This window comes from Streptomyces sp. NPDC048496, from assembly GCF_043200055.1.
GTDB lineage: Bacteria > Actinomycetota > Actinomycetes > Streptomycetales > Streptomycetaceae > Streptomyces.
Map to the genome: position 1 here is coordinate 1 of NZ_JBICXB010000049.1, position 40,959 is coordinate 40,959.

The 40,959-nt window shown below is 69.6% G+C and carries 41 protein-coding genes and 1 pseudogene; 25 read left to right on the forward strand and 17 right to left on the reverse strand.

The window, feature by feature from the left end:
* Positions 1 to 89: 89 nt before the first annotated feature.
* Positions 90 to 524, reverse strand: coding sequence for a hypothetical protein (locus tag ACGFSA_RS29350; RefSeq protein ID WP_393309071.1), 435 nt, complete (start codon positions 522 to 524; stop codon positions 90 to 92).
* A gap of 64 nt (positions 525 to 588) precedes the next feature.
* On the opposite strand from ACGFSA_RS29350, the gene ACGFSA_RS29355 reads away from it, so the two are divergent.
* The 5 genes from ACGFSA_RS29355 (at position 589) to ACGFSA_RS29375 (ending at position 5,508) form a co-directional block, all read left to right on the forward strand.
* Positions 589 to 1,887 carry an ISAs1 family transposase gene (locus ACGFSA_RS29355; protein ID WP_393309072.1) on the forward strand — a complete coding sequence of 433 codons (1,299 nt, stop codon included), beginning with the start codon at positions 589 to 591 and terminating at the stop codon, positions 1,885 to 1,887.
* A gap of 283 nt (positions 1,888 to 2,170) precedes the next feature.
* The gene (locus ACGFSA_RS29360) at positions 2,171 to 2,461 is read left to right on the forward strand and encodes a lactococcin 972 family bacteriocin (RefSeq protein ID WP_393309073.1); all 291 of its coding nucleotides are present in this window, start codon (positions 2,171 to 2,173) and stop codon (positions 2,459 to 2,461) included.
* Positions 2,462 to 2,598: 137 nt separating this feature from the next.
* Entirely contained in the window at positions 2,599 to 4,689 is a 2,091-nt protein-coding gene (locus ACGFSA_RS29365) for a bacteriocin-associated integral membrane family protein (RefSeq protein WP_393309074.1), read from the forward strand.
* Between the two features lie 28 nt (positions 4,690 to 4,717).
* Complete coding sequence (locus ACGFSA_RS29370) at positions 4,718 to 5,386, forward strand: ABC transporter ATP-binding protein (protein WP_393309075.1); 669 nt, start codon at positions 4,718 to 4,720, stop codon at positions 5,384 to 5,386.
* Complete coding sequence (locus ACGFSA_RS29375; RefSeq protein WP_393309076.1) at positions 5,383 to 5,508, forward strand: hypothetical protein; 126 nt, start codon at positions 5,383 to 5,385, stop codon at positions 5,506 to 5,508. The genes ACGFSA_RS29370 and ACGFSA_RS29375 overlap by 4 nt, the downstream gene beginning before the upstream one ends.
* Before the next feature lie 108 nt (positions 5,509 to 5,616).
* Here ACGFSA_RS29375 and ACGFSA_RS29380 read toward each other — a convergent pair whose 3' ends face one another.
* Both ACGFSA_RS29380 and ACGFSA_RS29385 read right to left on the reverse strand, forming a co-directional pair.
* Complete coding sequence (locus ACGFSA_RS29380; protein WP_393309077.1) at positions 5,617 to 6,885, reverse strand: cytochrome P450; 1,269 nt, start codon at positions 6,883 to 6,885, stop codon at positions 5,617 to 5,619.
* Between the two features lie 29 nt (positions 6,886 to 6,914).
* Entirely contained in the window at positions 6,915 to 8,273 is a 1,359-nt protein-coding gene (locus ACGFSA_RS29385) for a glutamine synthetase family protein (RefSeq protein WP_393309078.1), read from the reverse strand.
* A gap of 354 nt (positions 8,274 to 8,627) precedes the next feature.
* On the opposite strand from ACGFSA_RS29385, the gene ACGFSA_RS29390 reads away from it, so the two are divergent.
* The 8 genes from ACGFSA_RS29390 to ACGFSA_RS29425 all read left to right on the forward strand — a co-directional run bounded on the left by ACGFSA_RS29390 (position 8,628) and on the right by ACGFSA_RS29425 (position 16,698).
* Positions 8,628 to 8,816, forward strand: a complete 189-nt coding sequence (locus tag ACGFSA_RS29390) for a ferredoxin (protein ID WP_393309079.1) — start codon at positions 8,628 to 8,630, stop codon at positions 8,814 to 8,816.
* A 1-nt stretch (position 8,817) separates the two neighbouring features.
* On the forward strand, positions 8,818 to 10,038 hold the full coding sequence (locus tag ACGFSA_RS29395) for an NAD(P)/FAD-dependent oxidoreductase (RefSeq protein WP_393309080.1): 1,221 nt from the start codon (positions 8,818 to 8,820) through the stop codon (positions 10,036 to 10,038).
* A 12-nt stretch (positions 10,039 to 10,050) separates the two neighbouring features.
* Positions 10,051 to 10,857, forward strand: coding sequence for an acetoacetate decarboxylase family protein (locus ACGFSA_RS29400; RefSeq protein ID WP_393309081.1), 807 nt, complete (start codon positions 10,051 to 10,053; stop codon positions 10,855 to 10,857).
* A gap of 34 nt (positions 10,858 to 10,891) precedes the next feature.
* Positions 10,892 to 12,364 (forward strand): aldehyde dehydrogenase, encoded by a 1,473-nt coding sequence (locus ACGFSA_RS29405; protein ID WP_393309082.1) that lies wholly within the window; start codon positions 10,892 to 10,894, stop codon positions 12,362 to 12,364.
* Positions 12,357 to 13,292, forward strand: a complete 936-nt coding sequence (locus ACGFSA_RS29410) for a 3,4-dihydroxyphenylacetate 2,3-dioxygenase (protein ID WP_393309083.1) — start codon at positions 12,357 to 12,359, stop codon at positions 13,290 to 13,292. Before ACGFSA_RS29405 ends, ACGFSA_RS29410 begins: the two co-directional genes overlap by 8 nt.
* 11 nt (positions 13,293 to 13,303) lie before the next feature.
* Positions 13,304 to 14,149 (forward strand): fumarylacetoacetate hydrolase family protein, encoded by an 846-nt coding sequence (locus ACGFSA_RS29415; RefSeq protein ID WP_393309084.1) that lies wholly within the window; start codon positions 13,304 to 13,306, stop codon positions 14,147 to 14,149.
* 144 nt (positions 14,150 to 14,293) lie between these two features.
* Entirely contained in the window at positions 14,294 to 14,932 is a 639-nt protein-coding gene (locus ACGFSA_RS29420; RefSeq protein ID WP_393309085.1) for a TetR/AcrR family transcriptional regulator, read from the forward strand.
* Positions 14,933 to 15,240: 308 nt separating this feature from the next.
* Positions 15,241 to 16,698 (forward strand): APC family permease, encoded by a 1,458-nt coding sequence (locus ACGFSA_RS29425; RefSeq protein WP_393309086.1) that lies wholly within the window; start codon positions 15,241 to 15,243, stop codon positions 16,696 to 16,698.
* Between the two features lie 170 nt (positions 16,699 to 16,868).
* Here the strand turns inward: ACGFSA_RS29425 and ACGFSA_RS29430 are convergent, their stop codons facing one another.
* Positions 16,869 to 17,579, reverse strand: a complete 711-nt coding sequence (locus ACGFSA_RS29430; protein ID WP_393309087.1) for a type 1 glutamine amidotransferase — start codon at positions 17,577 to 17,579, stop codon at positions 16,869 to 16,871.
* 168 nt (positions 17,580 to 17,747) lie between these two features.
* Between ACGFSA_RS29430 and ACGFSA_RS29435 the strand changes: the two genes are divergently transcribed.
* A complete protein-coding gene (locus ACGFSA_RS29435; protein ID WP_393309088.1) occupies positions 17,748 to 19,238 on the forward strand; it encodes an aldehyde dehydrogenase in 1,491 nt (496 codons plus the stop codon).
* The gene (locus ACGFSA_RS29440) at positions 19,223 to 19,954 is read left to right on the forward strand and encodes a gamma-glutamyl-gamma-aminobutyrate hydrolase family protein (protein ID WP_393309109.1); all 732 of its coding nucleotides are present in this window, start codon (positions 19,223 to 19,225) and stop codon (positions 19,952 to 19,954) included. The genes ACGFSA_RS29435 and ACGFSA_RS29440 overlap by 16 nt, the downstream gene beginning before the upstream one ends.
* A 128-nt stretch (positions 19,955 to 20,082) precedes the next feature.
* Here the strand turns inward: ACGFSA_RS29440 and ACGFSA_RS29445 are convergent, their stop codons facing one another.
* The gene (locus ACGFSA_RS29445) at positions 20,083 to 20,655 is read right to left on the reverse strand and encodes a MarR family winged helix-turn-helix transcriptional regulator (RefSeq protein ID WP_393309089.1); all 573 of its coding nucleotides are present in this window, start codon (positions 20,653 to 20,655) and stop codon (positions 20,083 to 20,085) included.
* Between the two features lie 328 nt (positions 20,656 to 20,983).
* On the opposite strand from ACGFSA_RS29445, the gene ACGFSA_RS29450 reads away from it, so the two are divergent.
* The gene (locus tag ACGFSA_RS29450) at positions 20,984 to 21,445 is read left to right on the forward strand and encodes a hypothetical protein (protein ID WP_393309090.1); all 462 of its coding nucleotides are present in this window, start codon (positions 20,984 to 20,986) and stop codon (positions 21,443 to 21,445) included.
* Positions 21,446 to 21,487: 42 nt separating this feature from the next.
* Here ACGFSA_RS29450 and ACGFSA_RS29455 read toward each other — a convergent pair.
* Together ACGFSA_RS29455 and ACGFSA_RS29460 are read right to left on the reverse strand one after the other, a co-directional pair.
* Positions 21,488 to 21,616 (reverse strand): annotated as a pseudogene (locus tag ACGFSA_RS29455) (peptide-methionine (R)-S-oxide reductase); the annotation flags it as partial.
* Positions 21,617 to 21,747: 131 nt separating this feature from the next.
* On the reverse strand, positions 21,748 to 22,509 hold the full coding sequence (locus ACGFSA_RS29460; protein ID WP_393309091.1) for a DeoR/GlpR family DNA-binding transcription regulator: 762 nt from the start codon (positions 22,507 to 22,509) through the stop codon (positions 21,748 to 21,750).
* A 434-nt stretch (positions 22,510 to 22,943) separates the two neighbouring features.
* Here ACGFSA_RS29460 and ACGFSA_RS29465 point away from each other — a divergent pair, with 434 nt between their 5' ends.
* From ACGFSA_RS29465 to ACGFSA_RS29480, 4 genes are read left to right on the forward strand one after another with little or no spacing between them, the layout of a single operon-like run.
* Positions 22,944 to 24,488 carry an APC family permease gene (locus ACGFSA_RS29465; RefSeq protein WP_393309092.1) on the forward strand — a complete coding sequence of 515 codons (1,545 nt, stop codon included), beginning with the start codon at positions 22,944 to 22,946 and terminating at the stop codon, positions 24,486 to 24,488.
* Positions 24,485 to 25,918: an FGGY family carbohydrate kinase gene (locus ACGFSA_RS29470; protein WP_393309093.1), complete on the forward strand. Its 1,434-nt coding sequence runs from the start codon at positions 24,485 to 24,487 to the stop codon at positions 25,916 to 25,918. The genes ACGFSA_RS29465 and ACGFSA_RS29470 overlap by 4 nt, the downstream gene beginning before the upstream one ends.
* Positions 25,915 to 27,351, forward strand: coding sequence for an NAD(P)/FAD-dependent oxidoreductase (locus ACGFSA_RS29475; RefSeq protein ID WP_393309094.1), 1,437 nt, complete (start codon positions 25,915 to 25,917; stop codon positions 27,349 to 27,351). Before ACGFSA_RS29470 ends, ACGFSA_RS29475 begins: the two co-directional genes overlap by 4 nt.
* On the forward strand, positions 27,348 to 28,601 hold the full coding sequence (locus ACGFSA_RS29480) for an NAD(P)/FAD-dependent oxidoreductase (RefSeq protein WP_393309095.1): 1,254 nt from the start codon (positions 27,348 to 27,350) through the stop codon (positions 28,599 to 28,601). Before ACGFSA_RS29475 ends, ACGFSA_RS29480 begins: the two co-directional genes overlap by 4 nt.
* A 284-nt stretch (positions 28,602 to 28,885) precedes the next feature.
* Here the strand turns inward: ACGFSA_RS29480 and msrB are convergent, their stop codons facing one another.
* From msrB to ACGFSA_RS29500, 4 genes are all read right to left on the reverse strand, one after another.
* Positions 28,886 to 29,293, reverse strand: coding sequence for a peptide-methionine (R)-S-oxide reductase MsrB (gene msrB / locus ACGFSA_RS29485; RefSeq protein WP_393309096.1), 408 nt, complete (start codon positions 29,291 to 29,293; stop codon positions 28,886 to 28,888).
* 10 nt (positions 29,294 to 29,303) lie between these two features.
* Positions 29,304 to 30,698 carry a UDP-N-acetylmuramate--L-alanine ligase gene (murC, locus tag ACGFSA_RS29490; RefSeq protein WP_393309097.1) on the reverse strand — a complete coding sequence of 465 codons (1,395 nt, stop codon included), beginning with the start codon at positions 30,696 to 30,698 and terminating at the stop codon, positions 29,304 to 29,306.
* A 40-nt stretch (positions 30,699 to 30,738) separates the two neighbouring features.
* Positions 30,739 to 31,191 carry an indole-3-glycerol phosphate synthase gene (locus tag ACGFSA_RS29495; protein ID WP_266980219.1) on the reverse strand — a complete coding sequence of 151 codons (453 nt, stop codon included), beginning with the start codon at positions 31,189 to 31,191 and terminating at the stop codon, positions 30,739 to 30,741.
* 151 nt (positions 31,192 to 31,342) lie between these two features.
* Positions 31,343 to 32,107, reverse strand: a complete 765-nt coding sequence (locus tag ACGFSA_RS29500; RefSeq protein WP_393309098.1) for a pyrimidine reductase family protein — start codon at positions 32,105 to 32,107, stop codon at positions 31,343 to 31,345.
* A 36-nt stretch (positions 32,108 to 32,143) separates the two neighbouring features.
* Here ACGFSA_RS29500 and zapE point away from each other — a divergent pair, with 36 nt between their 5' ends.
* The 4 genes from zapE (at position 32,144) to ACGFSA_RS29520 (ending at position 35,580) form a co-directional block, all read left to right on the forward strand.
* Positions 32,144 to 33,268: a cell division protein ZapE gene (gene zapE / locus ACGFSA_RS29505; protein ID WP_393309099.1), complete on the forward strand. Its 1,125-nt coding sequence runs from the start codon at positions 32,144 to 32,146 to the stop codon at positions 33,266 to 33,268.
* A gap of 40 nt (positions 33,269 to 33,308) precedes the next feature.
* On the forward strand, positions 33,309 to 33,734 hold the full coding sequence (locus ACGFSA_RS29510; protein ID WP_393309100.1) for an OsmC family protein: 426 nt from the start codon (positions 33,309 to 33,311) through the stop codon (positions 33,732 to 33,734).
* 65 nt (positions 33,735 to 33,799) lie between these two features.
* Positions 33,800 to 34,525 (forward strand): alkaline phosphatase PhoX, encoded by a 726-nt coding sequence (locus ACGFSA_RS29515; RefSeq protein ID WP_393309101.1) that lies wholly within the window; start codon positions 33,800 to 33,802, stop codon positions 34,523 to 34,525.
* A 296-nt stretch (positions 34,526 to 34,821) separates the two neighbouring features.
* On the forward strand, positions 34,822 to 35,580 hold the full coding sequence (locus tag ACGFSA_RS29520) for a polysaccharide deacetylase family protein (RefSeq protein WP_393309102.1): 759 nt from the start codon (positions 34,822 to 34,824) through the stop codon (positions 35,578 to 35,580).
* A gap of 11 nt (positions 35,581 to 35,591) precedes the next feature.
* Here ACGFSA_RS29520 and ACGFSA_RS29525 read toward each other — a convergent pair whose 3' ends face one another.
* Genes ACGFSA_RS29525 through ACGFSA_RS29540 form a run of 4 tightly spaced genes read right to left on the reverse strand, consistent with a single transcriptional unit; the run spans position 35,592 to position 38,027 of the window.
* Complete coding sequence (locus tag ACGFSA_RS29525; protein ID WP_393309103.1) at positions 35,592 to 35,783, reverse strand: hypothetical protein; 192 nt, start codon at positions 35,781 to 35,783, stop codon at positions 35,592 to 35,594.
* Between the two features lie 14 nt (positions 35,784 to 35,797).
* On the reverse strand, positions 35,798 to 36,466 hold the full coding sequence (locus ACGFSA_RS29530; protein WP_393309104.1) for an ABC transporter: 669 nt from the start codon (positions 36,464 to 36,466) through the stop codon (positions 35,798 to 35,800).
* Positions 36,463 to 37,305 (reverse strand): ATP-binding cassette domain-containing protein, encoded by an 843-nt coding sequence (locus ACGFSA_RS29535; RefSeq protein ID WP_393309110.1) that lies wholly within the window; start codon positions 37,303 to 37,305, stop codon positions 36,463 to 36,465. The genes ACGFSA_RS29530 and ACGFSA_RS29535 overlap by 4 nt, the downstream gene beginning before the upstream one ends.
* Positions 37,306 to 37,349: 44 nt before the next feature.
* A complete protein-coding gene (locus ACGFSA_RS29540; RefSeq protein ID WP_393309105.1) occupies positions 37,350 to 38,027 on the reverse strand; it encodes an AIM24 family protein in 678 nt (225 codons plus the stop codon).
* Between the two features lie 71 nt (positions 38,028 to 38,098).
* On the opposite strand from ACGFSA_RS29540, the gene ACGFSA_RS29545 reads away from it, so the two are divergent.
* A complete protein-coding gene (locus ACGFSA_RS29545) occupies positions 38,099 to 38,869 on the forward strand; it encodes a peptidyl-tRNA hydrolase (protein ID WP_393309106.1) in 771 nt (256 codons plus the stop codon).
* A 172-nt stretch (positions 38,870 to 39,041) separates the two neighbouring features.
* Here the strand turns inward: ACGFSA_RS29545 and ACGFSA_RS29550 are convergent, their stop codons facing one another.
* Entirely contained in the window at positions 39,042 to 40,100 is a 1,059-nt protein-coding gene (locus ACGFSA_RS29550) for a VWA domain-containing protein (RefSeq protein WP_393309107.1), read from the reverse strand.
* Between the two features lie 115 nt (positions 40,101 to 40,215).
* A complete protein-coding gene (locus ACGFSA_RS29555; RefSeq protein ID WP_393309108.1) occupies positions 40,216 to 40,578 on the reverse strand; it encodes a hypothetical protein in 363 nt (120 codons plus the stop codon).
* Positions 40,579 to 40,959 lie beyond the last annotated feature (381 nt).

Genomic DNA, 40,959 nt, shown 5'->3' on the forward strand with positions numbered 1-40,959 from the left:
CCTCCTGGCCACCTGGACCGGCGCCTGCTCCATATGCGGCCAACCTGCCCCGACACCCGAACCCCACCACAGAACCTAACAAAGCCCTACTAGCGAAGGGAGCGGAAGCTGGTGCGGAGCTCTTCTGTGAAGAGGCGGGGCTGCTCCCAGGCCGCGAAGTGGCCTCCCTTGGGCAGTCTGTTGTAGTGGATGAGGTTGGGGTACGCCTTCTCTGTCCAGCTCTTCGGGGCCTGGTAGATCTCGTCGGGGAAAACGCTCACGGCGACCGGGAGGGAGACGCCCTTGACGCCGAAGAAGGATGCCTTGTTCTCCCAGTAGAGACGGGCCGAGGAAATCGGCGTGTTCGTCAGCCAGTAGAGGGTGGTGTTGTCGAGGACGTCGTCCCGCGACAGGCCTTCGGTGTGCCCGGCGAAGACCCGGGAGATCAGCTTCAAGCTGGGTGTGTCGTGGTCGATCAGGAAGGCTGCCAAACCGACGGGCGAATCCGTCAGTCCGGTCAGCGTCTGCGGGCGCGTCCCCATCATCTGGGCGTAGGCGACATGATGCCTGCAGAAGGATTCCAGTTGCTCGATCGCGCGCTTTTTGGCGGTGCTCGGCGGAGCCCGCTCCCTTGCGCAGATCGCCAGATACGCAGCCGACGCCGACACGCAGGTCCGCGCCGAACTCGGCCTCGACCGCGCCGCGCCCAACGCCTCCACGCTCGGCCGACTCCTGGCCCGCATCGACGGCGACGCTCTGGACGACGCGGTCGGTGCCTGGCTCGCCCGCCACGCCGCCGATCCCGTCGAGGAGGACGAAGCCCTGATCGGGCTCGCCGTGGACGGCAAGGCGGTGCGCGGCTCGCGCACCGACAACAAGACAGCGGTCCATCTGCTGGCCGCCGCCCTGCACGGTAGCCAGACCGTCATCGCCCAACGCCAGGTGACAGCCAAGAGCAACGAAATCCCGGCGATGGCCCCGCTGCTGGCCCGCTTCGACCTGCGCGGCGTGGTCGTCACCGCCGACGCGATGCACACCCAGCGCAAGACCGCCAAGAAGATCGTCACCGCGGGCGGGCACTACCTCCTGGTCGTCAAGGGCAACCAGAAGAAGCTGCGCCGGCAACTGCGCCGCCTGCCCTGGCAGCAGATGCCGCTGCTGGACCGCACCCGCACCGCCGGGCACGGACGGCGCGAGGTCCGGCGGCTGAAGGTGTGCACCGTCGAAGCCGGGCTACTGTTCCCGCACGCCGTCCAGGCCATCGAGATCAAGCGGCGCCGCGTCAGCACCAAGACCGGCAAGGTCCAGACGAAGACGGTCTACGCCGTCACCAGCCTCGCCCCCGGCCAGGCCGGCCCCGCCCGCCTGGCCGAACGTACAGGACCACTGGTCCGTGGAAGCCCTGCACCACGTGAGAGACGTGGCCTTCGCCGAGGACGCCTCCAAGGTCCGCACCGGCAACGCTCCCCGGGCCATGGCCACCCTGCGCAACCTCGCCATCGGCCTGATGCGTCAGGCCGGCTGGACCAACATCGCCGCCGCAGCCGACCACTACCGGTCACGCCCCGACCACGCCACCGCGCTACTCGATCTTGCAGCCTGAGAACGCATCAGCCCTGGGCCGGGATGCGGCGCGGAGCGGGGCGAAAACACGAAAGTTCCTTCTGGGCCGGGACGATGAACTTGTCGAGGGTTGTGAGCTGCTGTCGGTTTGTTGAGTCTCAGGGAGCTGCTCTCCGGAGCGACCGACATCGCCCAGCCGGCGCTGGCCCTCATCGCGTCCGTCGCCGCCGTGACCGGATGGCCATCGCCCTGCCGGGCCGTCCGAGGCAACCCGGCGGCCGAGGTGCCCGTCTACCCCATCGCATGACAGTGGTACGCAGCACATGGCGTGACGGATGGACTTGACCTGCCGGGAACGGCGTGCAACGACGCGCCGTCATGATCGCGGCCGCCCCCCTGGCACCCTGAGCGCCTGCTCCGTGCCGGCCCCGCGCAGTGCGGACGCCGCCCCGGCACGTTCCAGCCATTCGACGGCGTGCGTAGGCATCTGGCCTGCGCCTGAACGCGGCGACTCAACTGCAAGGCCGGCCGGAAAACGATCTTGCCAAGGGCGCGACGATCATGAATCATCCGCATGGTCATGTCATCTACATGATCATGACTTCCGCATGCGAGTTGAGGATTAACTATGAAGATCAAGAATGGCTTGAAGGTCGGCATAGCCGCCGGCGCCCTGGTCGTCGCGGCTGCCACCCCGGCACTGGCGACCATCACCTACCCGGCGGAGGGTGGCACCTGGGACCACGGAGCCGGAACGGCGATCGTGTGGTCGGACTACTACCACGGGAGCAAGTGCCACGGCTCGACCGCCGTCGGTAAGTACATCGACAGTGACGAGGCGGCCAAGGGCAGCTGGTCCTTCGCACAGGCCACCGTGGCCCTGTCGGGGAACAAGGCCTACTACAACACCATGTGCTGATGCGGGTGGGCCTGCCCGCCTGCTGACCATGAGGTGAGCGGGTCGTCCGCGGACGCAGACGCTACGTCTCGCGTGGACGGCCCGTTGCCTGTCTGCTCTGCCCTCCCGGAGCCGTGCTCCCCAATCTCGGGTCGTTCATGCTGCACCGAAGTATCAAGTTCGTCCACGCCGCGGTGCTGGTGTTCTCCGCCGTACTCGCCTTTCTGTTCATCCGAGACCTCGACGGGCGCTGGGCCATGGGGCATTCAGCTGTCGTATGGGTGACGGATTCGAACGGTGCGACCAGCGGTGCACACATCACCCGCGTGCTGACGGAGTTCGCCGATTCCCACCGGGCGACGATCGCCCGTGAGACCCCCGATCTCAAGGCTCCGTACAGTCGTCGACACCTCTATCTCACCGCCGGCGGGCCCCGCTCCGACTGGCTGCGCGATGGCTACCCCGCGTTCGACCGCGACTACGGCACCGATGTGCACCCCGTCGCCGAACTCGGCAATCGTGATGCCCGCGGCTACTACTACGTTTTCGGACCGGACCAAGCTGCCGACGAACTCGCCCAGGTCCTGGCGGGCCTCGGATTCGAGGCCGCGGTCTACCACCCCTACTCCATCGACCAGTTGACTCCGGTCTACAGTGGCAGCGCTCTTCTCCGTTCCTTCTTCATCGTCGCCCTGGCCGTCGTGACGATGACAGGTGCCGGCGTCATGCTCAGTGCTAAGACGTACGGGGTCCAACGGCTGCAGGGCAGAGGCTTCGGGCGGATACTCCTGCGGGACCTCCGTCAGCTGGCCATCTTCTGGATGGCCGCCCTCTTGGCCGTGACCGCCCTGGTCCTCCTGCTGTTGGCCTGGTACAACGGGCTGGCCTGGATCGGGACCTTCGCTCTCGTCGCCCTGGGGTTCGCCGCTGTGCTGGGCCTCGTCGCCCTGGCGGCCCACGCGATCGTCCTCCAGCTGACCTTCCGGACCGAGCTGCTGCGCGCCCTCAAGGGTGAATTGCCCACACGCACCGCTTCGGTGAGCACCTACCTCGTACGGATTCCTGCCCTGCTGCTCGCGGTGGGTATCACTGGTGACGTCGTGCTGGCAGGCCAGAACATCATGGCCCGTGAATCAAGCATCGAGACCTACCGCGAGATCGGGGACACGACGGCGCTCGCTCTCAACGGCAGTATCGCAAGCGAGAACGGCTTGAACGCGCTCACCGAGCAGGTGGGGGGCTGGCTGCGCCAGGCGGACAGAGACGGTCAGATTCTTGTCGTCGGACACCGGCATTTCCGGAATTCGAGCAACCGGGCCGCACTTCCCGACCGTGATCTTCTTCTGGTCAACGAGTCCTACCTCGCCGCGCAGCCGGTCCTCGACGCGGACGGCCGGCGTCTGCCCGGGACAACAGCCGACCGTTCCCGGATACGACTGCTGGTGCCCGAGGGTCTGAGCCGGTACACCGACCGGCTCGCCGCCATGGTCCCGGAGACGTTGAACCCGAGCGAACCGGGCAAGGTCCCCGGCAAGCGGGTATCGGCTCTCAGGATCGAGAACGGGCAACGTCTCTTCACCTACAATCCCCGAGGTCGGCTGCAGAGCAGGACCAACCCCGATGCGGACGAGTCCTTCGTACAAGATCCGGTTCTCATCGTCTTTCCCGACGGGTCCCCCTACATGAGCGACCGCGGGTACATGTCCTATGCCTCCCAGCAGAGTCTCGTCTTCAAGGACCCGGACGATGTCACGGCCGGAATCGCGAAGCACCATCTGGAGACCTACGTCACCGGCATGAGCCCGGTCGGCCAGAACGCCGCCCTCAACCTCCGGGATCTCGTCGCCGACTTCAGGCTTCAGCTCTTCAACCTGGCGGTGGCGATATCGGTCCTGCTTATTACTGGCGTCGGAGCGTGCATCGTCCACGCCCGGAAGAACACACAGAACATCTTTGCCCGGCACATCAGCGGCTGGCGATTCACCGTCACCCACCGCTCCCTCCTGGCCTTGGAGGGTGTCCTGGCCGTCCTTCTCGCTGTCTGGATGCCGTTCCAGATATGGCGGGAGAACCAGCAGAACATGGAGCGTGCGGCCATGGGAGCGGCGCGGCCCACTGCCCCCATCGAGATCACCGGCCTCGACCTCACCGCCAATGCCCTACTCGTCGCCGTCGAGGTCACGGCGGTTGTCGTGGCACTGGCGGTGTTCCACCGCCGGATCGTCAAGGAAGGAGCGGCAGAAGCATGACACCGTACCGTTCTCCCGGAGCCAGCGCATGATCGAGATCGAAAACCTCAGCAAGTCCTACGGCCCCCGCACTCTCTGGTCCGGCCTCGATTTCACCGTCCAGCGCGGTCAGTTGCTTGCGCTGGTCGGCCCGAGTGGCTCCGGCAAGTCGACCCTGCTCAATTGCTTCGGGCTTCTCGACAGCCCCAGTTCGGGAGCGGTCCGCCACGAGGGCAAGGACATCACGGGCTTCGGCCCGGGCGCCGCCCGGCGGTACCGGCGCGATGTCCTCGGCTATCTCTTCCAGAACTACGCCCTGATCGAGAACGCGACTGTCGCCGCCAACCTCGAAGTGGCCATGAAGCCGCGCAGGAGGCGGGGGAACTCCCCGACCGTCGCCGACGCCCTCGAACGTGTCGGGCTGGACGGCCGCCAGAAGGAACAGGTCCACAGACTCAGCGGCGGCGAGCAGCAGCGCGTTGCGCTGGCCCGCCTCATCGTCAAACAACCGGCCCTCGTGCTGGCCGACGAACCCACCGGCGCGCTCGACCACGACAACACCACCCTGGTGGTGGACATTCTCCGCACGATGAGTGATGACGGCTGCGCCGTGGTCATCGCCACGCACAACGACGCTGTCCGAGACCGCTGCGACACCGTACTGACTGTCGGAAGCACGACGGAACCGGAGCCCGTCAAGAAAAAGGAGCACGCATGAAGATCCGTCTCGCCTGGGCTGTCCCGCTCGGAATAGTCGTCCTTGCCGCCATCGCGGTCTTCGCCGTCTACGGCACACACGCATTCACCGTCGCCGGGCGGATCGCGGAGACGGTCTTCTGACGGCACAGGGCCCGGGTGCGCGTGTGGGGGCGAGGTGATCCAGGGCCCGCAGCCCTATGGCGGTGGGGCGGGCGGGCCGTGCGGCCCGCCCGCCCGTCCGATGAACCGTCAGGCGAGGGTGACCTCGACCGGGAGCTTCTTGATGCCGTTGACGAAGTTGGAGCGGACGCGTGGCACGTCACCCGCCAGGCGGATGTCGGCGAGGCGCGGGATGAGCTCCTCGAACATGATGCGGATCTCGGTGCGGGCGAGGAGGTTGCCCAGGCACAGGTGGGGGCTGCCCTTGCCAAAGGTGACGTGGTCGTTGTCGGCGCGGGTGACGTCGAAGTCGTAGGGGTTGCCGAAGACCTTCTCGTCGCGGTTGCCGGAGGCGTACCACATGACGACCTTGTCGCCCTCCTTGACCTGCTTGCCGCCGAGTTCGGCGTCGCGGGTCGCGGTGCGACGGAAGTGGTAGATGGGCGATGCCCAGCGCAGGAACTCCTCGACCGCGTTCGGGATCAGAGAGGGATCGGCCTGGAGCCTGGCCAGTTGCTCGGGGTGCTGGATCAGCGCGAGCATGGAATGCGAGATGGTGTGCCGGGTGGTCTCGTTGCCGGCCACCACCAGCAGCAGGAAGTAGTTGTCGAAGTCCTGCTCGGACAGCGGGATGCCGTCGCGTGGGGTCTCGTTGACGAGTTTGGAGACCAGGTCGGTGCCGGTGCCGCCGCGGCGCCGGCGGGCGAGTTCGCGGCCGTACTCGAAGACCTCGATGGAGGCGGGCGAGCGGAAGGGCAGGTCGCGGTACTTCTCGCTGTCCGCGCTGTGCAGGAGGACGTCGGCGTAGTCGGGGTCGGTGTTGCCGATGATCCGGTTACCCCAGTCGATGAGCCGCTGGTTGTCCTCCGGCGGTACGTCCAGGAGGCGGGCCAGGACGTTGATGGGGAAGTCCGCGGAGACGTCGGCGACGAAGTCGAAGGTGCCCTTGGTCAGGGCTGTGTCAAGGGTCGTGGCCGTCAGGCCGCGCAGGAAATCGGTGTACTGGTTGATGACACCCTGGCCGAACTGGCGCTGCAGGAGGCTGCGCATCGCGCGGTGGCGGACGCCGTCCAGTTCCAGGATCGAGGCGCGCTTCTTGATCTGGTCCTCGTCGACTTCCTCGAGGTTGACGAACTTCGTCGAGGTGAAGGTCTCGGCGTCGCGGTCGACCGTGGCGATGTCCTCGTGCCGGGTGACAGCCCAGAAACCGGAGTTGGGGGCCTCCTCGGGCTGCCAGTGCACCGGGTCCTCGTGGCGCAGGGTGTGGAACATGCGCCACGGGGTGACGCCGTCCAGGAAGTTGTCGTTGTCGGCGAGGTCGACCTCGTCGAGGGGCATGGGGTCGAAGGGGTTCGGCATGCGGTGCTCCTGTGGGCGGTGCGGATCGATCAGAGGTGGTAGGAGTACTCGGTGAACTCCCAGTCGGTGACATGGCGGTTGAAGCGGTCGAGCTCGTCACGCTTGTAGGCGAGGAAGGAGTCGGTGAAGTCCTTGCCGAGGATCTCGATGAGGGCCTCGTCGGCCTCCAGTGCGTCGAGCGCGGCGGGCAGGCTCATCGGCAGCATCTGGGACTTCCGCGGGTCGTAGCCGTAGCCCTCCAGCGGGGCCGGTGGCTCCTGGCCTTCCCGTACGCCGAGCAGTACGGCGGCGGAGAGGGCGGCGATCGCCAGATACGGGTTGGCACTGGCGTCGCCGAGCCGCACCTCCAGACGGGCGCCGGAACCGCGCTCGGGCGGGATGCGGACCATGGCGCTGCGGTTGTCCAGGCCCCAGTCGATCAGCCAGGGGGCGAGGGTGCCCGGTCCGAACCGTTTGTACGAGTTCACGGTCGGGTTCAGCAGCGCGGCCAGGGCCGGGGCGTGAGCCAGGATGCCGGCGATGGCGTGGCGCCCGGTGTCCGACAGCCCGAAGGCTCCGGACGGGTCGTCGAAGGCATTGCGGCCCTGGGCGTCCTCGCCCGAGAAGTGCAGATGGAAGCCCGAGCCGCCCGCGTCGTTGAAGGGCTTGGCCATGAAGGTCGCGAGCTTCCCCTCCTTACGGGCCAGTTCCTTGACGGCCGACTTGAAGAGGAAGGCGCGGTCGGCGGCGTCCATGGCCTCGGAGTGCGTCAGGTTGATCTCGAACTGCCCGGCGTCGAACTCGTGGTTCCCCGTGACGACACCGATTCCGAGATCACGCAACTGCCGCAGTGTGCGCAGCAGATGGTTGTCGGCGTCGGCACGCAGCCCGGCGGTGTAGACGACACCCGTGGTGGCCTGCGCGTAACGGCGCCAGCCACTCGGCGTTCCCGGGGCCCCGTCGAGCAGGAAGTACTCCAGCTCGGGGCCGACGACGGGGCGCAGTCCGGCCTCCGCGCATCGGGCCAGGACAGCGCGCAGCAGGTCGCGCGGTGACTCGGGGCTGGGCGCGCCGGTGGCGGGGTCGATGGTGTCGCCGAGGCACCAGGCGACGCCGGGCTCCCACGGGAGGACGTGGACCGCGTCCAGGTCGGGTCGTACGGCGATGTCCGGCAGCCCGGCATCCAGTCCGCCCGGCACGGCGACGACGTCGCCCTGAGGACTGGTGTGGTACACGGCACGGCAGAAGGCGAGTCCGTGTTCGCAGGCCGAGGGCAGGTGGTCCAGGAGGACGTCGCGGGCACGGTCGGTGCCGATGAGGTCGGGGTAGGTCACCCGGACCACGTCGATGCCGTCGGCGGCGAGCCGATCCATGTGCCGGCGGACTTCTGGGGTGTCTTGAGCGCTCACCGATGCCTCCTCGGCGGATGTGAACGGGCGAGATGGCCGACGGCCCGATGTCCTGCCAGTCCGGTGACGGCCTGGCGGGGGCGCTGGGCCGGGGACCAGAAGCGGGGGCGGCGCCCGAGCTTGTCGTTTGGCGGCAAACGGTATGGACCGTTGCCACCTTCCCGCAAGGGCCTGGACCAAAGAATTTATCCATCCGGATAGGTGTTGACCAGGGTCCGACTCCTTCCTATCTTGTTTGAAGCCAAACGAGTAGGGGGTTCTTCGGACCCCTTTGGCCGAGGGCCCGGCCGCGGGCCGGGCCCTCCTCCCCCGCCATCCGCGCCCCGATGCCCGTCACATCCAGGAGGACCGGCCATGAAGGTCGTCGTCGACATGAACAAATGCCAGGACCACGGCCAGTGCGTCTTCGCGGCCCCCGACGTCTTCCAGCTCGACGACAACGGGCGCCTGGCCTACGTCTGCGACCCGGACGACGCGCTGCGCGACGAGGTCGAGGAAGCCGCGGACGTCTGTCCGCTGCAGGCCATCCGGATCGAGGACTGACATGACCACGGAACGCATCGTCGTGGCCGGCGCCTCCATGGCCGGCCTGCGCGCGGCCGAGCAGCTGCGCGCAGCCGGCTGGACCGGAACGATCACGGTCATCGGGGACGAGCCGCACATGCCGTACAACCGGCCCCCTCTCTCCAAGGAGGTGCTCGCCGGCAAGGCACCCTTCGAGTCCCTCGCCTTCACTCCGCGGGCGAGCACCGCCGACGTGGAGTGGCGGCTCGGCACCTCCGTCACCGCCACCCGCCTCGCCGAGCGCGTCGTCGTCCTGGACGACGGCACGGAACTGGCCTTCGACGGCCTGGTCGTGGCCACCGGCATGCGACCCCGACGGCTGCGCTGCGACGGCCCCTCGGGACCTGACAGCGGCCGCCATACGGTACGCACGCTCGCCGACGCCCAGGGGCTGCGGGACGAGCTGACCCGGCCCGGCGTACGCGTGGTCGTGGTCGGCGCCGGTTTCATCGGCTGCGAGGTCGCCGCGACCGCCGTCGGCCTCGGTGTCACCGAGGTGACCGTCGTCGACCCCGAACCGCTGCCGATGCTGCGCCCGCTGGGCGAACTACTGGCGCGCGCGCTGCACAAACGGCACGAGAAGCGCGGGGTGCGCTTCGCACTCGGCACCGGCGTCTTTGGCTTCGAGGGCGAGGGCCGGGTCACCGGAGTCGTCCTGAGCGACGGGACGGTCCTCGCGGCCGACGTCGTCGTGGAGTCCGTCGGCTCGGTCGCCAACACCGAGTGGCTCGACGGCAACGGCCTGGACCTGAGCGACGGTGTGCTGACGGACGAGCAGCTGCGCGTCGGCGGTCTCCCGTACGTCGTCGCGGTCGGCGATGTCGCCCGCTTCCCCAACGCCCGCTACGACGACGTCCCCCGCCGCGTCGAGCACTGGTCGATCCCCACCGACACCGCCAAGCACGCCGCGAAGAGCCTCGTCGCCCATCTCACCGGGGCCGACGCCGAGGCGGGCCCCTTCGCGCCGCTTCCCACCTTCTGGAGCGACCAGCACGAGTTCAGGCTGCAGTCCTTCGGCGCCCCGCTGCTCGGCATCGGCGATGTCCGGGTGCTCGACGGCGACCCGGACGGCGATGTCCTGGTCGGCTACCACGCCGACGGCCGCCTGGTCGGCGTCGTCGCCCTCGGCGGCCATGCCGCCACCACCGGCGCCGCTCGCTTCCGCGCCCAGCTGCTCAAGCAGCCTGCCCTCACCTCGTAAGGAACATCTGTCATGGCCAGTGTCCGTGGTTACTTCCATCCCAAGACGGCGACCGGCGACTCGTCGCTGATCCCCTCGCCGCCCTGGCGCTACTCCGGCGACCTGCTCACCGTCGAGTACCGCACCGATCCCGCCCGCGTGCGCGAACTGCTCCCAGAACCCCTGGAGTTGGCGGAGGATGACCCGGGTGCCGTCGCGCTGATCTGGGCCGACTGGCAGTCCTGCTCGACCAGCGGGCAGGAGCTGCTCGACCCGGTACTCTCCCAGTACAAGGAGGCCTTCGCGGTCGTCCGCTGCTCCTACAAGGGACGGACATACTCCCGCTGCGTGTACATCTGGGTCGACAAGGACTTCGCGATAGCCCGCGGACTGCACCAGGGCTACCCGAAGAAGCTCGGCTCCATCCACCAGACGCGCCCGCACCCCTACGGGCCTGCCCCGCGGATCGAGGCGGGCGCCCGCTTCGGCGCCACGCTCGCCGCGGCCGACCGGCGGCTCGCCCAGGCCGTGGTCACCCTGCGGGAGCCGTCCGGGACCAACGGCTTCGTCAACGGCCATCCGATGGCCCACCACCGCTGGCTGCCCTCCATCGAGAAGGGCAAGGGGCTCGCGCTCGACGAGCTGATCGAGACCGGCGCGGCATCATTCGAGGCCGGGCAGCCCTGGACCGGCGACGCCGATCTCGAACTGTTCGAGGCCCCCACCGAGGAGCTGGCCCGCCTGGAGATCCGGGAACCGATCGCCGCGTACTACCGCCAGGTCGGTGTCGTCTGGGACGGCGGCACCCTGCTGGAGTCCGGCACCTCGGAAGCCGAGTAACCCCTCTATGCCCCAGACCACTTGGAGACCGGACATGACCGAACACACCCTCACCGTGGCCGGGGTCGCCGTCGACACCCGGCACTGGATCGGCGGCGAGCGCATCGCCTCCTCCGAGACCTTCACCGATGTCTCACCCATCGACGGCAGCACCCTCGGCGAGATCTCCCGGGGCACCGCGATGGAGGCCGCAGCCGCTGTCGCCGCCGCGAAGGCCGCCTTCCCCGGCTGGGCCGCCACCGCGCGCGCCGAGCGGGCCCGCATCCTGCACGCCATCGCCGACGGTGTCGACAAGCGCATCGAGGACCTGGCGATCGTCGAGACCCACGACAACGCGGCTCTGCTGCGCTCGCACCGCCGCGGCGTGATGCCGCGCGTGGCGCACAACTTCCGCTTCTTCGCCGACTGGCTGCTGAAGCTGGAGCACGAGGAATTCGAGACACGCGGCCACACCAACCACGTCAGCTGGGACCCGGCCGGCCCCTGCGTGCTGATCACCCCGTGGAACGCCCCACTGATGCTGGCCACCTGGAAGATCGCCCCCGCGCTCGCCGCCGGGAACACCGTGATCCTCAAGCCCGCCGAGTGGACCCCGCTCACGGCATCGCTCCTCGCGGACATCGCCGCCGAGGCGGGCCTGCCGGCCGGTGTGCTCAACGTCGTGCAGGGCTACGGCGCCGAGGCGGGCAGCGCGCTCGTCTCCCATCCCGATGTACGCCGGATCAGCTTCACCGGTTCCGTACCGACCGCGAAGGCCATCGGCGCCGCTTCCGCCGCTAACCTCGTGCCCACCAGCTTCGAACTCGGCGGCAAGTCACCCCTGTTGGTGTTCGCCGACGCCGACCTCGACCTCGCGGTCGACCTCGCCGTGGAGCAGTACGACAACGCCGGACAGGTCTGCCTGGCCGCGACCCGCATCCTCGTCGAGGAGTCGATCGCCGACGAGTTCACGAAGCGGTTCGCGCAGAAGGCCGCCACCCTCAAGCAGGGCGACCCACGCGACGAGGCCACCGACCTCGGCCCCAACATCCACCCCCGCCAGCTGGAGAAGATCGACGGCTTCGTGCAGCGGGCGCTGGCGGCCGGCGCACGCGCGGTCATCGGCGGTGCACCCCACACAGACCTCGGCGGCCTCTACTACCGACCGACCCTGCTCACCCAGGTCGCCCAGGACAGCGAGGTCGTCCAGGAGGAGGTCTTCGGCCCGGTCCTGACCCTCCAGACCTTCGCAACCGAACAGGAGGCGGTCGCGCTGGCCAACGACACCCGCTTCGGTCTCGCCGCGACCCTTGCCACCGGCGATCACGAGCGCGCCGAGCGCGTCACCGCGCAGCTCGTCGCGGGCACGGTCTGGGTCAACTGCTTCTTCGTACGAGATCTGCAGGCGCCGTTCGGCGGCTCCCGCCAGTCCGGAGTCGGCCGCGAGGGCGGCACCTGGAGCTTCGACTTCTACTGCGACCTCAAGAACACCGTCACCGCCCCCAAGGGATGGCAGAACCATGGGTGAGATCGTCGGGGCGGGCCTGCTCGCCCATGTCCCCACCATCGTGCTGCCGGAGGCCGACCGGCTCGCCCTCAACGAGGGCAAGGAGATCACCCTCGTCACCGGCCTGCACCAGCTGCGCCGCGACGTCTTCGAGCGCGACACCTACGACACGGTCGTCGTCCTCGACTCGCACTGGGCCACCACGGTCGAGTTCGTCGTCACCGCCCAGCAGCGCCGCGCCGGGCTCTTCACCTCCGAGGAACTGCCGCGCGGCATGTGCCGGATGCCGTACGACTTCCCCGGCGACCCCGAACTCGCCCGGAACATCGAGAAGTTCGCCGACAAGCACGGCACCTGGATCACCGCGATCGACGACGACTACCTGCCGATCTACTACGCCACCATCAACCTCTGGAAGTTCCTCGGCGAAGGCCTTCCCGACAAGAAGTGGGTGACCATCGGGGTCTGCCAGACCGGCGACATGGAAGACCACCTGCGGCTGGGCCGGGCACTGGCCGACGGCATCGCGGCCACGCCCGGCCGCCGGGTCCTCCTCATCGCCTCCGGCGCGCTCTCTCATACCTTCTGGCCGCTGCGCGAACTGCGCGACCACGAGACGAGCGACCCCGCCCACGTCTTCACTGCCGAGGCCCGCGAGGCCGACCGCGAGCGCATCGCCTGGTTCGAGGAGGGCCGCCATGACAAGGTCCTCGACACCATGAACGAGTTCTGGAAGTACAAGCCCGAGGCGAAGTTCTTCCACTACCTGATGATGGCCGGCGCGCTCGGTGAGGGCGCGTGCACGGCCAAGGGCCGCCGGTACGGCGAGTACGAGAACTCCATCGGCACCGGCCAGGTCCACCTCTGGTTCGATCGCCCCGCCGACGGCTGGACCGGTACCGGCCTGCCCGTATCCCCCTCCCCGCGCACCCCGCACAGCCGCTCCTAGAAAGGCCCGCCATGCCCGAGTACCGCCGCATCCTCCTCGACGGAGCCGCCGTCGAGACTCTCCGTGACGGAGACGAACTCGTCGCCGGCGACGGCCGCCGCGTCAAGATCGACGACGCCCAGCACCTGCCGCCGGTCGTGCCGTCGAAGGTTGTCGCCGTCCACCTCAACCACCGAAGCCGCGTCGACGAGTTCCGGATCGACCTCACCCCGACCCCGACCTACTTCCACAAGCCGACCTCCGCCCTCAACTCCCACAAGGGCGCCGTCGTGCGCCCCGAGGGCTGCAAATGGCTCAACTACGAGGGCGAGGTCGCCATCGTCATCGGCAGGACGGCGCGCAACATCTCCCCGGCCGAGGCGGGCGACTACATCGCGGGCTACACCGTCGCCAACGACTACGGCCTGCACGACTTCCGCGACACCGACGCCGGCTCCATGCTCCGCGTCAAGGGCTCCGACACCCTCTGCCCCCTCGGACCGGGTCTCGTCACCGACTGGGATTTCCACGGCAAGTACCTGCGCACCTACGTCAACGGTGAGGTCGTCCAGGACGGCTCGACCGACGAGATGGAGTGGGACATGCACTACCTCGTCGCCGACATCGCCCGCACCATCACCCTCCACCCCGGCGACGTCCTGCTGTCCGGCACCCCGGCCAACTCCCGCCCCGTACAGCCTGGCGACGTCGTCGAGGTCGAAGTCGAGGGCCTCGGCCGGCTCACCAACCACATCGTCCCCGGACCCACCCCCATCCGCACCGACGTCGGTGCCCAGCCCACCGAGTCCGAGGAAGTGCTGTCCACCGCGCTCGGCGGCGACTGGGAGTTCCGCGGCGTCCGCCCGCCCAAGCGCTGACAGCGCCGCACGACCGCGCCGCACCGGGCCTGACGCGGGAGGTCGCACGGTGCGGCGCGCCCGTACGGACAGCTCTTCACCGCGCGCCCGGGGCCTTGCCGGCGCGTGCACCCCCATCCACAACCGGCAGGTAGGGTCCCCGACATGACCAAATCCGCCGAGACCAGCAAAGACGAGGGCGAAGGCAGGCGAGCCAAGCCCCGCAAGCGGGTGAACTACGGAGCGGGCCGCGAAGCCCTGCTCGGCGCCGCCGTGCGGGTGGTGGCCCGCGGTGGTCTGCGCAAACTCACTTACCGCGCGGTCGCGGAGGAGGCCGGGGTCACCCACGGCCTGGTCGTCCACCACTTCGGCTCGCGTGACACCCTCATCGAGGAGGCGCTGACCCACGCCGTGCACACCAGCCTGAGCACCAGCGCGCTGGAGCCCGGCACCGGCAAGGTGACGGACTTCTCGACCGGGCTGTCGGAGATGGTCACCGCTGATCCGGACATCCAGGTGTTCCAGTACGAGCTGCTCCTCGAATCCCGCCGCAGGCCCGAGCTGCTGCCACCGCTGCGTGCGCTGTACGACGAGTACTTCGAGGCCACCCAGCGCGAGCTCACCCGCATACTGCCGGGCGATGCGAACCCGGCGCTGATGCGGTTGGTCTTCGCTGCTCTGGACGGCCTCGTCCTGCACCAGCTCGTGTTCGACGAGCCGAGGGTCACCGACGCCGCCGTGGAGGAGCTGAGGGTTCTCCTGCGGCTGCTCGACACCGACGGGGGCGCCGAGGGGGCCCTCTGACCCCCACCGGCACCTCGCGAGGCCCTGGACGCTCGGCGTCCGGGGCCTCGTTCGATTCCGCACCGGAGCCGTCGCCGTACGCGAGGAGGCGTGCACCGTACGTGAGGAGCGGTGCGTTTCAGGGGCTCGCTCGCCTCGCCTGGCCTTGTCTCGCCGATGCCGCTTCGATTTCGGCGCCGTGAGGAGCCGACAGTGCGGCGGGAATCCTCTTCAACCCCTTGCCAAACGGATAGTTCACGCCCAGGATGAGGCAACTCGTTTGGCCTGAAACAAACCACCCCCTCCTCATTCCCCGGCAGGTGATCCGAGTGGACAGTCAAACGGTCGCAAGGCAACAGACCGTGCAGGACGCGCCCACCGCAGGCAAGCTCAAGCCCAACGCCCTCGGCGTCCTGGGCATCCTCTTCTTCGTCCTCTCCGCGCAGGCCCCGCTGACCGGCATCGCCGGAGCCTCCCCCATCTCCGTCGGCCTCGGCAACGGAGCGGGCGTACCTGCCGCGTACGTCGTCGCCGGTCTGATGATCCTGCTGTTCTCGGTCGGCTTCGTCGCCATGGGCCGCCATGTCGTGGACACGGGCGCCTTCTACACGTACATCGGCAAGGGCCTGGGCCGGACCACCGGATCCGGCAGCGCGGGCGTGGCCCTGTTCGCCTACTGCACCATCCAGGCCGCCATGTACGGGCTGTACGGGGAGCTGGTGAGCGGTCTGGTCTCGCACTACGCGGCCCTGGACACGCCGTGGTGGGTCTGGGCGTTGGCCACGATGGTGGTCGTCCAGGCGCTCGGCGCCGCCGGCATCGAGATGGGCGCCAAGGTCCTCGCGGTCTTCGTCCTGGCGGAGTTCAGCATCCTGCTCGTCTTCGCGCTGGTCACCCTGTTCAAGGGCGGCGGGCCCGAAGGGCTCGGCTTCACCCAGAGCTTCTCGCCGGCAGCTGCCCTGCAGGGGGCTCCCGGAGTGGCAATGATGTTCGCCGTGGCATCGATGTTCGGCTTCGAGGCCACCGCGATCTACGGCGAGGAGGCGCGCGAACCGCGCAAGACCGTCCCCCGGGCCACCTACCTGTCGGTCGCCGTCGTCACCGGCTTCTTCGCCTTCACCTCCTGGATGCTCATCTCCTCCTACGGTGCTTCGCACGCCACCGCAGCCGCCGGAAAGGCACTGGAGAGCGGCGACGCCACGGCGTTCGTCTTCAATCCCGTCGCCGACCAGTTCGGCGGATGGGCTTACGACGTACTGCCGATCCTGCTCGCGACCTCGCTCTTCGCGGGCATCCTCGCCTTCCACAACTCGGCCAACCGCTACCTGTTCTCGCTCAGCCGTGAGGGGCTACTGCCCCGCAAGCTGTGTGCGCTCAACCAGCGCCGTTCCCCCTGGGCAGCCGGCAGCGTGCAGACCGCGATCGCGCTGGTGCTGGTCGCCCCGTTCGCGCTGCTGGGCAAGGACCCCGTGCTGACGCTCTTCTCCTGGTTCAGCGGAGTGGCCGTCCTCGGGATGATGCTCCTGTATTTCCTGACCTCGGTTTCGGTGATCGTCTTCTTCCGGCGCGAGCGCCTCGACACCCGCCCCTGGAACACCCTGATCGCCCCGGCCCTCGGCGCGCTCGGCCTCGCGGGCGCCATCTGGCTGATCCTCGCCAACTTCACGACGCTCATCGGCGGTGACCCCGGCACGGCCGCCTGGCTCGCGCTCAGCGTCCCGGCGGTCCTGGTCCTGGGCGCCGTGGCGGCACGGATGGTGCGCGGCAAGGCGGCTGTGACCGCCTGATCCGCCCTCCCCCTGCGGCGCGCTCCCGGCGAACGGCCCCGGGCGCGCGCCGCGGGGGCGCCACCCCCGAACGGCCGACATCATCTCCCACCGCACCGGAAGGCTCTGACCGACGAGGTCACCGCGCTGGTGCTGCCCGGTCCCGCAGGACGCGCATCTGCACGCCCACATCAGTCGGCGGCGTGGGCCACCTGGTCCAGGAAGCCGTCGACGAGGCGGCGGGCATTGGCGCGAGCGACGGATTCCATGACGCGGCTGCGTACGAGCAGTTCGTCCGGGTCGACTCCGTGCCGTACGCACTGCTCCGCGCCGCCGAGGTCGACCCACCCTCGCACCATCGCCGTGGTGACCTCAGGGTGGAACTGCACGCCCAGCGCCCGCCCCGCCCGGAAAGCCTGCGTGCACACGGTGTTGCGGGCCAGCGCCACGGCACCGGGCGGCAGGACACAGCGGTCGTAGTGCCACTGGAACCACGGCCCCGGCGGCACCAGGTCGGGAACCTCGGTCTCGACCTCCGTCCATCCGATCTCGGGCCGCGGGGAGGCTTCCACCGAGCCACCGAGGGCGGTGGCGAGCGCCTGGGCGCCGAAGCAGACGCCGAGGACCGGGATGCCGAGGTGGTGGGCCTTGCGCAGCAGCGCGAGCTCGCCGCCGATCCAGCTGCCGATGGCCAAGTCGTCGTAGACCGACCAGGGGGCACCGAGGGACACGACCAGGTCCCAGCCATCGGCGTCGGGGAAGTCGAACTCCACATTCGGCGCGTGGTGGCGGGACTCGGGCACGACCGTCACCGTGGTGAGTTCGTATCCGTGCTCGACGAGGCGGTCCCCGACCCGCCCGGGCTCCGTCACGTGGTCGTGCTTGATGACGAGTGCTCGCACGATGGTCGCTCCCTTCCGCTGTCCCTGGACCCGCCGGATCACCCAGACCGGTCAATCGTATGGATCCAAATGATACGTGGAACTCGCCTCCCGGGAACCCTTGTGAGGGGCCGCTCGCCATCATATCGTTTGAGCCCAAATGTATTGGATCTGACCTGGAGGCCACCCATGCTGGATGTCACCCATGAGGAGTGGCTGCGCCGAGCCGAGGAGCTGGACCTGTCCGGGGTCCACCACATCGACGGCGCCGACGAACCCGGTGGCGGTGGGAGCTACGCCGTTGTCTCTCCACGCAACGGCCAGGTGCTGACCCAGGTCGCCGACGGAGGCCACTCGGAGGTGGACGCGGCCGTCGCCGCCGCCCGCCGGGCCTTCGACTCCGGCCCCTGGCCACGCCTGGCGCCCGCCGACCGCGGCCGGGCGCTGCTGCGGATCGCCGATCTGCTGGAGGAGCAGCGTGACCAGCTCGCGCTCGCCATCAGTCTGGAGATGGGCAAGCCCATCACGGACGCGTATGCCATCGAGCTGCGCGCCGCGATCAATACCTTCCGCTGGTACGGACAACTGGCCGACAAGGTGACCGACGAGTCCCCCCACACCGCCCCGGACGCGCTCGCGCTCGTCACCCGGGAGCCGGCGGGCGTCGTCGGCGCGGTGGTGCCGTGGAACTTCCCCCTGACGCTCGCCTCCTGGAAGGTCGCGCCCGCACTCGCGGCCGGCTGCACCGTCGTACTGAAGCCCTCCGAGAACTCCCCGCTGTCCGCCCTGCTGTTGGGCCGCCTCGCAACCGAGGCCGGGCTGCCGCCGGGCGTCCTGAACGTCGTCACCGGCGACGGCCCCACCGCCGGGCGGGCGGTAGGCCTGCACCCCGACGTGGACGTCCTGGCCTTCACAGGGTCGACCGCCGTGGGACGGCACTTCCTGCGCTACGCCGCCGACTCCAATCTCAAGCGCGTCTGGCTGGAGTTGGGCGGCAAGTCGCCCAACATCATCCTCCCGGACGCCCCCGACCTGGAGAAGGCCGCGGCCACCGCCGCCTGGGGCATCTTCTTCAACCAGGGCGAGATGTGCACGGCACCCTCGCGACTGCTCGTCCACTCCTCCGTCGCCGAGCGCGTCACCGAGGCCATCGTGGAGCGCGCACGGAAACTGCGAGTCGGTGACCCCCTCGACCCCGCCACCGAGATGGGCGCGCTGGTCGGCGAGGGACACCTGGAGCGCGTACAAGAACACATCGGGACCGGCCTCCACGAGGGCGCCCGGCTGCGGACCGGCGGTGACCGCACACTGACCGAGTCCGGGGGCAGCTTCCTGCGGCCCACCGTCTTCGACCGGGTGGACCCCGGCATGCGGCTGGCCCGGGAGGAGATCTTCGGCCCGGTGCTGTCCGTCCTCACCTTCGAGGACCTCGACGAGGCCGTCGCGCTCGCCAACGCCACCGAGTACGGTCTCGCGGCCGGGCTGTGGACGTCCGACCTGTCCACCGCACACCGGGTCTCCCGCGCCCTGAAGGCCGGGACGGTCTGGGTCAACTGCTACGAGGAGGGCGACCTGACCGTGCCCTTCGGCGGGATGAAGCAGTCCGGCAACGGCCGCGACAAGTCCGCGCACGCCCTGGAGAAGTACACCGAACTCAAGACCACCTGGATCCAGCTGTGAGACCGCTCATCGCCATTCCGGCCCGTTTCTCCGCGTCCACCTCCGCCCTGCGCTACGCCGCCGAGGTCAACGCCCGGGCGCTCGTCGACGCGGTGTGGCGGGCGGGCGGCGAACCCGCGACCATCCACCCGCACGCGCCCGGCGGCACCGCCGACCCCGCCGAGGTGGCCGCCCGGCTCACCCGGTTCGACGGCGTCCTGCTCCCCGGCGGCGGCGACCTCGCCCCGCACCGCTACAGCGATGGCGACGCCCACGACAGCGTCTACGACGTGGACGACGAACAGGACGGCTTCGACCTGGAAGTCGCCCGCCAAGCCCTGGACGCGGGCCTGCCGACGCTCGCGGTCTGCCGAGGCCTGCAGGTCGTCAACGTCGCCCTGGGCGGCACCCTGGAGCAGGACATGGGCGGCCCGCAGCGCGAGCACCGCCACGTCGTGCACCCGGTGGCGATCCAGCGCGGCTCGCTCCTGGGGCAGGCCACCGGGGCCGAGAAGGTAGAGGCCTCTTGCTACCACCACCAGCGGGTGGACCGTACCGGTGTCGGCCTCACGGTCGCCGCCCGCGCCGTCGACGGGACCGTGGAAGCCCTCGAACTCCCGGGCCTGCACGGCTGGTTCGCCGCCGTGCAGTGGCACCCCGAGGACACCGCCCACGAGGACCCGGCCCAGCAAGGGCTCTTCGACGCCCTCGTCCGCGCCGCCCGCGGCCGCCGCTGACATCACCATGGCTCTCTTCGGCCGCCGCGGACCACAGGGACCCCGGCTCGCTCCGGAACCCGACGACATCGCGCACCGCCGAGGCGGTCCCGCGGCCCCGGCTTCAGCCCGGGTTCACGAGCCTTGGTTCACGCCTTGGGGCGGCGTCCGCTGCGGCGCGGCGCGGGTTCGGCGCCGTTCAGCAGGGCGAGGCGACGCTCCTCGCCCTGCTCCTCCACTTGGAGCACGACCCGGCGCAGCCCCTCCGCGACACTGCGGCACTCCTCGTCGCTGAGCTGCCCGGTGACAAACGCCTCCTCCTCGTTGAACTGGGGAAACACGCGTTGCATGAGCTCCTCGCCCTCGTCCGTGAGGCTGAGCAGCACCAGCCTCCCGTCGGTGGGATGACCGGACCGCCGCACCAGCCCCCGCGCCTCCAGAGTGCGCGAAACCCCGGTGAGGGTCCCCTTGGAGATGCCCGCTTCCTCCGCCACGTGCCGTGTCTCGGACTCGCCCCAGATCCACACCACCCACAGCACGACGAACGCCGTCCAGGTCAGCTCGGACCCGCGCAGCACCGAGTTCTCCAGGTGCTGCCGGACCGCGGAGGCCGCGCGGTAGATATTGGCCACCACGGCCATCTGCTCGTGCCGGACCGGAATGCCGCCCAGCTTCGCGCCTGCCAGCTTCTCGGCTTCGGTGATGGATCGTTGGCCGGGCACGTGCACACTCCTTCGACGCCATTGCGGCGCGTTGAATCGACGATATCGTTCGGGATCAAATTGTACGTAATTCCCGGCGACAGGGCATTTGCTGATGAGGTGCCTCGAAACCAGTGGTGGACTCCCCTGCTTCGGCCGCACTACGGGAACCCGCTGCTTCATCACAGTTCGCCCTCCGCCGTGCGGCAGGCGTCGACCCGGTCCTGAGCGGCCGCCCCCGGCCGGGCAGGTGGCACGGACCGCCCGGGACGCCGGGTACCGTGGAACCTGCCGATCTCGTGGACCTCCTTGCGGGCTGCGTGACCCCGTAGGAACAGATGAGGAACCGATGACGACGAACCGCGGACGCAAAGACGTCATCCGTGACCGGATGGCCGCCACCGGCGAGTCGTACAACGTCGCCGCCCGCAATCTGAAGGCGATGAAGGACATGGGCGCCACCCGTGACGCCGTCCTCACGCAGCGCTGGCGCCCGGCGGACTCGCTCGACGTTCCGTGCCCCTGCGGCGGGACCTGCGAGCCCGGCGAGACGTGCGACCACTGCCATGCCCGGCACCGGCACGTGGCGCGGTACCCCGGCAGCGTCACGGACGTGGAGACCTGGGCGGACCGGTACGACTGCATGGGGTGCTCGTCCGCGTACACGCTGACCGTCGTCCTGCTCGGCCGCCCCTGGGGTGTCGCCGAGACGGTGGTCCAGGGCGGGGCGGCCGAGCCGGTGATCAGGGCGCGGGTGTTTCCCGGCGTCGCCCACCCGATGCTGCGCCCCGAGAGCCCCGAGGACGACTGACCGGCTGCGGACGAGGGCTGACCCGCGCCGGCCCGGCGGGGGTCAGCCCTCGTCCGGTGCCAGGCGCAGCGAGATCGAGTTGATGCGGTACCGCTGGTCGGTCGGCGTCGGGGAGCCCTCGCCCTCGAAGACATAGCCCGGGTGCGAGCCGCAGCGGGCGCAGCGCAGCTGCCGTGTTCGGCCTGCTCGACGAGTCCCCGAATCGCCGCCACGAATGTGGTGACCGGAAGTGCCTTGCTACGGCAACCAGCGTACGGATACAGCTGAAGCAGCAGCGTCCAGCGCCTTGGTCGTTGACCTTTTCAGGCCACGATGACGGTGCTGTCGGCTCGGTCGAGGGCGGTGCGCAGTTCGGTCGGGCATGGTTTGTCGGTGATGAGGGTGTCGAAGCCGTTCAGCCCGCATACGCGGTGGGCGGCTGTGCGGCCGAACTTGCTCGAGTCGGCGAGTACGTAACGGTGGGAGGCGTTGGCGAGCATGGCTCGCTTGGTGGCGACTTCGTCGAGGTGGAAGTCGGTGAGCCCGTAGGGGGCGATGCCGCCGGATCCCAGGAAGACGGCGTCCGCGCGCAGGTTGCTGAAGAATTCCACCGCTTGGGCGTTGGAGCAGGCGAGGTCGCCGGCTCGGATCCGGCCGCCGCTGACCAGGACCTCGACTCGGGGGCGTGTGCTGACTTCCGCGGCCACGAGGAGTGAGGGGGTGGCGATGACCCCGGCGTGGTCGGCGGGCAGCGCGCGGGCGACTTCCAAAGCGGTGGTTCCGACGTCGATGACAACGGTCTGGTTAAGCTGGATGAGTGCTGCTGCCGCGCGGCCGATGGTTTCCTTCTCCGAGGCGAGGGCGCCGCTGCGTTCGCTGAAGGGTGCCTCTTCTCCGACCGGCGCCTGAGGGTTGGTGGCGCCGCCGTGAACCCGGGAGAGCCGGCCACGCCGCTCGAGCAGGGCGAGGTCCCTGCGGACCGTTTCGTGGGAGACACCCAGCAGTGTCGTCAGATCGTCGGTGGTGACGAACGTGAGCCGGGCGATTTCGGCGGCGATTCTGCGATGGCGCTCGGCGGCGAGCACGACCTGTCTCCTTTGGAAGGGTGACCGTTTTTGTGGATCTGTGACTGCATTCTACGGCCCAGGCAGCCTCGATCAGGTCGTCACGCCTCCTCCTGCTGGGCTTCCCCTTCCTTCCTGATGCTGCCTGCGGGGCCTGGGTGAGTACACCCGGCTTACCCGGTGGGTTACGCGAAAACCAACCCTTGACGCCGAGCAGGCAAAGGTCCACACTTTCAGTAACTCGCGGTCAATAACCCACAAGAACGGTCAAGAGCCGGGTTGTCGACTGCCACGGATACGGCCGCGCGCACCATCGCGGCCCCGCCGCCCCAACAGCAGACAGACCCCCAGCAGACCCTCGCGCTGGGCGTGCCTGCATACCGACCCGTTCGGTTCCTCCACGTCCACTGGCTCTCGCATCCACGGCGGGCCACTTCGAAGCAGGAAAAAGAGGCATGGCATACGCAGACGCAGGTCCCAACGGATCGAGAACAGACGGCGCGGGCACCGGTGAGCCCAAGCAGCAGATGGCGCGGGAACTCGGCTGGTACGCCTCGTTCTCCGTGGCATTCGGCTTCGTCTCCATCGCCACCGGCATCTTCACCACCTACGGCGCGGTGCTCGCGACCTCCGGCCCGCGCGGCATCTGGGCCTGGCCGATCTCCGTGATCGGCCAGCTGTCCATCGCCCTCGTCTTCGGCGCTCTCGCAGCGCGGATCCCGATCAGCGGCTACTCGTACCAGTGGGTGTCACGCATCGTGGGCCCGGTATGGGGCTGGATCATGGGATGGATCTCGTTCGCCTTCCTGGGTGTGGTCCTGGTCGCCGTGGACTACACGATCGCCTCCACCATTCTTCCGGAGCTGTTCCAGTACGTCGGTACCACGCAGAACGCCTGGGTGATCACGGCCGTTGTCGTGCTGCTGCAGTCTGTTCTGGTCGCCGCCTCGACGCGCACCACCCACCGGGTCAACAATGTGGCCGTGACGGTGCAGCTCGTCGGCATGATCGCCCTGACCGTGCTGCTGTTCGCCGTGGGCGCCTTCACGGGCAAGCTGGATTTCGCTCACCTTTTCGCGGCCGGGCCCGTCCCGGAGAGCGGCTACTACGCCCTGGGCGGGGCCACCACGGCCGGACCGTTCGCTCTGGCGTTCCTGCTGGGCGCGTTCACCATCGTCGGATTCGAGTCGGCGGCCAACCTGGCCGAGGAGACCAAGGATCCAGCCCGTGTCATCCCCAAGGCGATGATTCAGGCCGTGCTCTCCCTGGGCGTGCTGGGCTTCCTGTTCCTGGTCGCGATCACTGCCGCAGCCGGCCGGATCGACGGTGTCGCGGAGTCGGCAACGCCGGTGGCCACTGTGATCACCGCCGTGCTGGGTTCGGTCGTCGGGAAGATCCTGCTCGTGCTGGTCGTGGTTTCGATCTTCTCCTGCGGGCTGGTGATCACCCTGAGCGGCACCCGCCTGGTGTATGCGATGTCGCGGGACGAGCGCTTCCCCGGCTGGCGGCTGCTGAAGCGGATCGACCGGCGCACGGCGACACCGCTGAACGCTTCGGTGTTCATGATGCTGATCGCGCAGATCATCCTCGCGGTCTTCTCCCGCTCCACGGACGCGCTGTTCCAGCTGTTCTCCGCCGCCACCCTGCTGCCCGCCCTCATCTACGCCGGAACCGTCGCGATGTACGCGGCCAAGCGCCGCTCCCTGCCCGCGTCCCAAGGGTTCAAACTGGGCCGCTGGGAGATCCCGGTCCTCGTCGTCGCCGGCGTCTGGCTGGCGTACGAACTGTTGATCTTCCGGGACGCCTCCTTCCGCGCCCCATGGATCTACGTACTGGTCCTGTTCGCGATCGGTGCCGTCTACTTCATCGGCCTGATCATCCGGCGGGGCCGCGACGGACTGACCATGCCCGACATGGCCGATGTCGACCGGGCGCTGGACGCCGCCGACACCGCCGGCCAGACGCCTGCCGACGCCACCACGGCCGGGAGCGCACGATGACCGCGATTCTCTCCATCGACCAGGGCACCTCGGGCACGAAGGCCATCGTCGTCGACGCCGAAGAGGGAACCGTCGCCATCGCGGAGGAAACCGTCCGCCCCACCTACCTCGCCGGCGGAGGCGTCGAGCAGAACCCGCACGAGCTGCTCGACTCCGTCCTCAACGCAGGCCGCCGCGCCGTGAGCGCGGCCGGCCGGCCGATCAGCGGCGTGGCCCTGGCCAATCAGGGCGAGACGGTCCTGGCCTGGGACCCGGCCACCGGAACACCCCTGACGCAGGCGATCGTGTGGCAGGACAGGCGCGCGGAGAGCGTCTGCAGCGAGCTGACCGAGCACGCCCAGAGCATCGCCCGGCGCACCGGTCTCGTCCTCGACCCGTACTTCTCCGCGCCCAAGATGGCCTGGCTGCGCCGCAACCTCACCCGCGACGGGGTGGTGACGACCACCGACACCTGGCTGGTGCATCACCTGACGGGCGAGTTCGTCACCGACGCCTCCACCGCCAGCCGCTCGCTGATCCTCGACCTGGACACCGCTGCCTGGGACCCTGAGCTCGCCGACCTGTTCGGCCTCGGCGCAGAGCGGCTGCCCCGCATTGCCGCATGCGACGAAATCGTGGGCACCACCCGCGCCTTCGGCCAGGAGGTGCCGGTGGCCGGGCTGATCGTCGACCAGCAGGCGGCCCTGGTCGCGGAGGCTTGTCTGGAGCCGGGCACCGCGAAGTGCACCTACGGCACCGGCGCGTTCCTGCTGGCGAACACGGGTCCGAACCCGGTGCGCTCCAGCGCGGGCCTGACCACATCGGTGGCCTGGCAGGCGGCCGGACAGACCCCGTACTGCGTGGACGGCCAGGTCTACACCGTCGCCTCCGCAGTGCGCTGGCTGCAGGACCTCGGCCTCATCCAGTCCGCGACCGACCTGGACGCACTGGCGGCAGCCGACAGCGAGGGTGTGCTGTGCGTGCCCGCCTTCGCCGGGCTCGCCGCCCCCTGGTGGGCGTCACAGGCCACCGCGTCCTTCACCGGCATGACCCTGGCCACCCGCCGCGAACACCTCATCCAGGCCGTGCTCCAGGGAATCGCCGCACAGGTCGCCGAGCTGGGCGCGCTGGTCGCAAGCGACCTCGGCCGGCCCCTGAGCCGACTGCGCGCGGACGGCGGACTGACCAACTCCGCCGCCCTCATGCAGGCCCAGGCCGACATCGCCCAGATCCCCGTCGACATCTACCCCCACGCCCACGCCACCCCCCTGGGCGCAGCCGCCCTGGCCCGCTGCGCCCTCGACCCCGCACTCAGTCTCAAAGAGGCCGTCGGCGACTGGCAGCCGACCACCGTTTACGAACCCCGCTGGTCCGCCGACCGGGCCGAGGAGTTCCGCACCACATGGGCGAAGGCCGCCACGGCCTGCGCCACCGAGGGAGATCACTCATGACCGCCACCCCCCACCGTCCCCAGAACGGCGTCTTCGACGTCGCGGTGATCGGCGGAGGCATCGTCGGCGCGGCGATCGCACGCGAACTGTCCGGTTGCGACGTCTCCGTCGCGCTGCTCGAGGCCCGCGACGACGTGGGCGACGGAACGAGCAAGGCCAACACCGCGATCCTGCACACCGGCTTCGACGCCAAACCCGGCACGCTCGAATCCCGGCTGGTCGCCCGCGGCTACCACCTGCTGAGCGCCTACGCCAAAGCCACCGGCATCCCCGTCGAACACACCGGTGCCGTGCTGGTGGCCTGGAACGACGAAGAGCTCCAGGCGCTGCCCGGCCTGAAGGAAAAGGCCGAGGCCAATGGCTACGAGCACTGCCGCATCATCGACGCCGACGAGGTCTATGGAGTGCTTCCCGACCTCGGAGAAGGCGTGCTCGGCGGCCTGACCGTTCCCGACGAATCCATCATCTGTACCTGGACCACCAACCTCGCCCTGGCCACCGACGCCCAGCAACGCGGCACCGCCATCCTGCTCAAGCATGCCGTGACAGGCATCGACCAGGGGGACGAGGCGACCACCCTGCACACGGTGGCCGGTGACGTACGGGCCCGCTGGGTCGTCAACGCCGCCGGCCTCGGGGCCGACCACATCGACCGGCTCTTCGGCCATGACCGCTTCACCGTCACGCCCCGCCGCGGAGAGCTGTTCGTCTTCGACAAGCTCACCCGCCCCATGGTCGACAAAATCGTCCTGCCGGTGCCGTCCTCCCGCGGCAAGGGCGTGCTGATCTCCCCGACCATCTACGGCAACGTCATGCTCGGCCCGACCGCCGAGGACCTCACCGACCGCACCGACACCGCCACCTCCGAAGACGGCTACGACTTCCTCCTCACCAAGGGTGAGCGCCTCATGCCGCGGCTGCTGGCCGAGGAAGTCACCGCCAGCTACGCAGGCCTGCGAGCCGCGATCGACCACCCCGACTACCTCATCGAGGCCACCCCGCACCAGCGCTACCTGCTCGTCGGCGGCATCCGCTCCACCGGCCTGACCGCCGGCATCGCCATCGCCGAGCACGCCCGCACGCTCCTTGAGGAAGCCGGCCTGGCCCTGCGCACCCGCAGCGACCTGCCCGAACCCCCGCAGATGCCCAACATCGGCGAAGCCTCCCTGCGCCCCTACCAGGATGCCGACCTCATCGCCCGCGACCCCGCCTACGGCACCATCGTCTGCTTCTGCGAGCGGGTCAGCGAAGGTGAGATCCGCGACGCCTGCCACGCCCCCGTACCTGCCCACAACCTGGAAGGACTGCGCCGGCGCACCCGCGCCATGAACGGCCGCTGCCAGGGCTTCTTCTGCGGCGCAGCCGTCGCGGCCCTGCGCGAACAGCACCACACCCACGACGGCTGCAGCCGCCAGCACAAGGACCCCCGATGACCCACCAGCCGCCCCTGATCACGCCCGACGTCCTCATCATCGGCGGCGGACCCGCAGGTCTGACCGCCGCCGCCGAGCTGGCCGGCCGACGGGCCGGCCACGTCCTCGTCGTCGACCGGGAGCAGGCCGCCGGCGGAATTCCCCGGCACAGCGACCACACCGGCTACGGTCTGCGCGACCTGCACCGTGTGATGTCCGGCCCCGCCTACGCCCGCCACCTCGTCCAGCAGGCCAACCGGGCCGGAGCGGAGATCCGCACCCGGACCATGGTCACCGGCTGGGCCGACGACGACACCGTCGACGTCACCAGCCCCGACGGCCGTTACCAGATCCGCCCGCGGTCGATCGTGCTGGCCACCGGCGCCCGCGAACGGCCGCGCACCGCACGCCGCATCCCCGGCGACCGCCCACACGGCGTCTACACCACCGGCCAGCTGCAGAACCTCGTCCACCTCCACCACCAGCCTGTCGGCAAGCGGGCCGTCATCGTCGGCGGAGAACTCGTCAGCTGGTCCGCGGCCGTCACCCTGCGCGAAGCGGGATGCACTCCCGCCCTCATGGTCAGCCAGTACCCGAAGGCGGAGTCCTACGCCGCCTTCAACGCGGCCGGACGCACCGTCCTGCGCGTCCCCGTCGCCACCCGCAGCCGCGTCACCCGCGTCATCGGCAAGGGCCGCTGCCAGGCCGTCGAAATCGAACACCTCGACACCGGCCGGCGCCGCACCATCGAATGCGACACCGTCGTCTTCACCGGCGACTGGATCCCCGACCACGAACTCGCCCGCGCCGCCGGCATCACCCTCGACGAGGGCACCCTCGGCCCCCTCACCGACACCGCCCTGCGCACCAGCCGCCCCGGCGTCTTCGCCGCCGGAAACCTGCTGCACCCCGTCGACACCGCCGACGTCGCCGCCCTCGACGGCAAGCACGTCGCCCAACAGGTCATCAACCACCTGCGCGGCGAACGACAGCAGGCCGAGGGCGTCCGTCTGATCGCCGACGCTCCCTTCCGCTGGGTCGCCCCCCAGATCCTGCGACCCGGCGACCCGGCGCCCGCACGAGGCCGCCTGATGCTGTGGACCGACGAGTTCGTCCGCTTCCCCAGGGTGACCGTCCGCCAGGACGGACGGACCGTCACCCGCCGCACCCTCGCCTGGCCCGCCGCACCCGGCCGCGTTTTCCGCGTCCCCTCCAGCGTGCTCGACGGTGTGTCACCCACCGGCGGTCCAGTCCACATCGGCCTGCAATAGCAGGCGTCGCAGCGGGCCCCAGGACAGGCTGCCGCGCTCACACTCACCCCACCCCCCGGCGGACGGATCCGCATGAGCGCGGCAGCCCTTTCACCACTGCGACTGCGTGGTACGAGGGCCGGTGTGTGGGACGCCTGATCGCCGTCCCACTGACGAAACTTCACCGCCCAGCAGCTGGGCCGGTCCCGGGCGGTCGCCGTCGACAGGCGCTCCACCCGTTACCGCTCGGGGTGCCCCGGTCCCCGTTTCTTACGGTCCCCGGCGGGCCCAATTGCCGGTCGGTCTTATTCGTCCTCGGGAACCAACCGCAGCGAGATCGAGTTGATGCAGTACCGCTGATCCGTCGGCGTCGGGTAGCCCTCGCCCTCGAAGACATGGCCCAGGTGCGAGCCGCAGCGGGCGCAGCGCACCTCGGTGCGGACCATGCCGTGGCTGCGGTCCTGGATCAGTTCGACCGCGTCGGTGTCCTTCGGGTCGTAGAAGGACGGCCAGCCGCAGTGCGACTCGAACTTCGTGTCCGAGCGGAACAGCTCGGCGCCGCAGGCCCGGCAGGAGTAGACGCCGGCCGCCTTGGTGTCGGTGTACTCACCGACGAAAGCCGGTTCGGTGCCGGCCTGGCGCAGGACCGCGTACTCGGCGGGCGTCAGCTCCGCGCGCCATTCCTCGTCCGGCTTCTCGACGTCGTACGACACGGTCACTCCCTCAGCTCGACAGGTGATCCAGGATCTGCGGGCCGAGGTCTGTGACATCGCCCGCCCCCATGGTGAGAACGAGGTCGCCGGGCTTCGCCATTCCCGCGATGACCTCGGGGACCGCCGCCTTGTCGTGGACGGCGGTGACGTCGGCGCCGGCCGCCTTCGCCGCGTCGATGATCAGGGCACTGGTGATGCCCGGGATCGGGTCCTCGCGGGCCGGGTAGATGTCCAGGACCACGGAGGCGTCGGCGAGGGCGAGAGCCTGGCCCATCTCCGTACCGAGTTCCTGGGTGCGGGAGAAGAGGTGGGGCTGGAAGACGACCAGGAGGCGCGAGTCGGCGGCGGCGCCGCGCATCGCTTCGAGGTCGGCGGTCATCTCGGTCGGGTGGTGTGCGTACGAGTCGATGACCTGGACGCCCGCCGCCTCGCCCTTGAGCTGGAGGCGGCGCTTGACGCCGGTGTACGTGCCGAGGGCGGAGGCCAGGTTGTGGGCCGGGATGCCGAGCGCGGCACCGGCGACGAGAGCGGCGACCGCGTTGAGGGCGTAGTGGCGGCCGGGGACGGAGACCGTGAAGGTGAGGTACTTGCCGTTCAGGATGACGGTGACTTCGCTGGTCAGACCGCGCGGGGTGATCTTGTGGACCCGTACGTCGGCCGTTTCGGACTCTCCGTACGTGACGATGTTGAGCGACGCCAGGTCGCGTACCCGCCGCGTCAGCTCGACCGCGCCGGACTGGTCGGCGGAGACGACCAGGGTGCCGCCGGGGACGATCTTCCCGACGAACGTCTCGAAGGAGTCGTAGATCTCCTCCATCGAGGCGTAATTCGCGTGGTGGTCCAGCTCGGTGTTGAGGACGATCGCGACCTCGGGGTCGTACTTCTGGAAGCTGCGGTCGCTTTCGTCGGCCTCGGCGACGAAGATGTCGCCCTCGCCGTGCCTGGCGTTCGTGCCGGGGCCCGCGAGGTCGCCCCCGATGGCGTACGACGGGTCGAGGCCCAGCTCGGACAGGGCGACAGCCAGCATCGACGTGGTGGTCGTCTTGCCGTGGGTGCCCGCGACGGCGATCGCACGCAGGCCCTGCATCAGCGAGGCGAGCGCGTCGGAGCGGTGCACGACGGGGATCGACAGCTCGGCGGCGCGCAGCAGCTCCGGGTTGTCGGAGCGGATGGCGCTGGAGACGACCACGCAGGACGCGTCGTCCGCCAGGTGGGCGGCGGCGTGCCCGATGTGGACGGTCGCCCCCAGCGCCCGCAGTGCCTCGGCCGTGCCCGACTCCTTGGCGTCGCTGCCCGCGACCTTCGCGCCGCGCCGGGCGAGGATCTGCGCGATGCCCGACATCCCGGCGCCGCCGATGCCGATGAAGTGCGGCCGTTCCATGGCGGCAGGAATACCGGGTGCCATGCGTGTGTCTCCCCAGAAGTCGTTGTGAGTGGCCCCCAGCCTATTCGCTGTGCGCGAAGAGCTTGAGCACCGGTACGCCGACCTTGTGCCGGGCCCGGGAGGCCCAGTCGCGGTGGAAGAACTCCTCCACGTAGTGCGGTGCGGTCAGCACGATGACCTCGTCCGCCCCTGCCTCGTCGACGACGGACTTCAGCTTGTCCAGGGGGTGGTCCTCGACCACCTGTCCGACTGCTTCCGAGCCTGCCTGGCGCAGGGCGGCGAGCGATACCTCGAGCGCCAGTTCGGCGGGTTGCCTGGCGTCCTTGCCCTCCGGCTCCTCGAGCTCGCGGGCGGCTTCCTTCAGCTCGCCGATCGCCACGTCGTCGATGGCGCGCAGCAGTACGTCGGCCTGGTCTCCGCGCGGCTGCATCAGTACGACGAACGAGGTCTCTTCCTCCCCGTGCAGGGTGGTGACGAACTCGACGTCCTCGGAAGTGAGGGGCTTCTCGATCATCAAAACGCTGGTGAACACCTCGGGCGCCCTTCTGCTCCATCGGGCCTCGACGGCCTCTGCTGAAACCATCTTTCCCCGTGGTCGCACGGGGTCTGCGTGAGTAATTGTGCCCATCGGAAGCCAACCGGAACGGGAAATTCCGCGCCGATTGTCAGATCCGACGGTACCGAGTGAAGAGGAATCCGGCTTCTTCCAGCATCGAAGCGAGGGTGAATCGCTCCGGCACCGCCACCGAGGGGCCTCCCGTGATCCGCTGGGCGTCGCCGGCGGTCAGCATGGGCGAGAGGGTGAGACAGAGCTCGTCCAGCACCCTGGCGGCCACGAACTGACCGAGCAGCCGGGGCCCGCCCTCCGCCAGCTGCCGCCTCAGCCCGCGGTCCGCGAGCTCCCGCACGACCCTGGTGGGGTCCACCCGGGAGCCCTCCCCCGCGATCACTACCTCGGCGCCGACGCTGCGGGCCGCCTCGACCCGGTCCGGCGGCGCAGCGGCCCCGGTGACCACGAGGGTCGGGACGAGCGGCGAGACGAAGAGCGGGAGCGAGAAATCCAGGTCCAGGCTCCCGCTGACGACGGCGATCGCAGGCGCGGGTCCCTGCCCGGCCGCCGCCCGCCGCGCGGCGAAGGCGTCCCGGGCCCTGGCGGGCCGGTACCCCTCCATCCGTACGGTCTCCGCACCCACCACGACCACATCGGCCAGAGCGCGGAGCGTGCCGAAGATCCGCATGTCCGTGTCGCACGAGATCGGCTGCGAGCGTCCGTCGTGCTGCGCGGCGCCGTCGAGTGTGGAGACCATGTTGGCGCGCAGCCAGGGGTCGTCGCCCGCCGGGTACGCATAGGCGTCGGCGAGCTCGTCCAGACTCCACTCCCCTCCTTCGGCAGCCGGTGTCGGGTCGGTCACAGGGAAGAGGCGTCGCATCCGTGCAGTCTCGCACGGCGCTTAAGCTTGAGAGCTGTGTCGTCATCCACCGCCGTGCCGGGGCAGAGCCCCATAGCCGAAACGGCCCCGCTGTCCCTGTGCGCCCTTGAGCCGCACGTCCCCGCCGACCGTCTGGTCGCCGAGATGGTGCCGCCGCCGCGCTTCGACTCGGTGCGCTTCGACACGTACGTCCCCGATCCCGACCAGCCCAGCCAGACCGACGCGGTGAAGGTTCTCGACGAGTTCGCGCACGGGCTCGGCGGGGCGCACGCGACGGGTGCGGGCAGGAAGGGGAGCGCGCGAAGCGGATCCTCGGAGGGATGGTGGCGGTTCGGCAGGAAGGCGGCACCGGTCGCCGGGCCGCGCGGTGTCTATCTCGACGGCGGGTACGGCGTCGGCAAGACGCATCTCCTCGCCTCGCTCTGGCACGCCACGCCCGCCGCTTCCTCACTGAAGGCGTTCGGCACCTTCGTCGAGCTGACCAACCTGGTGGGCGCGCTGGGCTTCCAGCAGACCGTGCAGACGCTCAGCGGGCACCGGCTCCTGTGCATCGACGAGTTCGAGCTCGACGACCCGGGTGACACCGTTCTCGTGTCGTCGCTGCTCAGCAGGCTGGTCGAGGCAGGTGTCGCGCTCGCCGCCACCTCCAACACCCTGCCCGGCAAGCTCGGCGAGGGGCGCTTCGCCGCCGCCGACTTCCTGCGGGAGATCCAGGGGCTGTCCTCGCACTTCCGGCCGCTGCGGATCGACGGCGAGGACTACCGGCACCGCGGGCTGCCCGAGGCACCGGCGCCGTACTCCGACGAGCAGGTCACGAAGGTCGCGTACGCCACCGAGGGCGCCAGCCTGGACGACTTCCCGTCGCTGCTCGACCATCTGGCCCGCGTCCATCCGAGCCGGTACGGCGCGCTGACGGACGGCATCCGCGCGGTGTGCCTCACCGACGTGCAGGCGGTGCCGGACCAGTCGACCGCGCTGCGGCTCGTCGTGCTCGCCGACCGGCTGTACGACCGGGAGGTCCCGGTGCTCGCGTCGGGGCTCCCGTTCGACCGGCTGTTCAGCGACCAGATGCTGAACGGGGGGTACCGGAAGAAGTACTTCCGGGCGATCTCCCGCCTGACGGCGCTGGCGCGCGACGCAAAGGGACTGGTGGCGCAGTAGGTTCGGATGCGGTAACTCCACCCATCCGAAGGGATCCAGCATGGCAACCACGCGTCAGGCGCACACGGTCTGGGAAGGCAACCTGATCGAGGGCGAGGGCGTTGTCACCTTCGACTCCTCCGGCATCGGGGAGTACGCGGTCTCGTGGCCGTCCCGCGCGGAGAAGGCGAACGGCAAGACCAGCCCGGAGGAGCTCATCGCGGCGGCGCACTCCAGCTGCTTCTCGATGGCCCTGTCCCACGGTCTGACCACGGCCGGCAACGCGCCGACCCGGCTGAACACCCAGGCCGAGGTCACCTTCCAGCCCGGCACCGGCATCACCGGCATCCACCTCACCGTGCAGGGCGAGGTGCCCGGTCTCGACGAGGCGGACTTCATCAAGGCCGCCGAGGACGCCAAGGCGAACTGCCCGGTCAGCCAGGCCCTCACGGGCACGACGATCACGCTGACCGCGTCGCTCGTCTGACCGCGCGGGCGGCCCCGCGGGTGCTTCCACGGGTCCCTGGGGGCCCATGACACGCACGAGGCTCGGTGACCCGCGTGGTTCCCGCGCGACGATACGCGTGGGACGCGTTCGACAGGCCGTTCGGGCTCTTCTACCGCTTTCTGCCGGAGAAACCGCTCGGCGGCACCGGCTCACTGCGGGCCGGCGGCGAACTGCAGGCCATGCGGGTGCCCGGTGTCCCCGACCTCTCGGTCATCCAGGAGACCGGTGCGAGCTTCGACCGGATCGAGTGGGTCCCCGTACCGGATCCGCAGGCCGCCGGAACGCCGATCCGGTTCCAGGACTTCGGCCCGAAGGGCATCACGCACGCCCAGAAGCTGGAGGGCTGCTACTGGGGCGGCTCGTCGGTCTACTTCGTCTCCAGCTTCGCGCAGAGCGCGGCGGGCTCGGCGGCCGACCACTTCGGGCAGGTGTGGCGGTACGAGCCGAAGCGGCGCCGCCTCACGCTGGTGGTCGTCTTCGGTCCGGGTACGGACGTGCAGTTGCCCGGCGAGTCCCCCGACAACATCTGTCTGACGTCCGACGGCGGGCTGATGGTGTGCGAGGACGGCAACGGCGCGCAGCATGTATTCGGCGTGACGCGGCACGGCGAGGTGTACGCGATGGCGCGCGGCCGGCAGAACATCGGGACGGCGGAGAGTCCGGAGTGGGGCGAGTTCGCCGGGGTCACGTTCGCGCCGGACGGCGGGACGATGTTCGTGAACTGCTACACGCCGGGGACGACGTTCGCGGTGACGGGTCCTTGGCATTGAGGTGTTGAGCGGTACGGGGGCGGCGACGCGGTCCGCCGCCCCCGTCCGGGACCGGGCGATTCCGGGGACGGATTCGATCAGGAGGAGCGCCGCACCGGGCTCCTCCCGGGACGATCGGCTACCTTCCATAAGTGACCAACTCTGTACGAAAATTGACCGCAGTGGCCACTTTGGCTGTCGTTCTAGGCACCGTTCTGACAGGCTGCGGTACTGACACCCCGTCAAAGAGCTCGGGTTCAAACGCCACCCACGCCCCCCGGCACGCACAGTCCGCCGCCCCGTCGCCGTCACCGTCCATGACGCCCGCGCCCGTGGAGAACCAGCCACCCACGATGGCACCGAGCCAGGCCGGGCTGACACCGGTCTTCAAGCGCGGGCGGAACACCACGGACAAGGTCGTGGCGCTCACCTTCGACGCCGACATGACAGCCGACGAGGGTCCGCGCGCAGCGGCGGGCGAGCACTTCGACAACCCGGAGCTGATCGCGCTGCTGCGCCGCCTGAAGGTGCCCGCAACCGTGTTCATGACGGGGCGGTGGGCGGACGAGTACCCGACGCAGGCCCGGTCCATCGGCACCGACCCGCTCTTCGAGATCGCCAACCACTCCTACAGCCACTACGCCTTCACCTCGCCCTGCTACGGACTTCCGGTCCTGGACAAGGCCGATATGCGCGCCGACGTCGAGCGGGCCTTCACGGCGATCCGGAAGACGGGCGCGCTCCATGTGGTGCCGTACTTCCGCTTCCCCGGCGGCTGCTACAACGATGCGGCGCTGCGCACGCTGGCGCCCGAGAAAGTGACGGCGGTGCAGTGGGACGTGGTCAGCGGCGACGCGTTCGCGACGGACGCGGACGCGGTGGCCAAGCAGGTGCTGGCCGGGGTGAAACCGGGGTCCCTGGTCGTCATGCACTGCACGCGCAGCGCCGCTCCCGTCACGGCCAAGGCCGTCAGCCAGGTGGTACCGGAACTGCGCAGGCACGGGTACCGCTTCGTGAAGGTCTCCGAGCTGATGGGGCTCCGACCGGACGCCGACCGGACGGCGCACACCCCCTGACGGGACAGCCCTCAGCCGGAGCAGGCCGTGCGCTGTGCTTCCTGCCAATCGCAGACCGGGCAGAGCGTGACGCCCTTGACCGGCTCCGGGTACTCGGTCGGCTTCCGGCACAGCACGCATTCGGCGTACGGAGGACCCGAATCCGCCGGCACGGGCCGCGTGTCGGACGTCTCGCAGTACGGCTCGTCCAGGCGCTCGTCCATGCGTACGAGCCTACTCACCCGCGCAGCGAAGTCAGCCTGCAGACGACCGCCGCCACGACGCAGGCCGCCGCGCAAGCGCAGATCAGGGGCAGGACGGGGATGTGTACCGCTCCGGTCAGCGATCCGGTGACCAGTCCCGTGACCGCGTACTTCGCGGGCGATCCGGTGGTCACCAGGGACAGCAGGGCGGCGAGCGCGGTGGTCGCGACCGACCAACCGCGACGGTGCACCACCGGGCGGGTGCACAGGGCGCCGACCGCCGCTCCCAGCAGCACGCAGCAGGCGGCGGCGAGCAGCCCGGCGAGTGCGGCGGGCAGCAGCGGCACGCGGACGGTGTGGTCGGCGTTGGCCGGATCGCTGATCAGCAGCACGATCGCGGTGGCCGCCGTGCCCAGCAGTCCGGCACAGCCCGCGGCGGTGAGCAGCGATGCCAGGTGGACCCGCGGCCTCCCGGCCGCCGCGGCGGCGACGGTCCGGGCGGCAGGTGGTTCCTGGGTGGCACAGAGCTGGACGAGCCAGGCGGTGACGGGCAGGAGCGCGGCGGCGGCGTAACCGAGCGAGTCGAGCACGGGCTGTCCCGACTGGACGCCGACGGCGAGGAAGACGGCGTACAGGAGAACGGGGGCGAGCCAGCGCTGGGAGCGGAGCAGCAGGGCGGCCTGGTAGCGGATCAGGGCGGTCATCGTGCCTGCCGGGTCTCTGACGGTACGGTCCGGGGTGTCGGTTCGGGTGCCCCTGCCGCCGACAGGTGTGTGATGTGCCAGGGCGGTCGGGCTGTGAGCAGAGCGCGCAGGACTGCGTCGGAGTGCACGGCCGCGACCGTGAGCCGAACGGTTCCGTCGGTCCGGGGCTCCTGCACCGGTGCGCCGGGCAGCCCCGGGGGAAGGACGGCCCCGGACGCGCCCGTGACATCGATGCGTACCCGCGGACCGGCCGTCCCGTCCCCGGTCTCCGCCGCCGTTACGGGGGTGAGCCGGTGCCCCTCGACCCGGTGGGTGACGTCGACCGCCTCGGCCAGTCGGCGCGAATCGTGGTCGACGAAGACGACGGTGGCCCCGGCCGTGACCCGTTCCGCGACCGCGCGGTCCAGTTCGCCGCGGGCCGCCGTGTCCAGGCCGGTCCATGCCTCGTCCAGGACCAGGAGTTCCGGTTCGGCGAGCAGCGCCTGGGCGACGGCGACCTTCTGGCTGGTGCCCTTGGAGAGTTCGGACAGGGGGGTACGGGCGTGGCCGGCGGCCCCGAAGCGCGCCAGCCACTCCTGCGCCCGCCCGGTCGCCTCCGGGGTCCGCAGACCGTGGATCCGCCCGAGGTGGACGAGGTACCCGGCGGCGGTGAAGGGCAGCGCCGCCGGGAAGCGCTCGGGGACGTACGCCGTGCGCGGCCGTCGGCCGGTGATGCGACCCTCGGTCGGGGCGTCGATCCCGGCGATCAGCCTCAACAGCGTCGACTTTCCGGTGCCGTTGGCGCCCTCGATCCGGACCAGGGTGTGCGCGGGCAGGTCGAGGTCGACCCCGCGCAGCACCCATGGTCCGCCGAGGCCGTACCGTCGGCCCACTCCTGTCAGGTTCAGTTGGCCGATGCCTTCTCGGGCTTGAGCTCGCTGGGCCGGACGATCACGAAGCCCTCGCCCTGCAGCATCAGTTGGACCGCCTCGCCGGAGCCGCCGCGGATCATCGAGCCGATGCTCTGCGAGCGGTGCAGCGAGGTGCTGAGCTGGGCGCTCCAGCCGACGACCGCGTCCGTGTCGACGTACACCGGCTGCTGGGCCGTGACGGGGATCACGATCGGGTGGCCCTCGCAGATCAGGCCGAGCTTGCCGTAACCGCTGAAAACGCTGTTGAAGATCCCGCCGCCGGCTATCCCGGCGCCCTTCACGGTCTTGATCTCGTACGCGAGGGTGGGGTCGAAGCAGAGGACGTTGCGGCCGTTGACGGTGAGGACGTCGCCCTGCTCCATGTCCACGATGAAGCAGTTGGCGGCCTCGTGCGCGAACCACGCCTCGCCCTGCCCGCGGACCGCCATCAGCGGCAGCCCCTCGCCGGTGACGGCGCGCTTCAGCAGGCCACCGAGGCCCTGGCCCTTGTGCTCGAACTGGAGATTGCCGCGGAAGGCGACCATCGATCCCTGGCGGGCGTGCATCTCGCCGTTGACGGCGTACTTGATGGATTTGGCGTTCTGCAGGGTCATTCCAGGGGCGGTTGCCGGATGGGCCATGTTCTCGCTGGAAAAGAGATCGCTCTTCATGCGGTGCATCCTCACCCGGACCGTTTCATTCCGCCAAGGAGCCGGGCCGGGCGACTGGCAGACTGGGACGAGTGAGCAGCAACGACATTTCCGCACCTCAGTCCGCGTCCGGCGCCCCGGCCCCCTCGGACTCCCCGTTCCACTCCGAGCCGACCAGCCGCGACGAGGCCACGCAGTACGTGCTTCCGCTGGTCGTGCACATCGAGAAGACCGACCCCCCGGCCCGCACCGACGCGCTGCGCACCGCCGCCCGCGCCGTCCTCGTGATGCTCTCCGACGAGCGGTCGGCCGGCGAGGGCGAGTGGGCGCAGGTGATGCGCGACTGGCAGGACGCCCGGATCCGCAAGGTGGTGCGGCGGGCGCGCGGCGCGGAGTGGCGCAAGGCGTCCGCGCTGCCCGGCATCACAGTCACCGGCGAGAGCGCCGAGGTGCGGGTGTTCCCACCGGTTCCGCTGGACGGCTGGCCGAAGGAGCTGGCGAAGCTCCAGGTGTCGGGGACGGACCTGGACGACCCCGAGCCGCCCGCCGCACCCGACCCGTCCGGCCCGGTGCTCTGGCTGAACCCGGAACTCGACATGACCGCGGGCAAGGAGATGGCACAGGTCGGGCACGGCGCGCAGCTCGCCTGGTGGGAGCTGTCGGACACGGAGCGCAAGGCGTGGCGGGAGGCGGGCTTCCCGCTCTCCGTCGCCACCCCGGACGCCACCCGCTGGGCGGAACTCACCGTGAGTGGAATGCCGGTGGTGCGTGACGCCGGGTTCACGGAGATCGCCCCCGGGGCGACCGTTGTAGTGGATGGGGCCCACCGCGTCGGTACTCTCCCGCGCCTACGACGACCGTAGGCGGGCTGCTCTGCGTCGACATCCCGCCTTGCGGGCCACCTGTACCGCGGCTTCCGGTCACTCGTGAGACGGCGGCCGTACACATGGAGCGCCGGAATGTCGCAGGTTCTTCGTCTCCTGGTGGTACAGGTCATACGCGGACCCATACCCGACTGAACTCTTTTCTTGAATTTCAGAGCATGATGAGCAGACGCGTCTTCGGCTTGAGCTTTCTATTCACCGAACGACTCTGCACGTACACCTCCAACTCAGGATTGTTCCCCGCCTTCACGGAGACGGTCCCCTGGATACCCGTGCCGAAGAGAAGGCTGCGCGCCGCGTCGCCCGTATAGGCGCGATCGGTGTCCTTCTCGACCACGATGACTTCCTTGTTCGGCTGAACCTGAGCCCGGGCGCCCAGCTGGTAGTAACACGAACCGCGTTCGTACGTCACGCCAGGATGCGAATCAACGAAGGGTCGAATCTCGACCTCCTTGTCGACTTTCAGGAGCCGATACTTGTCGGCCGGAATCGGTTCGAGTTTCGCCCGCACCTCGTCAACCGATATGTCCTGGCCGACGGCGAACAGGTTCTTGGTGCCGCGCACGCCCTGCTCGCGGCCCCGGAGGAAGCTGGTGGCGGCAGCGCGCACAGTGCCGATCGCCTCCTCGACGCCCTCCTGGGAATCCGCATCCCAGATGGCGATGTTTCCGGCCGGGAAACCGTAATTCTGGGCGGTGCGCTTCGCCAGAGAGTTCGGAACGAGGATCGCGGACGTCCAGTGGCCCGGAAGCCCGCCCATCTTCGCCGCGATCTTGTCGAGCCAGGGGCCGAGGATGGCCATATCGCCGTCGTGCCGCCTGTCGCCGCCGGAGGCGTTCTCCTCGCCGTCCGTCACCACGATCTGGAGGAAGCTGTGCTCGCCGTATTCCTCCCAGATATGGCCCAGGTCGTCCAGGGACTTCAGAGACGCCTCGATGAGGGCCGTAGCGCCATTGTTGACTTTGTACAGACCCCGCATGGAGGGCAGATGCTTCACGTCCATGTCCCAGACCAGGTTCTCCACCTTGTGGTCGAAGGAGTAGAGGCTGATCCGGGTCTCATGGCCGAGGCTGTCCGACTCGGTCTTCAGGCCCGCTACGAACTCATCCACGACGCGGATGAGCTGACCCTGGTGCTGACGCATGGAACCCGAACAGTCCACTACCAGCGCGACGTGATTCACCTTGTGCTGGATCTTGTTGGCGGACACGTTTCTGCTCCTTCTCCGAGGCTCCCCGAGTGATGCTTGAACCCTATGGGGAGGCACTGACAACGGCGTTTGACGCACAATCACCTGGCGGCCGTGCGAGACACCCAGGAGACGATCAGGCGGCCGTCTCGACGCCAGCGCCGACGCGGAGGACGTCATCCCCAACAGTCTGCGCTTCGTCGGCCACCGCCCGGGTTCGTTCCTCGGCAACAGCTGCCAGGACACGGTCTGTGCCGAGGGCCTTCAGGCGGCGCAGCAGGTCCGGGGCTTTGGCCGGTGACAGCGACAGATACGGGCGGTGGTCGGCGTCCTTGCTGCGGGTGAGGCCGATCAGTTCGTCGGCCTGCTCGTCGAAGACTTCGGCGAGCGCAGTGTCGACGAAGACGGCGGTGTCCTCGAAGAGGCTGAGGAGCTCGGCGCGGGCCGGGAGTTCCCCCTCGGTGATCGTGTCGACCTGGCCGAACAGGCCGGCGAGCATGCCGTCGTCCTCAGCGGACGGGGCGGCGTCGAGGCTAGGCAGGCGCGAGCGTGGCCCGGTCCCTGCCACCGCCCAGGAGCGGCACCAGCCCGTGAGTGCGTCGGTGCCTCTGCCTTCCATCCGCCTGTGTCAGCGCAGTGTGCGGGTGGTCCCGTTGCCGTACGAGGGAACCCCATCAGGGGTACACGCCGTGTTCGACGCCACGAGCCGCTAGATGCTTCTCGAACGCAATCCAGCTGACCAGCACCCCTGGGTCCGGGTCAGCTTCCATGAAACGGATCCACCCTGGACTCTGGTGCGCAATTCCGGGTGGGTGGTCAGGCTGTGAGTCGGTAGCTGAGGCGGGTGAGGTTGCTGGTGCGGCTGCGGTCCAGTGGATGC

Coding starts and splice junctions, on each gene's coding strand:
- ACGFSA_RS29350 (WP_393309071.1), bottom strand. CDS start 524: ATGATGGGGACGCGCCCGCAGACGCTGACCGGACTGACGGATTCGCCC.
- ACGFSA_RS29360 (WP_393309073.1), top strand. CDS start 2,171: ATGAAGATCAAGAATGGCTTGAAGGTCGGCATAGCCGCCGGCGCCCTG.
- ACGFSA_RS29365 (WP_393309074.1), top strand. CDS start 2,599: ATGCTGCACCGAAGTATCAAGTTCGTCCACGCCGCGGTGCTGGTGTTC.
- ACGFSA_RS29370 (WP_393309075.1), top strand. CDS start 4,718: ATGATCGAGATCGAAAACCTCAGCAAGTCCTACGGCCCCCGCACTCTC.
- ACGFSA_RS29375 (WP_393309076.1), top strand. CDS start 5,383: ATGAAGATCCGTCTCGCCTGGGCTGTCCCGCTCGGAATAGTCGTCCTT.
- ACGFSA_RS29380 (WP_393309077.1), bottom strand. CDS start 6,885: ATGCCGAACCCCTTCGACCCCATGCCCCTCGACGAGGTCGACCTCGCC.
- ACGFSA_RS29390 (WP_393309079.1), top strand. CDS start 8,628: ATGAAGGTCGTCGTCGACATGAACAAATGCCAGGACCACGGCCAGTGC.
- ACGFSA_RS29395 (WP_393309080.1), top strand. CDS start 8,818: ATGACCACGGAACGCATCGTCGTGGCCGGCGCCTCCATGGCCGGCCTG.
- ACGFSA_RS29400 (WP_393309081.1), top strand. CDS start 10,051: ATGGCCAGTGTCCGTGGTTACTTCCATCCCAAGACGGCGACCGGCGAC.
- ACGFSA_RS29405 (WP_393309082.1), top strand. CDS start 10,892: ATGACCGAACACACCCTCACCGTGGCCGGGGTCGCCGTCGACACCCGG.
- ACGFSA_RS29410 (WP_393309083.1), top strand. CDS start 12,357: ATGGGTGAGATCGTCGGGGCGGGCCTGCTCGCCCATGTCCCCACCATC.
- ACGFSA_RS29415 (WP_393309084.1), top strand. CDS start 13,304: ATGCCCGAGTACCGCCGCATCCTCCTCGACGGAGCCGCCGTCGAGACT.
- ACGFSA_RS29420 (WP_393309085.1), top strand. CDS start 14,294: ATGACCAAATCCGCCGAGACCAGCAAAGACGAGGGCGAAGGCAGGCGA.
- ACGFSA_RS29435 (WP_393309088.1), top strand. CDS start 17,748: ATGCTGGATGTCACCCATGAGGAGTGGCTGCGCCGAGCCGAGGAGCTG.
- ACGFSA_RS29450 (WP_393309090.1), top strand. CDS start 20,984: ATGACGACGAACCGCGGACGCAAAGACGTCATCCGTGACCGGATGGCC.
- ACGFSA_RS29465 (WP_393309092.1), top strand. CDS start 22,944: ATGGCATACGCAGACGCAGGTCCCAACGGATCGAGAACAGACGGCGCG.
- ACGFSA_RS29470 (WP_393309093.1), top strand. CDS start 24,485: ATGACCGCGATTCTCTCCATCGACCAGGGCACCTCGGGCACGAAGGCC.
- ACGFSA_RS29475 (WP_393309094.1), top strand. CDS start 25,915: ATGACCGCCACCCCCCACCGTCCCCAGAACGGCGTCTTCGACGTCGCG.
- ACGFSA_RS29480 (WP_393309095.1), top strand. CDS start 27,348: ATGACCCACCAGCCGCCCCTGATCACGCCCGACGTCCTCATCATCGGC.
- murC (WP_393309097.1), bottom strand. CDS start 30,698: ATGGCACCCGGTATTCCTGCCGCCATGGAACGGCCGCACTTCATCGGC.
- ACGFSA_RS29495 (WP_266980219.1), bottom strand. CDS start 31,191: ATGATCGAGAAGCCCCTCACTTCCGAGGACGTCGAGTTCGTCACCACC.
- ACGFSA_RS29500 (WP_393309098.1), bottom strand. CDS start 32,107: ATGCGACGCCTCTTCCCTGTGACCGACCCGACACCGGCTGCCGAAGGA.
- ACGFSA_RS29510 (WP_393309100.1), top strand. CDS start 33,309: ATGGCAACCACGCGTCAGGCGCACACGGTCTGGGAAGGCAACCTGATC.
- ACGFSA_RS29520 (WP_393309102.1), top strand. CDS start 34,822: ATGACGCCCGCGCCCGTGGAGAACCAGCCACCCACGATGGCACCGAGC.
- ACGFSA_RS29525 (WP_393309103.1), bottom strand. CDS start 35,783: ATGGACGAGCGCCTGGACGAGCCGTACTGCGAGACGTCCGACACGCGG.
- ACGFSA_RS29530 (WP_393309104.1), bottom strand. CDS start 36,466: ATGACCGCCCTGATCCGCTACCAGGCCGCCCTGCTGCTCCGCTCCCAG.
- ACGFSA_RS29540 (WP_393309105.1), bottom strand. CDS start 38,027: ATGAAGAGCGATCTCTTTTCCAGCGAGAACATGGCCCATCCGGCAACC.
- ACGFSA_RS29555 (WP_393309108.1), bottom strand. CDS start 40,578: ATGCTCGCCGGCCTGTTCGGCCAGGTCGACACGATCACCGAGGGGGAA.